Genomic DNA, 55855 nt, shown 5'->3' on the forward strand with positions numbered 1-55855 from the left:
TTACGGCGGTCATAGCGTGGGGGAAACGCCCGGTCCCATACCGAACCCGGAAGCTAAGACCCACTGCGCCGATGGTACTGCACTCGGGAGGGTGTGGGAGAGTAGGTCACCGCCGGACAACACGTCCCGAAACCCCCAAGCCCCACCGGCTTGGGGGTTTCGATGCTTAACCACCACACCCCCAAAAACCACGGCCCCCGGACACACACCCCCGGGGGCCGCACCCCGTTAAGGCACCCCCGGCCATCCACAGACACTGTGGATAGCCGGCCCTTATCCACAGCATCTGTGGAAAACATCGCGATCCTGGCTCGCCCCCAAGCACCAACGACCGCACACCGCCCTGATGCGGTCGTAGCGTCCACATGCCACCAGACCCAAGGCTGATGCGTTTCACCGCTGGAGTAACCGTGAAAAATGGTCTCAAATTCTCACTTCAGACGCGTACAGTGAATCGTTGAGACGTGGAACACGATGCGTATGCCCTGGTTGCTTCCCCGCGGTGCGGACGCGATTCTGCCCTACCGCTGAAACGGCCACGGTGTACGCGCGGATGAATGGATGGGACAGATATGAGCACAGATGCGTCAGTTGCTACCAACGCAGCAAAGCCGATGGCAAACGCGAACCACCGTGACAACAACGTGCGACCACAGGATGATCTGTATCGTCATGCCAATGGGGCTTGGCTATCTACTGCACAGATACCCGCGGATCAAGGTAGCTACGGCTCCTTCATGGCCCTGCGAGACGATTCCGAGGCAGCCGTGCGGGCAATCATTGAAAGCGCCCAAGATAACCGGATCGCTGCTGACGGGACCCCTGACGCACGCAAAGAGCGCATCGCGAACCTTTATGAAAGCTTCATGGACGAGGAGCGGATCGAAGCCAGTGGAGTCGAACCCATCCGGACCGATCTGTCATCCATTTATGCCACCACGTCGATTGCCGAACTTGTCACCCTCAGCGGATCGTTTTTCCGGCGAGGTGTGTCTGGTTTCATCCAGGCAGGTGCCAGTTCGGATGCCGGATCGCCGGAGCGAAATCTCCTCACCCTGATTCAGGGTGGACTTGGGCTGCCGGATGAGTCTTACTACCGCGAAGAGCAGTTCGCCGAACTCCTTGGCGAATACCGGGAGCACCTGGGGCGTTTGCTGGCACTTGGGGAAATCAAGGACACCGAGGCCGCAGCGCAGGACGTCGTCGCGTTGGAAATTGCGTTGGCTTCCCATCACTGGGACAGGGTCAAGTGCCGCGACGCCCAGGCGCGTTACAACCTGATGGATGCCTCGACTCTCCTTGAACACATTCCTTCTCTTTCCGAATGGCTTCGTGGCGCCGGCATCGAGGAAAAGTATTTCGCCGAGGTCGATGTCTGGCAGCCGAGCTATCTCACGGGGCTCGAGCAGGTGCTGAACAGCGAATCGCTGGCTTCATGGCAACACTGGCTGGCAGTGCAACTGATCCGATCCAACGCACCTTACTTGTCCAGCGCATTCGTCAACGAGAACTTCTCCTTCTATTCCGCGAAGCTTTCCGGAGTTCAGGAGCTTCGTGAGCGTTGGAAGCGAGGTGTGGCGTTCACCGAAGGAGCCGTCGGCGAGGACATCGGTCAGCTGTATGTAGCCGAGCATTTTCCAGAGCGCAGCAAGGACAAAATGGAAGCTCTGGTTGCCAACCTCATTGATGCCTACCGTCAGTCTATCGGGGAGCTGGAATGGATGAGCCCTGACACCAAGGACAAGGCGCTGGAGAAACTGTCCATGTTCCGGCCCAAGATCGGCTACCCGAACGAGTGGATCGACTACTCCGCCATTTCCACCCTGGCCGACAATGTGATTTCCAATATCGCAGCGGCAAACGAATTCGAGTTCCTGCGTGAACTTAAGAAGATTGACGACGGTGTGGACCGTGAGTTGTGGTTCATGTTCCCGCAAACCGTCAACGCCTACTACCACCCATTGTTGAATGAAATTGCCTTCCCTGCTGCAATCCTCCGCTCACCCTTCTTCGACGCCGACCGGGACGCCGCTTCCAACTATGGCGCCATAGGCGCGGTGATCGGGCACGAGATAGGACACGGCTTCGATGACCAAGGGTCCCAGTTTGACGGGACGGGCCAGTTGAAAAACTGGTGGACCGACGAGGACCGGGCAGCCTTTGAAAAGCTCACCGGCAAACTCGTCGACCAATACGAAGCGCTGGTACCGCTGGAAGCGCCGGAACACCACGTCAACGGAAAGCTCACCCTCGGTGAGAACATTGGGGACTTGGGCGGACTTGGCATTGCCTACACGGCCTACAAGCTGGATTTGGCTGCCCGCGGCGTGGCTGCTGACGAAGTTATAGATGGTTTGAACGGTGACCAGCGGTTCTTCTATTCCTGGGCCGAGTGCTGGCGTACGCTGACCCGCCCGGAGACCATGGTCACCCGCATCACCACTGACCCGCACTCACCCGGTGAGTTCCGTTGCAATCAGGTGCCCAAGAATATGGATGCGTTCCATGAAGCCTTCGATACCAAGCCCGGCGACGGCATGTGGATGGACCCCATGGATCGCGTCAGGATCTGGTAGTCAGGAATGCTTCCGTTGCCCCTTTCCAAGCGTGTGCAGGGGCAACGGAAGCGGTTTCGCCGCGATGCTGTAACGCGGCGACGTGGTCGCCGGTGTCATCTAGCAATGCCGCGAAGGCTGCCGGAACGGAGCCGTGAATGCCCCTGGTCGTTTCGAGGAATGTGGATCCTGGAACGACCTGATGGAGCTTGCGCGCCGTAGAACGAAAATATGCTGCGCTCTTGGCACCTGCCATGAAATGCGTATTACGCGGAAGAACCGCAAAGCTGTCTGCGGACTGCGGCTCTGCCAGAGTTGCCCGCAGTTCTCCCACCCCGATGGGAAACATGCTCCGGGCAAGCTCTCCGTCCTTGGTTGACTGGCCACGCCCACGACGGTCGTAGAAATCCACTGCCTAGGCGTCGCCCAGCTGAGCGCTGAGGGCAGCGGCGAATGGCCGAGGGATGAGCGCAGTATGGAGAGTACCTCCCATGGCTAGGATTCGGCGGTGGCCGGGAGCATGAGGGTTGCCCTAGGAATACAGGGCGAGTGAACCACCGTGGGGTGTTTGAAGAATGGCTTCTTCCCCGATCCCTTCATTCTATTCGGGGTTCGAAGAAGGCCTTGAGGTGTTGCTCCCCACCTCTCAGCCCGCACGCAGAATATTCGGACTAGAATTGGATATTGTGACTGCCGAAAAAACTGCCCCAGTAGCTAACCCCACCGAGACCAACGACCAGCGCCAGGTGCGCATGGACAAGCGTGCCGCTTTGTTGGCCCGTGGAGAAGAAGCCTATCCAGTGGGCGTTGCACGGACTCACTCGCTTCATGAGATCCGGGAGCAATTCCCGGACCTTGCCCCCGACACCGCCACGGGCTTCCAAGCCGGCATCGTCGGGCGCATTGTCTTCATGCGCAATACGGGCAAGCTTTGCTTCGCCACCTTGCAGGAGGGCGGCCCCGAAGGTACGGGTACCCGGCTCCAGGCCATGCTTTCTCTCGCCAACGTGGGCGAGGAAAGGCTCGCCGACTGGAAGGCCCTTGTGGACCTGGGTGACCACGTGCTGATCACCGGTGAGGTCATTGCTTCGCGCCGAGGCGAACTTTCGGTCATGGCAAGTGATTGGCAAATGGCTTCCAAGGCGCTGCGTCCACTGCCGGTGTTGCACGCGGACCTCAACGAGGAAACGCGCGTGCGCCAGCGCTATGCCGACCTGATCGTGCGCGATGAGGCACGGGAGATGGTTTACAAGCGCGCGGCAATCACGCGCGCGGTCCGCGACACTCTGCATGCCCGCGATTACGTCGAGGTTGAAACCCCGATGCTGCAGCTGATCCACGGTGGTGCCTCTGCTCGTCCGTTCGAGACGCATTTGAATGCCTTTGACCAGCCAATGACGTTGCGTATTGCCACCGAATTGTTCCTCAAGCGTGCAGTCGTCGGCGGCATTGACCGCGTCTTTGAATTGGGGCGGATCTTCCGCAACGAAGGCGTGGATTCCACGCACTCCCCGGAGTTCACGACCCTTGAATCCTACGAAGCCTATGCGGATCAATTCGTGATGGCCGACCGCATCAAGGAAATCATCCTCAATGCCGCCGATGCCGTTGGCGCCGGCCGCCAAATCGAAACTTCCAAGGGCACCATCAACCTTGATGGCGAATGGGCATGGTTGGGCGTCTATCCCGGACTTTCCGAAGCCGTGGGCCAAGAAATTACCCCCGACACCGACGTCGAAACCCTGCGAGCAGTTGCCGAAAAGCATGGCGTGAAAGTCGACCCAAAGTGGGAATCTCAAAAGCTGGTCATTGAATTGTTTGGCGAAATCGTTGAACCGACCCTTATCGACCCGACCTTCGTCTACGACTATCCGCCGGCTGCGCAGCCGCTGGCCCGCCCGCACCGCAGCACGCCGGGAATTATCGAAGCTTGGGATCTGGTCATTGGAGGGATGGAACGGGGAACCGCGTTCTCCGAGCTGATCGACCCCGTGATCCAGCGAGAACGACTGACCGCGCAGTCCCGTATGGCTGCCGACGGCGACGACGAAGCCATGCAGCTGGACGAGGACTTCCTGCGTGCGCTCGAATACGGAGCCCCGCCGATGGGTGGCATTGGGTTGGGTATTGACCGACTGGTCATGCTCTTCGCAGACACTGGAATTCGAGAAACGATCCTCTTCCCACTGCTAAAGCCGGAGGCCTAATATGCCATATATTGAGGAACTTCTTCCAACTATTGTTGTTGCGCTCGTGTTTTGGTTTGTCATTCGTGCCGTATCCAATGTGGATCGCAGTGAGCGTGCTGCAGAAGCCAAAGCGGACGAACAAATCAATATAACGGCGCATCAAGAGGACAACAAAAGCCCGAAAGCTGATAATTAGCCCAATATCTGAATTCCCACTTGCTGGATGATCCGTTGTTATGATTATGTTATGGGTACACACAAGGGCACAAACCGTTAATGTGTTCATGTGAATTCCCACCACAGCAAGGAGAAGCTAATGGCGCGTCAAGTCCAAATTGCATTGATTGATGATATTGATGGTTCCGAGGCGGTCGAATCTATCGTATTCGGTATCGGCGGTCAGCATTATGAAATCGACCTCAACGAGGAACATGCCGCGGCATTCCGCGAGGCTTTCAAGCCGTACATCAAGGTCGCACGCACCTCGAAGCAGTTCACTCCGAAGGAAGCCCCGGCCATCCGTGCTTGGGCCAAGGAGAACAACGTCAAGGTCAACGCCCGCGGACGCCTGCAGGCCGATGTCATCTCCGCCTACCATGCAGCCCAGGCGAAGAAATCGCGTTCCAAGTCCAAGTAGAACTTTCGACTTCTGATATTTCTGGGGAGCCTGCGGGCTCCCGCCGCTGTGGGGGTAGGCAATAAACGTCGGGGGATCGGATCCATTCAAATGGGTCAGGTCCCCCGAGTTTGTTTAATGCGAAGAAGAACGCCGAGGGTGAACAATGTTATCCCTTGGGCGAACATCCAACACGAGCCCTAATTTGATGCGTAGCATCGAAATACGTGTTAGCTAGGAGTGTGCCGCATGTTTGAGAGATTTACCGACCGTGCCCGTCGCGTTGTCGTGCTTGCCCAAGAAGAGGCGCGCATGCTCAACCACAACTACATCGGAACCGAGCACGTATTGCTCGGCCTCATCCATGAAGGCGAGGGAGTAGCGGCCAAGGCCCTTGAGTCGCTGAACATATCCCTTGGTGCCGTGCGTGAGCAGGTCCAAGAGATTATCGGACAGGGCCAGCAGGCTCCTTCCGGCCATATCCCCTTTACGCCCCGCGCCAAGAAGGTTCTCGAGCTCTCGCTGCGCGAAGCGCTGCAGCTGGGGCACAACTACATTGGCACGGAGCATATCCTGCTCGGCCTGATTCGCGAGGGCGAGGGCGTTGCCGCCCAGGTCCTGGTGAAGCTCGGTGCCGACCTGTCTCGCGTGCGCCAGCAAGTCATCCAGCTGCTCTCCGGCTACCAGGGCGGCAAGGAAACCGCCGGTGCCGGTGTTAGCTCCGGTGGACAGAGCGAGGGCACTCCTGCCGGTTCGGCCGTGCTCGACCAGTTTGGCCGCAACCTCACGACCGCTGCCCGCGAGGGCAAGCTTGACCCGGTTATTGGCCGGGAGTTCGAGATGGAACGCGTCATGCAGGTTCTCTCGCGCCGCACCAAGAACAACCCGGTGCTCATCGGTGAACCCGGTGTCGGCAAGACTGCAGTCGTCGAGGGCTTGGCCCAGGCGATCGTGCGCGGAGATGTGCCGGAAACCATCAAGGACAAGCAGCTTTACACCCTTGACCTCGGGTCCCTGGTTGCCGGTTCGCGTTACCGCGGTGACTTCGAGGAACGCCTGAAGAAGGTCCTCAAGGAAATCCGCACCCGCGGCGATATCATCCTCTTTATCGACGAGATCCATACCCTTGTCGGTGCCGGTGCGGCCGAAGGCGCAATCGACGCTGCCTCGATCCTCAAGCCGATGCTTGCCCGTGGAGAACTCCAGACCATCGGTGCAACCACGCTTGACGAATACCGCAAGCACATCGAAAAGGACGCGGCCCTCGAACGCCGGTTCCAGCCGATCCAGGTCAAGGAACCCTCGGTGGAGCACACTACGCAGATCCTGCGTGGATTGCGCGACCGTTACGAGGCCCATCACCGCGTCTCGATTACCGACGGTGCCCTGTCCGCGGCCGCCGAGCTGGCACACCGCTACATCTCGGACCGCTTCCTTCCCGACAAGGCCATCGACCTGATCGATGAGGCCGGCGCGCGACTTCGCATCCGCCGCATGACCGCCCCTCCGGCGCTCAAGCTCATGGACGAGGAAATCGCCACGGTTCGCTTGGAGAAGGAAGCCGCCATCGACGCGCAGGACTTCGAGGGTGCCGCCTCGCTGCGCGACAAGGAAGGCAAGCTCCAGGAAGCCCGTGCGGAGAAGGAGAAGGCCTGGAAGAACGGCGAACTCGACGAGATCGCCGAGGTCGATGCCGACCTGATCGCCGAGGTCCTGGCCAACTCCACCGGCATCCCGGTGGTCAAGCTGACCGAGGAAGAGTCCACGCGACTGCTGAACATGGAAGACGAGCTGCACAAGCGGGTCATCGGCCAGGATGAGGCAATCAAGGCGATCTCCCAGGCCATACGGCGCACCCGTGCCGGGTTGAAGGACCCGAACCGCCCAGGCGGCTCGTTCATCTTCGCCGGCCCCACCGGCGTCGGCAAGACCGAGCTGGCCAAGGCGCTCGCGGAATTCCTCTTCGGCGAGGAAGACGCGCTGATCACCCTGGACATGTCCGAGTACTCGGAGAAGCACACGGTCTCCCGTCTCTTCGGTGCCCCTCCGGGCTATGTCGGCTACGAGGAGGGCGGCCAGCTCACCGAGAAGGTCCGCCGCCGCCCGTTCTCCGTCGTGCTCTTCGACGAGGTCGAGAAGGCCCACGCGGACCTGTTCAACTCGTTGCTGCAGATCCTGGAAGACGGCCGCCTGACCGATTCCCAGGGCCGCGTGGTGGACTTCAAGAACACCGTGATCATCATGACCACGAACCTTGGCACCCGCGACATCTCCAAGGGCGTGATGACCGGTTTCCAGTCGTCCGCGGACACCAAGACCGGCTACAACCGGATGCAGGCGAAGGTCCAGGAAGAGCTGCGCCAGCACTTCCGCCCCGAGTTCCTGAACCGTGTTGACGACGTTGTGGTCTTCCCGCAGCTGACACAGGACGAGATCGTGGAGATCGTGGACCTGTTCCTCGGCCGCCTGAAGAAGCGCCTGGTCGACAGGAACATGACCATCGAGCTGTCGCAGGCCGCCCGCGTCCTGCTGGCGACCCGCGGTTACGACCCGGCCATGGGCGCCCGTCCGTTGCGCCGCACCATGCAGCGCGACATCGAGGACCAGCTTTCGGAGAAGATCCTCTTCGGCGAATTGGTTCCCGGCCAGCACATCAAGGTCGACGTCGAGGGCGAAGGCGACGACGCGACATTCACCTTCCACGGCGAAGGCGAGACCCCGCAAATCGAGGGCGAGTCCGCCCCGATCGCCATCGAAGGCTAGAAGGACCAAGCAAAAAACGCCTGGGGCAGGCATCCGCAAGGATGCCGACCCCAGGCGTTTTTGCGTCAACGGACCTCGGGGCCTGCTACACAATTCACGATGGGCGCCAACGCCGGGCATAGGATACAAGAATGGAATCCTTTACCGTCAGGCGTGCGAAGACCAGCGATGTAAAGAGCATCCGCAACCTCGTCAGGCCGCTGGCTGAGGACCGGGTGCTGCTCGAAAAGGAAGCTGTCGCCTACTACGAAAACCTGCAGGAATTCTTCGTTGCCGAGGACGCCGAGGGCAATGTCATCGGCTGCGGGGGACTGCACGTCATGTGGGAGGACATCGCCGAGGTCCGCACCCTGGCCAGCGATGCTGCCTGGCGTGGCCACGGCGTGGGACACCGACTGCTGGCGAAATTGCTCAACGAGGCGCGCGAGCTGGGCGTCTCACGGGTGTTCTGCCTGACTTTCGAGGTCGATTTCTTCCTGCGCAACGGGTTCACGGTGATGGCCGAGCAGAGCGCCGTCGACCCGGAGGTCTACTCCGAGCTCCTGCGTTCCACCGACGAGGGCGTGGCCGAGTTCCTGGATCTCGCGCGGGTCAAGCCCAATACGCTGGGCAACACCCGGATGATCACCCACCTCTAGCCGGATCGGCACCGGGATCCCGGGCTCCCCTAGCGCGGCAGGGCTATGCCCGCGGGGGATTGCTGGGCCAACCCGTCGGCCAAGAGGGAGGCCAGGGCGCGTTCACGCTGTTCGGCCGGTGCGTCCAGCGCATGCAACCCGACCCAGGCCCGGTGCTCGTCGTCGGCCTCACGGGCCGGATTCAGTGGCCGTGCTTCCGCGGCAGCTGCTGCCAGGTCGACGGTGCCTAGCAGGTCTCTGCGCTGGACCGGGGCCGTGGAATGGCGGAGCACCGCCATCATGGCCCCACGCACCTGCCTGTCGGTTCCGTGCCACGGTTGGCCCTTGGACTTGTAATGCGGCTCGGGGCGCCCGGCGGCGATCCAGGCGCACTGGTTGACGACAGGGCAGTCCTCGCAACGCGGGGAGCGCGCCGTGCACACCAACGCACCGAGCTCCATCACCGCGATGTTCCAGTCGTTGGCCAATGCAGTGCCGTCGTCGTTGCCCTCCCCGGCCTGAGGCAGCAGTCGTGCGGCCAGCGCGAGTTCCGCGGCGTTCTGGCTTTGCTCGGGCAACGCCTTGCCACTGACCAGCCGGGCATGGACGCGGCGGATGTTGGTGTCCACCACCACCGTGGGGACCTTGAAGGCGAAACAGGCGATGGCTGCTGCCGTGTAGGTGCCGACGCCGGGCAGTGCCAGCAATTCGGCCTCGGTCCCCGGGACCTTCCCGCCGTGTTCGTTGGTGATGACGACTGCGGCGGCATGCAGTCGCAGTGCACGGCGCGGATATCCCAGGCGCCCCCAGGCCCGCACGGCTTCGGCGACCGGCTCTGCCGCCAGCGCCGCGGGTGTGGGCCAGCGCTGCATCCAGGCTTCCCAGACCGGGCGCACGCGCACCACGGGGGTCTGTTGCAGCATGAACTCGGAAACCATCACGGCCCACGGGCTGGCCGCGGAGCCGCGCCAAGGCAGCTCGCGGGCGTTGGCTGAATACCACGCGGTGATGTCGTGATGGATTTTCTCCAGGGCGGGGTGGGGCACGGCGGGGGCGATCCTTTGGACTTCGGGGCAAATGCTGGCGATATCACTCTATCTGGCGGCGTGGGAGTCGACGGCTGGACGCTTGGCTTCGTAGCCTTGAAGTATGGCACAAAAGCAGGTCCGTTCCACCCGCCCCTCCGCACGGGTATATCGGCGTCGTCGACTCGCGGTGCTGATCAGCACGCTCGTACTCGTCGGGCTTTTGGCGTGGGCGGGCGTCGGCATCGCCTCCCTGCTGCGACCTGCGGCCCCGGCAGAGAGCACGGCGGATCCCGCGGCGACCGCGCCAGGAGCGGCTTCCTCGCAGCCATCGGGTGTTCCCTCCCCGGAACCTTCCGAGCCTAACGGCTGCCTCGATGAGGAGGTGGTCGTTTCCGCGTCAACCGCCCAGACCACGCACGGGCCCGCGGATGATCCGGTGCTGGTGATGACCATCAAGAACGCGGGGACGGCCGACTGCATGGTCAATGTGGGAACCAGCCAGCAGGAGTTTTCCGTCACGAGCGGGGCGGACCGGATTTTTTCCACCTCTGATTGTGTGGAGGATCCCACCGACACCGAGATCACTATCAAGCCGGGTGCCAGTGAAACCGCGCGCTTCACCTGGACCCGGGTGCGCAGCGCCCCGGGGTGCAAGTTCGTGGCGGCCAAGCCGCGACCGGGAACCTACGGCTTCACCGCGAAACTGGGGGACGTGAGCAGCGAGACCGCGAGGTTCGAGCTGCGATAGCCGCCCTCGCCCTGCCCCGCTCAGGTGGTTTTCTAGATGAAGCGGTCCAGCAGGGATGATTCAGCGACGCGGGACAGGCCCTCGCGGACCGTGCGGGCACGCTGGTCCCCGATCCCGTCCACCGCCATCAGGTCCTCGATATTGGCGGCCATCAGGCGCTGCAAACCGCCGAAGTTATTGACGAGCCGGTCGGCCACTGCCCGGGGAACCGACGTGATGCCTGCCAGCAGCCGGTGGCCCTTGGGCGTGACAACCGCGTCGAGCGAGTCGATGCCGGGGCTGATTCCCAGGATCGCAGCGAACTTCCCCAGGTCGATCAGGTCCGTGGAGTCGAGGTTCTGCAGCTTCTTCAGCGCCGCCTCGATGTCGAGCTCCTTGCCGCCCAGGGTCGAATAGTCCTTCAGCAGCAGGTCGGCACCGGGGCCGAGCCCGGCCGAGAGTTCGTCGAGCTGCAACGCCAACAGTCGTCCGTCAGCACCCAGCTCGAGCACGTACTGGGCGATCTCCTCGGAGATGCGCCTGACCATTTCCTGGCGCTGCAGCACCGCCGCGACATCGCGGACGGTGACGACTGCCTCGATCTCCGCAGCGGACAGCGCGCTGGTGACCTGGTCCAGCCGCGAGCGGTAGCGCTCCAGCGTGGCAAGGGCCTGGTTTCCGCGGGCGAGCACCGGCTCGGAGCCCTCGAGCAGGTAGCGGATGCCTTGGACGTACAGGGCGATGATGTGCATCGACTGCGAGACCGAGACGACCGGGAAGCCGGTCTGGATGGCGACGCGCTCGGCGGTGCGGTGGCGGGTCCCCGACTCCTGGGTGGGGATCGAGTGGTCCGGGACCAGCTGCACGCCGGCGCGCAGGATGTTTGAACCGTCCTTGTCGCAGACGATGGCCCCGTCCATCTTGGCAAGTTCGCGCAGGCGGGTGGGGGAGAAGGCGATGTTGATGTCGAAGCCACCGGAGCAGATCGAGTCCACGACCCTGTCGTGCCCCAGCACGATCAGTGCGCCGGTGCGGCCGCGCAGGATCCGTTCGAGGCCGTCGCGCAGCTCCGTTCCGGGTGCAACACGGGCCAGGGTGGCGCGCAGCGCATCTTCGGGGCTTTTCGACATGGGCCGGTTCCTTCCAAGGGGGTGACTACTACCTATGGTATGGCCAAGGCGGACCCACCAAGCCCGGAAATGCACCCCAGTGAGCGACTTCGGCACCCTTTTGTTACCGAAAGAACATGGATTACCCGGTTTTGACGCGTTGCTCGAAGGCGATGTCCAGTGCCTCGTGCACCGAGGAAACGGTGAAGACGCGGATCGAATCGGGGATGTTCTTGGGAGGCTGCGGGGAGGCCGGCACCATGGCGTAGCGGAAGCCGAGCCGCTCGGCCTCGATGATCCGGCGGCCGATCTCCGGAACGGGGCGCACCTCGCCGGCCAGACCGACCTCTCCGAACGCCACGAACTGCGGTGGCAGCGGATGGTTGTGCATGGAAGAGGCAAGCGCCAGGGCCGTGGCGAGGTCGGTGGCCGGTTCGCTGAGCTTGACCCCGCCCACGGTGGCCACGTAGGAATCAAGCCCGCCCAATTCCATCCGGGCGCGCGACTGGAGCACGGCCAGGATCATCTGGGTGCGCGCCGCATCCAGGCCACTGGTGGCCCGGCGCGGGATGGCGCTGGTGGCCCTCGAGAGCAGGGTCTGTACCTCGGCGACCAGCGGGCGGCGTCCCTCGAGGGTGACGGTGATGCAGGTTCCGGGCACCGGATCCTTGGTGCGGGTGACAAAGAGCCCGGAGGGATCGGCCAGCCCCTCGATGCCGCCCTCGGTCAGGTCGAAGCAGCCGACCTCGTCGGTGGGGCCGTAGCGGTTCTTCAGCGCGCGCAGCAGGCGCAGGCGGGAATGGCGCTCGCCGTCGAACTGGCACACTACGTCCACGAGGTGCTCGAGCAGCCGGGGCCCGGCGATCGAGCCGTCCTTGGTGACGTGTCCAACCAGGATGGTGGTCATGTTCCGGCGCTTGGCGGCGTTGATGAGGGAGGCCGCCACCTCGCGTACCTGCGAGATGCCGCCGGCGGTGCCGTCGACCTCGGAGGAGGCCAGGGTCTGCACGGAGTCGATGATCAGCAACTCCGGGTCGATCTTTTCCACCTGGCCCAGCGCGATGCCCAAATCGGTCTCGGCGGTGAGGTAGAGCGTGGTGGCCATGGCGTCGATGCGTTCGGCCCTGACCTTGACCTGGGCGGCGGATTCCTCGCCGGTGATGTACAGGACCTTGCGGTCCGAGCGGGCGGCGCGCGCCGCAACGTCGAGCAGCAGCGTGGACTTGCCCACTCCGGGTTCCCCGGCCAGCAGGATGACGGCTCCCGGGACCAGCCCGCCGCCGAGCACCCTGTCAAGTTCCTCCACGCCGCTGGAGCGGTAGGAAGCTGCGGAGGCATCGACGTCGCCGATGGGCTGGGCCGGGACAGCGATGCTGGTGGCGGCGGTGGTCTTTGCCGAGACGGCGCCCATTTCCTCCACCGTGCCCCAGGCCTGGCATTCGCCGCAGCGCCCCACCCATTTCACGGTGCTCCACCCGCATTCCGCGCAGCGGTAACCGGGGGTGGATTTGGTGCGGGTGCTCTTGGCCATGCCTTTGATGCTAGCTTGCGGTGCCCACGCTTTGGGTGCGTGGCAGCCGGGTTACGCTACAGGCGCGGCAACAACGCCACTGCTTCCTCGTGGCTGGTGCCGGTGGCCTCGAGGAGGTCAATCACCAGCGGGCGCAGCAGCAGCACCATGCCTTCACCTTGCAGGCCGCTGACCTGGAGGGCCGCGGGATCCAGCCGGGCTGCGCATTCAGCAAGCTCGCGTCGGGCCCGACCCACAGCCCTTCGGTATCCGGACTCCTTGGTCTCCAACACTGCGTAGCCAAGGGCGTTGACCGCCTCGGACAGTTCGGTCAACAAGCCCGCCACGGACTCGACCCCCTGGTCGGTCAGGGAGCCCTGGGTGATCACGGTGGTCAGCCTCCTAGCCAGGACCCGGGAGTTGCGCACGGCCAGATCGGTCTTTTCCGCCGCAACCTTCAACCGGTCAAGGTCGGAGCGGTGTCGGCGGTGTGCCGGGGCCAGGGTGGCCACCTCGCGGGCCATGTTCAGGGCCGCGGGCAGGGAATCCAGGAGCTGCTGGGTTCCGCGGGCGCGGACCAGTGCGTGGAATGCCAGGGTGGTGTCGGAGGCGCTGACGGCGCGCCCGCATTCGTGCAGGATGCCGGCGAGCTCGCCCAAAAGCTTGCCCAGCTCGGCAGTGGGGGTGCGGCGCGGGTCGCGGGGAAAAACCATCATGATCAACAGGCCGCACAGCGAACCGATGACCGCGTCGATTGAACGGCTGAACGGTCCCGCGGCACCGATGGGCAGAAGGACCACCAGCACCGATTGCAGTCCCAGCTGGGTGGAGAAAATGGGGCCGGAATCCAGGAACCTGGCGATCACCAGCGACAGGAAAAGGACCAGGGCCGCCTGCCACAGGCCGCTTCCCAGAAGCGTCAGCAACAAGTCTCCGACAGCCACGCCCAGGGTGCAGCCAATGGCGACCTCCATCGAGCGGCGCACCGTGGTGGCGGTGCCGAATCCCAGCACCAGCAGCCCGCTGGTCGCGGCAAAGATCGGGTCCACGTGGCCCAGGAGTTGCTCGGCGATCCAGTAGGCCAGCACCGCGGAGACGGTCATCTGGATGATCTTGGGGAACGATGTCCCCACGCGGCGCACACCCACGCGGTTGCGGCGCATGACGAACGTCCACGCGCCGCCGGCCGATGATCCGATACCCATGGACAACAGTCTGTCATGGCGCGCAAATACCACTGGCAAGTATGAATCGTGACGCGAAACACTGGGGCATGCCGGCCTTGTTCACCTTGCGTTCACCTTCGTCGGAAGTGCTGGTTACTTCCGGGGCCTAGTTTCGTATTGAAGCGATGTGCCGGTGTGCGCATCCTTGGGAAAGACCAGGACGACACGGTTCGTCATTGACAGGCATGTGAAAGAGGATAACTCGTGAAGCTTCATCGCATTGGCAGCGCGGCTGCAGTTCTTACCGTGGCAGCACTTGCCCTGACCGCTTGCGGTTCGGACAGCCCGACGGCCACGGCCGGAACCGGCGACGCCGGCAACTCGTCCGCAGGGGCAGTCTCCGGCACGTTGACCGGTAGCGGTGCTTCCTCGCAGAAGTCCGCCATGGAAGCCTGGAAGGCTGGCTTCGAGCAGGCCAACGCCGGCACCATGGTCCAGTACTCCCCGGATGGCTCCGGCGCCGGCCGCAAGGCCTTCCTGGCCGGAGGCGCGCAGTTCGCAGGCTCGGATGCCTACCTGAAGGACGAGGAAGTCGAATCCTCGAAGGAAATCTGCGGCCCCGAGGGCGCATTCAACGTCCCGGCCTACGTTTCCCCGATCGCCGTTGCCTTCAACCTTCCGGGCGTTGAGACCCTGAACCTCGATGCAGCCACCATCGCAAAGATCTTCAAGCTGGAAATCACCAAGTGGAATGATCCGGCCATCGCCGCGACCAATGAAGGCGTGGAGCTTCCGGACACCGCGATCACCGTGGTGCACCGCAATGACGAGTCGGGCACCACCGAGAACTTTGTCGACTACCTCGCGGCCGCCGCGAAGGACGTCTGGGACTACGAAGTCTCCGGCGACTGGCCCAAGGACCTCGCCAGCGAGAACGCCAAGGGCACCTCCGGCGTCGTGGCAACCACCACCGCCACCGAGGGTGCAATCACCTACGCGGACTTCTCCGCCGTTGGCAAGCTCGGCACCGTCAACGTGAAGGTCGGCGACGAGTTCACCGAGATTTCCCCCGAGGCAGCAGCCAAGGGCGTCGAGGCAGCCACCCCGGTCGAAGGCCGCGGCGCACTGGACATGTCCCTGGACCTGAAGCGCGACACCACCGAATCGGGTTCCTACCCGATCATCCTGGTCTCGTACCACGTGTTCTGCTCCACCTACAAGGACCAGGCCACGGTTGACCTCGTCAAGAGCTTCGGCGAATACGTACTCTCCGAGGAAGGCCAGAAGCAGGCTGCAGGCTCCGCCGGCAACGCCCCGCTGTCCGCCAAGATGAGCGAAGCCGCCATCAAGGCTGTCGACTCGATCAAGGTCGCGTCCTAACTTTGCACCCAGGCCTTCGGGGGAATATCGATGACTTTTCTTCGATATTCCCCCGAAGGCGCAGTAGCATCTGATTTGACCCCTCCATATCCCAGCGCGAACGGCCGTATGATCCCCCTTGCCGCTCGCTCAACTCCCTAAGGCTCACCCATATGACTACCAACGCGCTACGGCGCAGCGGATCCAAGGGACAGGCCGGAGACAAGATCTTCTCCGGAGCCGCGCTAGGCGCGGGCATCCTGATCCTCGTAACCCTCCTTGCGGTAGCGGTCTTCCTGCTTATCCAGGCGCTGCCCACCTTCACCGCCGACCCGACACTCGTCAGTGGCGGCGAAGGTTTCTTCAGCTACATCTATCCGATTGTCATCGGCACCGTGATCGCAGCGGCCATCGCCCTGCTCATCGCCACTCCGGTCGGCATCGCCGTTGCATTGTTCATCTCCCACTACGCCCCGCGCAAGCTGGCGGCGGGCCTTGGTTACGTCATCGACCTGCTGGCAGCCATCCCGTCGGTGATCTACGGCGCCTGGGGCTACCTGGTGCTGGCCCCGGCGCTGGTCCCCAGCTTCCAATGGCTGACCGCGAACCTCGGCTTCATCCCGATCTTTGAAGGCCCCGCCTCGCAGACCGGCAAGACCATCCTCACGGCCGGCATCGTGCTGGCAGTGATGGTGCTTCCCATCATCACCTCGCTGAGCCGCGAGATCTTCCTGCAGACCCCCAAGCTGCACGAGGAAGCCGCCCTGGCATTGGGCGCCACGCGCTGGGAAATGATCACCATGTCGGTGCTTCCCTTCGCCCGCCCCGGAATCATCTCGGCCGTCATGCTCGGCCTGGGCCGTGCACTGGGCGAGACCATGGCCGTGGCCCTGGTGCTCTCCACCGGCAGCCTGATCCCATCGCTGATCAAGTCCGGCAACCAGACGATTGCCGCCGAGATCGCCCTGAACTTCCCCGAGGCCTTCGGCCTGCGCCTCTCCGAGCTGATTGCGGCCGGCCTGGTGCTGTTCGTGATCACCCTGGTGGTCAACTTGATCGCCCGGGCAATCATCGCCCGCCACAAGGAATTCTCGGGAGCCAACTGATGAACACCGTTACCGCCAACAAGCTCCCCAACGATTCGCGCCAGCAGCCGGGCAAGCCTCCGGTTGCCCGCAAGCGAAACTCCCTGTCCAAGGGCCACCTGCCGCGCTGGGCCATCCCGGGCATTGCCGTGGGCGCACTGATCCTCGGCGCCGCGGCTTCCACCCTCGGTGGATTCTCCGTGGCAAGCTTCGCCATTTACACCGCAGTCATCTTCGTGGTGGCCTCCAGCGTCATCACCACCCTGGTGGAGGGGGCGCGCCGCGGCCGGAACGCCCTGGCCACCTACCTGGTCTATGCAGCCTTCCTGGTCGCGCTCATCCCGCTGGCTTCCGTGCTGTTCACGGTGCTGCAGAAGGGGCTGCCGGGCATCAACACCCACTTCCTGTTCCACTCCATGAACGGAATCACCGGCGCGGCCGACAACGCCAGCGTCGAAAACGGCACCCCGGTTCTCGGCGGCGCCTACCACGCGGTGATCGGCACGCTGCTGATCACGCTCTGGTCCACCCTGATCTCCGTTCCGGTGGGCATGCTGACCGCAATCTACCTTGTCGAGTACGGCAAGAACGGCCCGCTCGCCCGGGGCATCACCTTCTTCGTCGACGTGATGACCGGCATTCCCTCGATCGTCGCCGGTCTCTTCGCCACCGCGCTCTTCGCGGTGATCATGGGCCCCACCGCTCGCATGGGCATCGTTGCCGCCGTCGCCTTGAGCGTGCTGATGATCCCCACGGTGGTCCGCTCCACCGAGGAAATGCTCAAGATCGTCCCGAACGAGTTGCGCGAGGCGGCCTACGCGCTGGGTGTGCGCAAATGGCGCACCATTGCCAAGGTCGTCATCCCGACGGCAATCTCCGGCATCGCCTCCGGCGTGACCCTGGCCATCGCCCGCGTCATCGGCGAGACCGCACCGATCCTGGTCACCGCCGGTCTGGCGAACAACATCAACGTGAACGTCTTTGGCAACTGGATGGCCACGCTGCCGACGTTCATCTACTACCAGATCCTCACCCCGACCTCGCCGACCAACGTGGATCCCTCGATCCAGCGTGCCTGGGCTGCCGCACTGTTGCTGATCGCCATGGTCATGGTGCTCAACCTCGGCGCACGCCTGATCGCCGGCCTGTTCGCCCCCAAGAAGGGCCGTTGAGCCTCAAAGGCTCCGGACCCTCAGACACACAAACTTCCTAAGGAAAAAACACATGTCTAAGCGCATCGACGTCAAGGACCTCAACGTCTACTACTCCAGCTTCCTGGCCGTGGAAGACGTCAGCATCGAAATTGAAGCCAAGTCGGTGACCGCCTTCATCGGTCCCTCCGGCTGCGGCAAGTCCACCTTCCTGCGTACGCTAAACCGCATGCACGAGGTCATCCCCGGTGGCCGCGTCGAGGGCGAGGTACTCCTGGACGGGGACAACCTCTACGAAACCGGTGTCGACCCGGTCACCGTCCGCAGCCAGATCGGCATGGTCTTCCAGCGTCCCAACCCGTTCCCGACCATGTCCATCAGGGACAACGTGCTCGCCGGGGTGAAGCTGAACAACAAGAAGATCTCCCGCTCGGATGCCGATGGCCTGGTCGAGAAGTCGCTGCGCGGCGCCAACCTCTGGAACGAGGTCAAGGACCGCCTGGACAAGCCAGGCTCCGGGCTTTCCGGCGGCCAGCAGCAGCGCCTGTGCATCGCCCGCACCATCGCGGTGAAGCCGGAGGTGATCCTCATGGACGAGCCGTGCTCCGCCCTGGACCCGATCTCGACCCTCGCGATCGAGGACCTGATCAACGAGCTGAAGAACGACTACACCGTGGTGATCGTGACCCACAACATGCAGCAGGCCGCGCGCGTGAGCGACAAGACCGCGTTCTTCAACATCGCCGGCACCGGCAAGCCCGGCAAGCTGATTGAGTACGCCGAGACCACCACGATCTTCTCCAACCCCGGGGTCAAGGCCACCGAAGACTACGTCTCGGGCCGCTTCGGATAATTCCTGACTGCACTCGCCGCAGAAAAATTCGCCCGGGACCGAACAGGTCCTGCGGCGGTACCGGAAGGGGGATCTTCCGGGGATCCCTGGAGGGGGATCGCAACGGCGGAACCACGCGCATGAGTCTTGCGCGGGGTTCCGCCGTTGCCTTGTTTAACGCCCGGGGGAGCCATCGCTGATCGGGGGCCCGCGAGGATGCACGTGGAGCCCGACAGCGCGACCCGGGGAATGGGACCACCCGGCCGCACCGGAGGCATCGGGGGTGCCGCCGAAGCCTTGTGGCGGGGGCAGTGGCGCTTGTGCCGGCGCCAATGGCCGGAGGCGCTCGGAGGCGCCCCCCGGGCCCGGTGCAGGGGGCCAGGCGTCGAGGGTGGATCCGGTCAGGACGAAGCGGGCAAGAGCCGCCTAATAATCAGCTGACCAACGGATGAATGGCCAGGCTTAGGATGCCGCCGAGCAGCGAGCAGACTACGGGGGTGGCCACCCAGTGCCGCAGTACGCGCTTTACCTGCCGCCAGGTAACGGACTCGAACCGCTGGTTGGTGCCCGCCCCGACGATCGAGCTGGTCACCGCTTGGGTGGTGGAAATGGGCAGGTGGATCAGCATGGCACCCAGGAAGAGCATTGCGGCGGAGACCGATTGGGCCACCATGCCGCGCAGCGGGTCCAGGTTGACCAGGCGGTAGGCAAGGGTATGGGCGATGCGCCAGCCGCCAAAGAGGACCCCTGCCGCCAGGGCGGAAGCGCCCAGCAGCTGGGGGCCGAGCATGATGGTTCCGGGCTGCGCGGCGCCCGCCGTCACCAGGGCCAAGGTCAACATGGCGCCGGTGCGCTGGCCGTCCTGCAATCCGTTGCCCAGGGCCACCGCACACGCCGAGATGGACTGCCCCGCGCGGGATGCCCCGCTGACGTCGGACGCGGTGGAATGGCGCACCAGCCAGGTGGCGGGGATGACCAGGACGTATGACACGACGAAGGCAAAGACGGGAGTGAAGAGCAGTGGCAGCAGAACTCCGCCGGCAAGCATTCGCCAGGCGTCGTGCACCCCGTCGTCGCCCAGCAGGGCAGACGCGCCGCCCGCGCCGGCAAGGGCGGAAACCAGGGAATGCGTCGAAGACACCGGAAGTCCGCGCCACCAGCAATACAACGCCCAGGCGCCGCCCGCGAGCAATGCGGACAGCAGCAGTGCCAGCCCGGGAACCCCGCTCGGGACGTTCAGCTCGACGGCCGAAATCAGGTAGACCCCGAAAGAGGTGGAGAGCATGGTGCCAAGAAAGGTGAAGAACGCAGCCACCAGCACCGCATAGTTGGGGGTCAAAGCGCGGTTGCGCACGGCGACTGCGATTGAGTTCGAGGCATCGCGGAACCCGTTGAGGAACGCGAAGGCGCAGGTGAACAACAGCACCACGAACATCATGAAGGATTGGCCGGTAACCACGCCCGACTCAGGATTCCTTGACCAGGACGCGTCCCAAGTGGTCGGCCACGGCTCGCAGGGATTGGGAACAGGAGTGGAGCTGGTCAGCGACCGAACGGTGGCGAATGATGGTGCCTGCCTTGTTCAGTTCCCCGATCTCACCCAGCCACGTTTGGTGCGTTCGGTGCGCGCGCTTGGAAATGCGCACCAAATCAAGCCAAACGTCTTCCAGGTCGTCCAGTCGCTGGAGCTTGCCCAATGCCTCGGTGGTGAGCTCGGTCTGGCGGCCAATCAGTTCAAGCTGCTCGGCCGCACGATGTGAGAGGTGTCGCTTGCCCAGGTGCGCAATGAGGATGCCGCCTCCGCTGAGTTGCTCGACGGCCTCATGGAGCAGCCGCGAAAAAGTGTAAACGTCTTCGCGCGGCAACGGGTTGACGTAGCTGGTGCGCAAATGCGTCAGCACCGCGTAGTGCAGGTCGGTGGCCCTGGCTTCGGACGCGTCCAGCGCATCAAGCTGCACGGCGCGGTCTTCGCTGGAGCCCAGCATTTCGGAAAGAACCCCAACGCATAGGTTGACTTCGGAGGCCAGGTCGCGAAGAAGCCCAAGGCCGCGCATGTCCGAAGGGAACAATCTAAATTTCACGAGGAAACCACCGGATGGAAAGGAAAAAGCGGGACTCTGCCCAGTTTACGCATCCAAGGTGAACAAGCCCGCCCGGGGCGGTGTGAAGTGCGTCCCCGTGCCAGGGCGGGGAGTGAAGTTGGCGGTGCCGAACCGGGAGCGCCTCTCGGCGGAAGGCCGCTCGTAGCGGCTGAAAGTTGGAGCCCGGGGCTGCCGCGGTCCGGCACCGTGATTCCAGTTTTCTAGGAAACCGGCCCTCCTGTCAACACGCCGGCGCAGTATTCGCGCTCGGCGTGAAGGAACTCTCAGTCCAGTTCCCCGCGCCTCCAGGATGCGGCGGCGGCTTCCAAGTCCTCGGCGGTCTTCAACAGGGCATGGGCGCGACCGGTCATCAAGGCGGCGCGCTCCGGGTGCGAAAAATCGGCCGCATCCGCCTGTTCGGCTTGCCCCAGGGCTATGACCCGGCAGTACGCCGCGGTGCGTTCCAGGGCCACATCGAACTCGCCGTCAAAGGCGCCGGTGAGGATGGAGCTGGTCATGTTGCACAGTTCCTCGGCCCCTGGCGGTTCCGCGGCTCCTGCAACCACACGCGAGACCTGGGCCTGGCGGGCGCCGGCGGCGAAGAACGAGGCCATGGCCTCGGGATTGTTGACGGTTGCGGCGCGGATTGCGTACAGCCGCCACAGGGCGCCGGGAAGCGAGCGGGCGGGGGCCTTGGACCAAAGCTCGGCAATGACCTCCAGGCCTTCGTCCTCGGCGAGCCGCACCAGGCGCTCCCGGATCTCCGGATCGTCATTGAGTTTTCCTGCCTGCACCAATGCGTGGGCGGAGAGGTGCGCTGCCTCGGACACGCGCGCCGGATCGGCACCGCCCTCGAAGGGATCGAAATCCATGGGAGCGAACGGTTTGGGTTTGTGGTGCCGGAATGTGGTTGCCGGGGGAGTCAATGCTGGGTGGCCCTTCATGGGCTCGAGGATACTCTGCCCAGCTGGATACTTGCTCATCTCCGGGATGGGTGAGCCGTCGGGAGGGAGTCTGCGTGCCGGCAGGCTGGCAGCAGGAAAGCCCGCGGCGGGGCAAGCCCTGCGAACCCCACGTGTTCGGACACCAGTTGATTCCAGCAAGCTTGTCCAAGCGGGGCCGGATTATCCGCTAATATGGTGTTGGCTAAGTGCCAAGCGCGCCTTTAGCTCAGTTGGTAGAGCACTGGACTTTTAATCCATTGGTCGCGGGTTCGACCCCCGCAGGGCGCACAGAGAAGCGGTTCTGACTAGGAGAAATCTAAGTCAGAACCGCTTTCTGTTTAAGTCGTTGCCCCCAAATTCAAGGGAAACCCAACGAATTCGATTATCTGACTGGATCCGGGAGTGCCAGTTGATCTCGGACAATCTTCCTGCTGCCTGCACTTTCTCAACGACGTCGAGGGCCGAAGTCTCTGAACCGAAGATCCACAAGGCCCGATTCGCTTCGCATTCTTCTAGCTCGCTCAGATAGAAGTATGTGGGGTCCCAGCCGACCTTGAACTCGCTCGGCATACCGTTCAAGAACGTGGAGGACAGCTCGACCGGTCCGCTTTCAACAGGTTGCGTCAGTGGTCGTCCTCAACGGGCGTGCGCTGTTTGTGATGGCAACCGCCTTATTGCCGACATGCCCCCGGGGACCTGGAAGTCCGTCTGTGCTTCCGGCGCTTTGTGGTCCGCGGATGTGTAGGCTTGGAGCAGTATATTGCTGTTGTGTCCAGGACAGAGAGGCACGTTCATGGCCAGGATTGGGAAGTCGCTCCCGATTGCGGACGAGTTGGCCGCTGCGGCGGCGGGTGCCGCCGGGTTGCTCATGTCCGAGGCCACCGTGGCCGAAACGCTGAAACTTATCACCGCCGCGGCGAAGTCCAGCGTCCCCTTCGCCATTGGTGCCGGGGTAACGTTGATGGATGCCAATGCCCGTCCGACCAGTGCTGCCGCCTCGGACGAGGTCGTCGAGCAGGCCGATAGTCTGCAATACGATCTCGAGCAGGGTCCTTGTCTCTCCGCCTGGGCCACGGGCGAAACGGTGGTGGTCCAGGACATTGCCGCCGACGATCGCTGGCCCGAATGGTCAAGGTTGGTGGCGCCGCTGGCCGTCGCCGCCTCCATCAGCGTTCCGCTGAAATCCTCCTCCGAGTCCTTTGGCGCGGTGAAAGTCTATGCCGCCGAGCCCCAGGCCTTCACTGAGCGCTCTCGAGGTGTCCTGGAGCTGCTGGCCCGGCAGGCTTCGGTGTTGCTGGAGCATGCCATCACCGCGGAACAGGCCAAGAAGGTCAGTGACGAGTTGCGCAGTACCCTGTATTTGCGAGACGTCATTGGCATGGCCAAGGGCATCATCATGGAACGTCATGGCGTTGCCGCCGATGACGCGGTGCGGCTGTTGTTGAAGCAGGCCATCGCGGAGGGCCGGACCCTGGGCGAGTTTGCCGCCCGGTTAGTCGAGGCCGCCACCCCGCAAGGTGCCTAGCGACGGGGAACAGGCCATGGAGATGGATGACGATGATTTGCAGCTGAAGCAGCTGCGCCAGGCGCTGCCGCTTGCGGGCCTGACGGTGGGCGAGTTATGGCTAAAGTACTTCGGCCTTGGCGGGTCAGCCGGCCAATTCGAAATCGAGGCTTATCTTTTTGCCGCCCATGCGTTGCCCACGTTGGAGCGCGATCTGGTGGCCCACGCGATCAATGAACGCTTCATGGACCTGGACATGGATCTCAGGGTCCCGTACTCCACTGACCAGGACCCGGGAAAGACGGAAACCTAAATGGGCGCCCGAGGCCACGACGCACGCAGCCAAGACGAGCTGCAAGACCTGCTACTTGAGAGCGAGGGCTTCAGCGACTTCATGCTGGAGCTGGTGCTGATTGCCGCGGCGGGGCTGGGCAGCGGCAAGCCGGTGCTGTGTTCCATCACGGTGGAGCGCGAGGGCTTCCCGCTCACGGTGGCAAGCAGCGAGCTCGATGCCATGGTCCTGGATGAACGCCAGTACGCCTTTGACAATGGTCCCTGCCTGACCGCGCTGCGGCAGCAGCGCAAGGTCTTCATCCCGGAAATGGACGAGTCGAGGACTTGGCGGGATTATGCGCGGGAGATCGGCTCCAGCGGAGTGCATGCCATCCTCGCGGTCCCCGTGGAAGCCGGCAGCGGCACCCAGGCCGCGCTGAACTGCTATGCCCGCGAACCCGGAATAATGGATTCGGACTTTGTTTCCGCAGTGGAGGCCTTCGCCGGATCGATTTCGCGCATCCTGCGCTTGGCCCTGCGATTCCACCTGCCTGCCCTGGCCGGCGCCGACCTCGGTTCGGAGCTGCGGGCCCGCGGGCTGGTTGACGGGGCGGTGGCGGTGATCATGGTCCGGGACAAGTGCAGCCGTGCCGAGGCTTTCGCTCAATTGAGTCGCTCGGCATTCTCGGCGAACGTGCGCCTCGGCGACAGGGCGATCGAGGTCCTGCGTGAGGCGCGACGCGCCCGGGGGATGGAATAGTCCTTCGTCCCTTGCCCGGGACCAGGGCAAGATGGCAGCGGCACGAAACCGGGAATTTTCCGGCTCCGTGGCCGGACAACCCCAAAACCTCGTTTTTGAGGGTTCCGGCCTCGCGGACTTCCTGGAGCAGCTGTGCGGATTCTCCGCCGTGCGGGCGTCGGCCGTGCTGCCGGCCCACCGAATATGCCAATGCCCTTGGCAACGGGCTGACCCGCTGGCCGGAGTAGGCCGGGGCTCACCGCGGTCCCGCCGTCCGCAGGGGCATGCGGCTCAGGCACAAGGTCCACCCGCCCGCCGGCGCTATGGCTCGCCGCGCGTCAGCATGAGTATGCGGATCCGCAGCAGACCCTGAGGTCGCGCACCCATCGATTTGGCGTCAACATGGGACGGCGGGTCGCTCCCGGGAAGAGGCGTTCAAGTTCTCTTCGCGGGCGGCTTCCATCCGCAACCAGAAAGGCGTGGTCCTGGCCACCGGACTCGCGGACACCCTGACCGCGAAACACGTCAAGACCTACTTCGGGCGAGGCCTGGGAGCCGGCTAGATGTCGGTGCCGTAGCCCCGCAGCAGGAAGGAGTGTGGCAGCGCGGGCAGGCGGTGGGTGCGGATTCCCTGGAATTCCTCGCACCGGCCACACCAGCATTCAACGTCCCAGGCCGAGGGCGCGGGCCCATGCGGTGGTACTGGCCTGACCTGTTCAAAGACCAAGTACTTGTCGCTGTGGCAGGTTCCGCAACTGATCGGCGGCACGCTCTCCTGCGTCGATGGTGAGACCAAGGTGATTTTGGCGGTGTCCGCGGGTAGCTCGCTGCGACGTTGCGGGGTGGCGAACAATTGCTGGATGGTCATGAGCCCTGTCCTCGAATTTCCGATACGCGGATGACGTGCTTCCCGGGGTCTGGAGAACCACGTGCGGCCGACAAAAACCCCGCCGGCCGATCGATAAATCGATTATGCCCAACACGTGTTGCCGAATTCAAGGGGATTTCACCTCGTGCCCCGCGGTGTCCGGACCCGCCATCCGCCCCGCGGGGTCCCGGGCGTGGCGCGGGCCAGGGGCCGGTGTGGCCCGGGGCTGAAAGCGACGAGGCTGGCGGCGGTCGGATCCGTGGAGGCTACGGGAGGGCCACGATGCAAACAATCCTTCCCGAGGCGGATAACAAGTGGCACAGTAAAAGGGAAAGGTAGCCATGGTGCGGGCGGGCACTTTCGTCGAATGGCTGCGCAGACCCGGAAGTAAGGGGACCAGCGATGGATAGCGACCAACTGACCAGCGTCGGCGAGTACCTCTATGGGAAGGTGCTGGATACCGAGCAGATTGAGGGGTTTCTCAATGCGCTGACGCACGTGGCGGTGCAGGAACTTTCCGGCGGGGACCCGGGGCGGGTGCTGTGCGGGATCACGCTGGTGCGCCGCCACCGCGCGGGCACGGTGGCCAGCAGCAGCCTCGAGGCCCAGGAAGTGGACGAGGTCCAGTACGGCTTGGGCGAGGGGCCGTGCCTCACCGCTGCCCGGGACCGGGGCTTGGTCCTGGTCCCGGACTTGCGCGTGGAACATCGCTGGCCGAGGTATGTCGGGCACATGGTATCCCGGGGGATTGGCTCGGTGCTGGCGGTGCCATTCGATCTACAGGACGGGGACGGCGCCGCATTGAACTTGTATTCGCGCCAGGTCCACGGGTTCGACCCCCGGCAGGTCGAGGCCGCGCGGGGATATGCGGACCAGGCGTCCACCGCGCTGGCCTTGGCGCTCCAGGTGGCCAGGCACCGGGAGGAAGCTGAACAGTTGCTGGAGGCGATGAAGGCACGCACCACCATCGACCTGGCTGTGGGAATCGTCATGGGGCAGAACCGGTGCTCGCAGCAGGAGGCCTTCGGCATCCTGCTGGCAGCGTCCAACAGCCGCAACATCAAGCTGCGCGACGTGGCGGCCGCCGTGGTCGGCTCCGCGACCCCCGAGGCCCCCGCGACCCATTTCGACAGGTAGCCGCCGCCGCAAGGACCCTCTGCGGCGTTCTCCGTGGGGGCAGTGCCCGCCCGGGGAGGATCTGGCCAGTGATCCTCGCGACGGCGGAGCAGGTGCCGCACTGCCGCGGACGGCAGCGATGGCGGGCCTCATTCGGATGCTATCCGCTCTGGCCTAGGTCGGCGCGTGCAAGGCGCAGGTGCCGCGGGATGCCGGGCGGCCGCGAGGAACTCCCGCACGGCGCGGGCAGGAATGCGGAAGGACTTACCGAAGCTCACCGCCGGCAGCTTGCCCTCCTGCACCAGGTCGTACACGGTCATCCTTGGCACGCGCATCGCGGCGGCGGCCTCGGCCATCCGCAGGTATTCGGTGTCCCCGGGGGGCTAGTGGTTGGAGCATGTCATCCCCCAATCCATGTAGCCTTCATCATCCCCCCGGCTGAACGACTGGTCCGGAGGCACCGTTCAGGGGACCTGCTGGGTTCCCATCGTAGGCGCGGTTTCGGCGGCGCTTCAATGTTTTGCACACCCACCCGGCGGGGCATTCTGCACGCCTTGAGCCCTTGAAAATCTGCCGCACATTCCTAGCCCGCCGGATACGGTCGGTCACTGGGCAGGGCGGCCAAGTGCACCGTCTTCGTTGCCGACCACGGCTACCATCGCGACCTTGCCGAACAGGATCGGACGGCCTTGGCAGTCGGTCTCTGAGATTTCGGCATCCAGCCTCTCCAGCACCCGCTGGGCCAGGCTGGAGGGGTGTCCCACCCAAATCGGGACGGCCGGCACCAGGATTTGTGCAGCCATGAGCTTGTCCCGGATGACGGGCGCGGGTTTACAGTGGTGGTCGCGGACTGCTACAAATGTCGACAACTAATCCATTGGCCGGGGGGTCGACCCCCGCGGGGCGCACAGAACTACCTATCCCCGCTCTCCTCGTGAGGGCGGGGATCATCTGTTTCCTGGATCCCCGATCCATGGTGAGCCGCAGCAACAATCTTCACCTGGCCTGCCGTCGAACGGTTTGCCGGAGCGCAGCCACTGGGATGGCATTCGCAGAAGCGGTCGATGTTGCGCAGGACACATTGGTGCGGTTATGGTTGCATCGTCAGGCGGAACGTTTCTGAAGTTCCTGCCGTCGCTCTAAAAATGGGCGAAATCCGGGTTCGCTGCCCGAAGACGAATATGGCCTTAGTTCTTTTTGCTGCATTCGAAAGTCACAAAAAATGTCTACAGTTTCCGCTGCCGTTTCCCGCGCCCTCCTAACCTGCACTTCCGAGATCTTCGGAGTCATGGGGAACGGAAATGCCCACTTCCTTGACGCCGCGCTCCGCACCGGGTTCCGCTTCACCGCGGTACGCCACGAGTCGGCCGCCGTTACTGCCGCCGACGCCTACTTCCGCATCACCGGAAAGCCTGCCATCGCCACCACCACCTACGGTGCAGGGTTCAGCAACGCCATCACCCCGCTGGCAGAGGCCGCCAAGGCCAGGATCCCGATGGTGCTTGTCACCGGGGACCAGCCCTCCACCGGCGCCCGCCCCTGGGACATTGACCAGGGCGCCATCAACGACGCAGTGGGCGCCACGACCTTCGTGGTTGATGCGCAGCGCCCGATGGCCATAGCGTTCGAGGCGGTCGGCCACGCCCTGCGCGAGCGCACCGCGGTGGTGCTGTCGATTCCCTATGACATCGTTGCCGACGAAGCTGCCGAAGAGGGCCCGCTGTCGTTGGGCGACTTCGCGTTGGATCCCGGTTACCCGGCCGCCGCACCGGAACTGCTCACCCAGGCGGCCGCCGCCCTGAACGAGGCCAGGCGTCCGTTGGTGCTCTATGGCCGCGGGGCACGGCTGTCCGGTGCGGCGCAAGCAATCACCGCGCTCGCCGATTCCCTGGGGGCACTGAGCTCAAGCACGGTGCTCGCGCCAAACCTCCTGGCCGACCGCCACGGGGACTTGGGGATCGCCGGCGGGTTCTCTTCCGGGGAAACCGCCGCCCTCATCCACGAAGCCGACGTGGTGCTGGTGCTCGGGGCCGGGCTGAACCAGTTCACCACCCGCTTCGGGGAGCTTTTCAACGTCGGCGCCCAGGTGATCCAGGTCGATGTGGCCACCGCCGCAACGAGCCCGCGGGTTGACGTGTTCCTCCGGGCCGACGTGGCAGCGGTTGCCGATTCCCTGCTGCCGCTGGTGCGCGGGCGCCACGGCGGCCTGCGCTGGGTGGATGAGGTGGGCGACCGGTTGGCGAGGGTCAACGACCATGCGCCCGGCGACGAGGCGGCACCGGACGGATTGCTCGATCCGCGGTCGGTGGCGCGTGCCCTGAACGCGATCATGCCCGCGGACCGCGTGGTGGTGCAGGACGGCGGGCACTTCATCGGCTGGGGCCCCATGTACTGGGATGTCCCCGGGCCGCATGCCCTGAACCTGGTGGGCACCGCCTACCAGAGCATTGGGCTGGGCCTGGCCTCCGCAGTGGGTGCCGGGGCCGCGGCACCGGAGTCGACGATCGTGCTGGCCAGTGGCGACGGCGGCTTCCTCATGGGCCTGGCGGACCTCGAATCCGTCATTCGCACCGTGCGCAGCGGCATCGTCGTCATCTACAACGACGCCGCCTACGGGGCGGAGATCCACCAATACGGATCCATCGGGCTGCATGAGGGGCCCATGCTGATTCCCGAGGTCGACTTTGCCGCCGTGGCGCGCGGGCTCGGTGCCTCGGCCACGAAAGTGCGCAGCCTGGAAGACCTAGCCGGGTTGCGCGACTGGGTCGCAGCGGGGGCCGACGGGATCCATCTGGTGGACTGCCGCATTTCCCCGGATGTTCGGGCACCGTACATGGAGGAAGTCCTCGAGGCCAACCGCAAGGCCGCCGGCGTTCGCGGCTGAGCCTTCCGGCCGTACGGGGCGGGCCGGTGGGTTTCGCCGACAGAAAAACCCCTGACTGGATAAAATACCGACCTACCGGAAAGTAGGTTCCACCCCTAATGTGGAATGGTGCGACATTCGATCCGGACGGCCCTGGCCGCCGCAACACTCATCGCCTTGGGGGCGGCAGGTACCCTCCCTGCGCAGGCGCACCCAACGGCCGAAGCACGGTCGATCTCCGTGCAGCCGCGCTCGGCAGCCCCCATTCCCTATGCCGAAGGGCGTGACGTCATGGCACCCTCCCTGCGTGTGGCGACGTTCAACGCCGCGCTGAACCGGCCGCAGCCCGGCCAACTTGCGCTGGACCTCTCCACCCCGCTGGACGCCCAGGCGCAGGCGGTGGCGGAGATTGTGCAGCGCAACTCACCCGACGTGCTGCTGCTCAACGAATTCGACTACGACCCGGAGGGTGCCGCCGCGGAAGGCTTCAAGCGCAACTACCTGGAGCGCAGCCAGGGCGGACAGGATCCCATCTACTACCCCTACAAGTATCTGGCCCCCTCCAATACGGGGATCCCCAGCGGTGCGGACCTCGACGGGGACGGCATTGTCGGCGGCCCCGCCGACGCCCTGGGCTACGGGGAGTTCGAGGGCCAATATGGCATGGTGCTCTTCTCCAAGCACCCCATAGAGGCCGCGAAGATCCGTACCTTCCAGAAGTTCCTGTGGAAGGACATGCCGGACTCGCAAATGCCGACCCGGCACTACGGCGAGCTGGTCCGCGGCGTGCTGCCCCTGCCCAGCAAGTCCATGTGGGATGTGCCGATCACCGTGGGGGACAAGACCATCCACGTGATTGCCGCCCACCCCGCCCCGCCGGTCTTCGATGGCCCGGAAAAACGCAACAGGGCGCGCAACCACGACGAGATCCGGCTCATCAACGACTACCTGGGCGGGGAAGGCCGCGGCGAGTACATCTATGACGATTCGGGCAAGCGCGGAGCGCTGGAGCCCGGCAGCGACTTCGTGGTGCTGGGGGACTTGAACTCCGACGCCGGCTCGGGGGACTCCGATCCGGCGGCCATCACGAAGCTGCTCGGCAACCCGCTGCTGGTTGATCCGCTGCCGGCCGCTGCCGAGCGCACAGGGGACCGCGAAGCCAGGGGCATTGCGGGCATTACCGGCAGCGCCCTGGGCACCGCCGACTTCGGCCGGGGAAGTGCAGGGGTGCTGCGCGTGGACTACGTGTTGCCCTCGGCAACGCTGCCGGCGCGGGGTTCGGGTGTCTACTGGCCGGGAGCCGGCCAAGACGGTGCCGGGCTTGTCTCCGGCTGGCCGCCGGCCAGCAGCGACCACAGACTGGTCTGGGTCGACGTCACCGTATCCGGCTGATCCCCGGCAACCTATCGGCAACGGCCGGGACCCCGGTAAAAATCGGGGACCCGGCCGTTGAATTGGTTTTCCTGCCTGTCAGGAAACCCTGTGGTCGCCACGCGACTCGACTGCGGAGGCCGGCGTTTCCTCTGGGGTGCCAAGGCCCCCGGCCAGGCGGCGCCTGGAACGGCGCTGGGCCACGGCGTTGAGCACCCCGATCGCCACGGTGAGCCCGAGGGTGGCGAGCAACTGGGTGCGGGACGCCGGATCGAAGAGCGCCAGCACCACGATCCCGGCCAGCATCGCCAGCGCCAGGATCGAGAGGTGCGGGAAGAGCGGCATCCGCACCGGCAGGTGGATGCTCGGGTCCCTGTCCGCACGGATGCGCAGGATGAGCTGCGAGAGCGCAATGAATCCCCAGGTGACCAGCAGCGTGGAACCCACGGCGTTGAGCAGCATCGGCATCACCAGATCCGGCGCGAGGTAGTTCATGACCACCGCGATCGTGCACAGGATGACCGAGGCGCTCACCGCCACGTACGGCGTCTTGTTCCGGTTGCGGACCTGGATGACCCGCGGGGCGATCCCGCGCTCGGAGAGCGAAAGCAACATGCGCGAGGCGGCATAGATGTTCGCGTTCATGGCCGAGAGCAGGGCGATGACCACCACCAGCGCCATGACGGAGTCGATCCACGGGATGTGCGCGAAGGTGAGCACCGCAACGAACGGGGAAGCGGCAAGCTCCGGCGAATACCAGGGCAGCACCGAGACCATCACCAAGGCGGAGCCCACGTAGAAGACCAGCACGCGGAACAGGACCCCGCGCACGGCCTTGCGGATGGAGGTTCGCGGGTCATCGCTTTCGGCCGCGGCAATGGCCACGATCTCGATGCCGCCGAAGGCGAAGATGACCATCAGCAGCCCGGCGCACAGCCCGACCACGCCGTTGGGCAGGAAGCCGTCGTGGGCCACCAGGTTGGAAAGGCCGGTGGCTTCGACGCCCGGAACCAACCCGAGGATGATGGCCACGCCGATGCCAAGGAACGCCACAATAGCGGCGACCTTGAGGAAGGAGAACCAGTACTCGAATTGGCCGAAGCGTGCCACGTTGGCCAGGTTGACGGCGGTCAGCAGGGCCAGGAAAACCAGAGACCAGGTGCCCTGCGATACCCCGGGGAGCCATCCGCCGACAATGGCCGCGGCACCGGTGGCCTCGGCGGCGATGACGATGACGCCCTGGATCCAGTAAAGCCATCCGATGATGGCCCCGGCGTTGGGGCCCATGGCCTTGGTGGCATATACGGAGAAGGATCCGGACGAGGGGTTCGCCGCGGCCATTTCGCCGAGCATGTTCATGATCAGGATGACCAGGAAGCCGGCCAGGGCGAAGGCCAGGACGATGCCCGGCCCGGCCACGGCAACGGCCTGCCCGGAACCGATGAACAGGCCGGCGCCAATGGCGCCGCCCAGGCCCATCATGGTGATCTGCCGGGTGCTCAGGCTCGCGGGCCTCGGGGCGGTCTGGGTGTTAGACATGGGCGGGGGCTTCCTGCAGTGCGGAGATGACGGCGGTGGCGATGGCCGCGTTGGCTTCTGGGGACCCGATGGAGATCCGGATGCCCTCCCCGGCAAAGGCGCGTGCCCAGATGCCGGCGGCCCGTAGTCCCGCATCGACGGCCTCGGTGTCATCGCCGGTGGACAGCCAGATGAAGTTGGCCTGGGATTCGGTGACGGTGACTCCGGCTTCGCGCAGCGTGGCCAGCAGGGATTCGCGGGCGGTCACCAGATCGTCAATGCGTACCTGGAGTTCGTCTTCATGTTCCAGGGACAGCACCGCGGCGCGCTGGGCCAGCGCGGTGACCCCGAACGGTACGGCGGTCTTGCGCAGGTTTGCAGCGACCGCGGGAGGCGCCACGGCGTAGCCGATGCGCAGCCCGGCCAGCCCGTAGGCCTTGGAGAAGGTGTGCAGCACCGCGATGTTGGGGTAGCGGTGGAAGAAGTCCAGGCCGATGGCCGAATCGCGCGCGGTGTTGAAGTGGACGTAGGCCTCGTCGATGACCACCAGCACGTGTGCCGGGACCTTGGCCATGAAGGCGTCCACGGCCGCGGCGTCAACCACGGTGCCGGTCGGGTTGTTGGGGTTGCAGATGAAGACCAGCGCGGTGCGCTCGTTGATGGCCTCCGCCATGGCGGCCAGGTCGTGGGCCCCGTCGGCATCCAGCGGCACCATCACCGGAGTGGCCCCGGCGACATGGGCGAGGATGGGGTAGGCCTCGAAGGAGCGCCAGGCGAAGACGACCTCGTCGCCGGGATTGGCGGTCGCGTGGATCAACTGGCCGGCGACCTCAACCGACCCGGCTCCCAGGGCAATGGTCTCCGGTTCCACGCCGAGGCGGGCGGCCAGCGCACCGACAAGTTCGGGGGCAGCGGCATTGGGGTATTGGTTGATGGTGCCCAGCTCGGAGGAAAGGCCCGCGATGACGGAGTCCAGCGGCGGATACGGGTTTTCGTTGGAGGAGAGCTTGAAGGCCTTCTGGGCCGCACCCGGTGTGGCACCCTGCCTGTAGGCCGGGATCGAGTCAAGGGAAGTGCGCTGGGCGAGGGTCATGGGTGGGTGCCTTTCGAAAAACAAGCTGCTCGCACGTCGCCGGTGACGCGCCTCACAAAAGCTACGAAAATGAGCTTCGGCCGGTCAAACGCCCGGCAAAAGACCGCACAGGTTGTACAGAAAGATCAGTGCGCGTGGTGGATCACTGGACATTGTGCCCAATGTTTTTTCTAGCCGCATTCAGGGTACCGCCATTGCGCAGCGAGTTGCTTCGCAAGCGGTTGCCCGGCTCTGCGGGGGACTCTGGATTGTGCAGCGCTGCATCCCGCGCCAACGGGATGACCCGGTTCTCGAAGTGCGTTGCCAGCACGATGGAGGAGGCGGAGCGGCCCATGCCCTCGGTGGCGGAGATTGCATCGATGACCCGCTGCAGGTCGGCGGTGGAGCGGGCCACGATCTTCACCAAAAAATCGCTGGATCCCGAGACGGTGTGCAGCTCGAGGATCTCCGGGATCTGCTCGAGCTTCTCGGCCATTCCGTCGTGGCCCAGGTTCTGCTGGATCTGCAGCGAACAGAAGGCGGCGACCGGATAGCCCATTGCGGCTGCATCGATTTGCGGGGCGATGCGCGTGATCACCCCGGATTCATGCAGCCGGTTCAGCCGGTTTTGCACCGTGCCGCGGGCAACTCCCAGGCGCTTGGAACACTCCATGACCCCGATGCCGGGAAAGTCGGTGAACAGCTCGATCAGTGACACGTCCAACGAATCGATTCTCATGCGCCCCAGTATGCGGCTGAAGCCGCCTTGCGCGCGAATCGGCCGGCGGGCACGGGTTACGGTGGATGAATGGATGAGGGAATCTATTCCCGGCCGGCGGGCCGGCGGGCGGGCACCGACCTGGTCATGATGCTGCATGGCTACGGCTCAAACCCGGAACGGATGACGGGTTGGTTCGACGAGCTTCCGCCGGATGCCACCGGGGTGGCGTTGCGCGGGCCGATGGAGGTCGGAGGGGACCGGGGTTGGTTCCTGCTCGATTACTTCCTCGCCAATGACTTTGCCAAGGTGGTCTCCGCTGCACAGCAGGTGTTCGATTGGCAGGACAGGTATGCCCGCGGCTATCGCTCGATCAGCCTGCTGGGGCATTCGCAGGGAATGGCCATGGCCACGACGCTGCACCGGCTGCGGCCGGGAAATTATGCCACGATCACGGGACTTAGTGGCTTTGTACTCTCCAACGAGCTGCTTTCCCTTACCGACATCGTTCCGGAGCCCGGGGAAGCGGTTCCGTTTTTCTGGGGCAGGGACCCCTTCGACCTGGTGATCAACCCCGATGCCGTCGCGTACACGGGGCAATGGCTCGACGAACACACGGCCCTGACGTCCCGCACTTACCCGGAGATGGGGCACGGCTTCGGTGCCGACGAGCGCCGCGACGTGCGCAACTTCTACCGGCACTACCTCGCGGCCAAGCCAACGGCGTGATTCCCGCCCGCTGCACGCACAATCAACCGGATGGTTGATCCGGCCGGGGGCGCATCCGGGCACAGTGGATGGTGAGATGCGGCAAGGCCTCGTGCCCGAGGGCCCTGTCGGCACAACCATTGTTTGCCCGGGCACCAGCGAAAGGAACCACAACGCCATGATGCGCCTGATGTACACCGCCTTTGTCTTTGGAATCACCGGAGTCCTCTCGGGCCTCTATTACCGCGAGCTGACGAAGGCTAGCGACGTCGCTGACCGTTCGGCATCCCAGCTGCCGCTGGTGCACACCCACCTGCTGGTGCTCGGCTTCGTGTTCCTGCTCATCATGTTGGCGTTGGAGCGGCTCTTTGCCATTTCCGCCGCCGCTCCGCGGGCCTTCACCTGGTTCTACTGGATGTGGACGACCGGCGTTGCGGTGACCGGTGGCATGATGCTTGTCAAGGGGACGCTGGTGGTGTTGGGCAAGGATGCGAGCTCGGCCGCCTTCGCCGGCATTGCCGGTTTGGGACACATCTCCTTGAGCGTTGCGGTCATCCTCCTGTTTGTTGCCTTGCGGGCGGCCCTCAAGGCCGCTGAAACCTCCGGGTCGGCCGCGCCGGCGCTCGCCGGGCGCTAGCCGAAACAAGACTGGCTTCGGCACCCTGGGCGCGGAACCCTCCTGGCCAAGAGTGTTCCGTGCCGCAAGCGCATCAGCTTGGGGCTTGGCGCAGGCGACTGGATAGGGGGTGCGTTCGCTGGCTGCAACAGCTTGGTGTCCAGGGGAACTGAAGGACCCTGGCGAAAAGGGCGGGGACGCCTCTGAAGGGCCGCGGCGACGGGGTTGGTGCCGGCCATCATGGAGCGCCTCCCCGCGACTTCGGCGGCTTTCTGGGTGACCCCGAAGCAAAACCCCGGGCGGACTACAATCCATATGCGATTCGTCCCAATGGGGCCGCAATGGGTATTTCTGTTTACTGGATCACGGCACCTAGTGTGGAGGGTCACCGTTTGCAACACCCAGGAGCCCCCATATGTCAGCAGAAGCCCCAGTCCGTTCCGACCCGGGAGAGCCCGCGGGATCGATACGCGAAACGGCCGAAACGGCCGACTCGTTCGACACCGGTCCCCGCCGCAACCTGTGGGCATTGCTCGGCGGCCCGCTCGCCGGATTGGTCTTGGCCCTTGTCCTGCCTTCTAGCCTGGCCTTCGAGGGGCGGACCGTTGCCGGATGTGCCCTGTGGATGGCCATCTGGTGGATGACCGAGGCAGCGCCGATCCCGGTGACCTCGATGCTTCCATTGGTTCTTTTCCCGCTGTTTGGGATGGACACCATGGAGAATGTCGCTGCCCCGTATGCCTCGTCCGTGGTGTTCTTGGTGCTGGGTGGGGTGATTCTCGGCCTGGCGACGGAGAAGAGCCAGTTGCATCTGCGCATTGCGCTTCTGACCATCAGGGCGATGGGAACGAAGCCAAGCCAAATCGTCTTCGGCATGATGCTTGCCTCCGCCTTCATCTCGGCATGGGTTTCCAATACCGCGACGGCCGTCATCATGGTGCCGATTGGCGTGTCCATCCTTCAGCTGGTGCGCAGCATTGACAAGGATGCCGTAGACACGAAGTTCGCCGCCTCGATGATGCTCGGCATTGCCTATGGTGTCACTGTCGGCTCGATGGCGACCCTGATTGGGCAGCCGCCGATGGCCCTGATGAAGGCCTATATGGCATCGGAGCTTGGATACGACATGGGATTCGGCCAATGGATGCTGGTGGGCGTCCCGTTTGCCGCCGTCATGCTGGTGTTGGCGTGGCTGGTCCTGACAAAATTGGTGTTCCGCAGCTCCATGACCGAAATTCCCGGCGGCGCCGATCTGATCCGCGACGAACTGGCCAAGCTGGGCAGGATGACGACCCCGGAACGCCGCGTTTCGGCCATTTTCGCGGCCGCGATCTTCTGCTGGGTGGCTGTTCCGTTCATTGCAGCCATTCCCGCGGTCGAGGCCGCGCTGCCGTTCTTGGGCAAGATCTCGGACACCCAGGTGGCGATGGCCGCAGCCATCGCCTGCTTCCTGGTCCCGGCGCAGAAGCGTTCGGAGGCCAAGGGGTCTGCCCCGTTGCTGGGCTGGGGCTCGGCGCGCGATATCCCGTGGGGCCTGCTCCTGCTCTTCGGCGGAGGGCTCAGCCTGTCGGCCATGTTCACGCAGACCGGCCTCTCCCAGTGGATCGGCACTCAAGTTGGTGCCCTGCAGGGTATGCCGCCTGTAGTCATCCTGCTTATTGCGGCCATTGTTGGTCTGGGCTTGACGGAGCTGACTAGCAATACCGCCACAGCCGCTGCATTCTTCCCGATCATGGGCGCCGTGGCCGTGGGCATCGGCATGGACCCGGTGCTGATGACGATCGTGATGACGCTCGCGGTCTGCTCGGCATTCATGCTTCCGGTGGCAACGCCATCCAACGCCGTGGCCTTTGGAACGGGAGAAGTCTCCATCAAGCAGATGGTCCGTGCCGGCGTCTGGCTGAACCTTGTGGCGATCGTGCTGATCGTCGTTACCCTGTACACGTTGTTGCCGCTCGCGTTCGGTATCTCGATCTGACACCCTGCTGATTTTTTGCGGGCCCAACAGGATTTGCTTCCTGTCGGGCCCTCGGCATTCCAGCATGGTGCTCCGCGGCCGACGGTGGCCGTTCCGGCCCTCGCGTTGGCGCCGGATCGATCGGCCACGGGGCACGGTCGGTTCGCGCCGCTTATGCCGAGCGAAAATTCCTTACGTCGATCCGCAATGTACCCATAGAGTGGGAGGCAGGATGAAAAAGAACCCCATTACCTCCAGTGTCATCGGCCCGGACGGCAAGCCCAAGCCCGGGGTGCAGAGCGCCGTCATGAAGGCCGTCAGTGTGCAGCGCCCGTTGGTCCTGGCCTATTTGCGCCGCCTGCGCCGCAAATACCCTGCCCACACCGCGGCGGAGCTGGCCAAGCTCGTCGAACGCGACTACCTGCTGGCCATCACCGGATCCGGTGCGGCAGTTGGTGCGACGGCAGCCATCCCCGGTGTCGGAACAGTCGCTGCCCTGGGCTTCTCCGCGGCTGCGACCATCGGCTTCCTTGAGGCGAGCGCGCTCTATGCGCAGTCGCTCGCCGAACTGCACGGCATCACCACCGAAGACCCGGACAAGGCCCGGCTGCTGGTCATGGCGATACTCATGGGGGACGAGGGAAGTTCGATGATTTCCGCACTGACGCACCAGGTTGCGGGACGCGGCGCCGGACCCGTCCAGGGATGGGCAGCAATGTTTGGGGCCAACAAGCCCTCCAGCTTGTGGGTGACCATGCAGAAAACCATGCAACGAACGTTCCTGAAGAAGATGCTTGCCACCCAGGGGGCTTCGATGCTGGGGCGGGCGGTTCCCTTTGGCATCGGTGCGGCGGTGGGCGGATTCGGCAACCGGTTCCTGGGCAAGAAGGTCATCGAAGCGGCCTCCCTTGCCTTTGGCACCCTGCCCACGACCATCCCCGGCCAGTTGGTCAGCGAGGGGGAGCGTCTCGAGGCGCACGCCGAGGTCGAAGCCGGCATCGAAGCCGAACGTCGGCGACGCGGAACCATTCTCGAGGCCGGCGAGGAAAGCTAGCGCAGCAGTGCGTTGGCCAAGGTGAAGATGGCCAGACCGGCCAGGGAGCCAACCACGGTGCCGTTGATGCGGATGAATTGCAGATCCCGTCCGACCTGAAGCTCGATTTTTTCGCTGGTCTCCCTGCCATCCCAGCGGGCGACGGTGTCGGTGATCAAAGACGTGATCTGTCCGCTGTAGTTTTCCACGACATAGACCACGGCGTTCGCCACCCACCCGTTGACCTTGGCTGCCAGCCGGGCATCGTCACGCAGCCTCGCGCCGAAGTCGCGGATTGCCGCAATCATGGACCTGCGCAGCTCGGAACCGGGGTTTTCCATCGCATCGACGAGTGCGGCCTTGATGGATGACCAGCTGGTGGCGGCCAATTCGCGCAATTGCGCATCGCCAAGGAGCGAGTGCTTCATGGCCTCGACCTTGGCAATCATTTCCGCATCGGACTGCATGTCCGCGGCAAACCTCTCCAACCACCGATCGATGCTCGAGCGCATGGAATGGTGCGGGTCGCTCCGCACCGACTGTACGTACTTCTGCAATTCGCGGTGAAGCTTTTCACCCAGCAGCGTGTCAACCATCGCCGGGACCCATGAGGGCGAGCGCTCGGCGACCAGGGAAACGACCATCTCGCGGTTGTCCACCACCCACTGCCCTGCCCGTTCGGCCAAAAGATCCACTGCCGGCTTGTGGTGGCCGTCGGCAACCACCCGCTCCATGATCCGGCCCAAGGTCGATGACCATTCGGGGGCAAGCATGTGCTTCTTGGCCAGGGATTCCAGCAGCGCCAGGACATCACGGTCATCCAGGACCTCGAGCATCGCCCCGATCACCGTGGAGGCCTCTTGGGCCACCCGGGTGGCCGAGTCCTCCTTGGCCAGCCAGCCGCCGACAGTGCGCGAAACATCGAATTGCTCCAACTTTGTGCCGACGACATCCCGGGAAAGGAAGTTCTCCTGCACGAACTGCCCCAGGCTCTCGCCGATCTGGTCTTTCTTGCGCGGGATGATCGCCGTGTGCGGGATCTTCAGCCCCATGGGGTGCTTGAACAGTGCCGTGACGGCAAACCAGTCGGCCAGCGCGCCGACCATTCCCCCCTCGGCGGCTGCCCGCACATACTCGAGCCACGGATAGCGGTGCTGCAGGGCGAAGGCCACGGCAAAAATCACCGCCATGATGACCAGCAACCCCGTGGCGAGTCGTTTCATCTTGCGCAGCGCGACCGCCTTGGCGGCGTCGTTCACGGGGGCGAGGCTGAATCCGGTTGACGACATTGACTGCGGCTCCCTTGGCCTGGACATGTGGATGGAACAGGTTTCCACGATAGTTCACCCGACAACGGGCGCGGCAAGCGGCGCGGGCTTCGGGGACGGCGGTAGCGTAAAAGGCATGCGAACCCTTGTCTACGCCCACCGAGGTTCATCGAAGGCCTATGCCGAAAACACGCGTGCCGCATACGTGCAGGCTCTGGCGGACGGGGCGGACGGCATCGAATGCGACATCCACCTGAGTTCCGATGGTTTTGTGGTCTGCCATCACGACCCGACGGTGGACAGGACCTCGGACTCCAACGGAAGGGTCGGGGACAAGACCCTGGCCGAGTTGAAGTCACTTGATTTCTCCTCATGGAAGAACCCGCGGATTCCCGCATCCCATGGGAAGATCCATGAGCAGTTGGTGACCCTGCGCGAATTGGTGGAGCTGCTGCAGGCTGCCGACCGCCCCGTGGGCCTCGCCGTGGAGATCAAGCATCCGAGTCCCTACGGGCGGCAATTGGAAGAAGCGATGATCGCCGAGCTGTCGGACATGGGGTGGCAACCTGAACAATCCATGGTGGACGACATCTACATTTCGTTCATGAGCTTCGACCCCGGATCGGTGCGCTACCTGATGGAGCGGATCCCGCCGGCCCATGTCTGCCAACTGGTCACCGAGGTCGACGAGGACTGGATCGACGAGCTGGTCAAGGCAGGGGAAAGTGACCGTGCAGGGGTGGCGGCCGTGTTGGCCAAGGCCATGACCGAGGGGGTGGAGTTGCTGAATACCGGGGTTCCGCAATTGGCGGGACCCGGCGTCGCCTACATGCGCAAGCATCCCACGGTAACCAGTCAATGGCTGGCCCGCGGCGCAACATTCCGGGTGTGGACGGTGGATGATCCCGAGGACGCCAGATATCTCGTTGGCCGGGGCGTCGCCCAGCTGACCAGCAACGTTCCGGCCCTCATCAAGGCGCACCTAGGCCTGGCCTAGGACAAGGGCGCGGTGGAGCCGGGCACGGGGACGCACAGGCGTAGACTCGCGGCGTGGAACAACAAGTGAACGCGTATTTTTCCGATACCTACCTGTTTGAGGCATCAGCCGCCGTCATTGCCGCCGGGCGTGATGATGAGGGCGAGCCCTGGATTGCTGTCAGTCCGAATATCTTTCACCCGCGTGGAGGCGGGCAGATGGAAGACTCGGGAACGGTGGAGGGCCGCGCGGTCGCGGTGACGCGCAGCGCGGACGGGATGGTGGTCCTCACCGGTGCCGGGCAATACAACGTGGGAGCGGTCGTGCGCACAGCGGTTGATCCGGAAACGCGGCTTCTGCACGCCGCATTGCATACTGCCGGGCACCTGGTGGGATTTCTGGGCGAGGAGCGGGGCTGGCGGCACAGCGGCCACAGCCATTTCCCGGGTCAGGCTCGGTTGGATTTCCATCCCGATTCCGTCCCCGAGGATCTCTCCACCGCGTCCTCTCGCGAGCCGGTCATCGCCGAGATCCAGGAACGTATGGACGCGCTGGTCGCCACCGGGGCTCCCGTCACAAGTACCATCGACGAGACCGGTATTCGCACTGTGGTGATATCCGGGGTCAACGCGGAACCGTGCGGCGGCACGCACGTCCGCAATCTGGCCGCGTTGCGGGGCACCCGGATACTGGAGGCCAAGATCAAGCGAGGAACGCTCAAGGTTCGCTACGAGGCGACCCACGGCTGAGCCGGGCCCGGAGGGCGCAACTGCGGGGCAGGGATCGTGCGGAGCTGCGCTCGCGACTAGGCTTGATACCGTGACACTGCAACTGACTCCTGCCACCAAGACGGCTCTCTCGATCTCCGTGGCGACGGGTCTCTACGGGATTTCCTTTGGTGCCTTGGCCATTGCCGCCGGCTTGAATCTCTGGCAGACCGTGGCCCTGAGCCTGCTCATGTTTACCGGTGGCTCGCAATTTGCCTTCATCGGCGTGATTGCCGGTGGCGGCGGCCCCGGGCCGGCCTTCGGTGCAGCCACGCTATTGGGCGTGAGAAATGCCGTCTACGGCATGCAGGTCAAGGCCATGCTCAGGCCGCGTGGACTGAAAAAGCTCGCTGCGGCGCAAGTGACCATTGACGAATCCACCGCCACCGCCGCCGGCCAGACGGAACCCGGCGAGCAGCGGCGCGGGTTCTGGGTGGCAGGAATTGGCGTATACGTCTTGTGGAATATTTTCACGGTGGTGGGCGCACTGCTGGGCGATGCCTTGGGCGACCCTAAGGCCTGGGGTCTTGACGGTGCCGCTGTTGCCGCATTCCTGGGCCTGCTGTGGCCTCGCCTGAAATCAGCGGAGCCCGTGGCCATCGCAGCGGTCTGTTCGCTGGCCACTGTCCTGGCGATCCCGCTGGTGCCGCCGGGCGTGCCGATCCTGGTGGCCGCCGTCGTCGCCGGGGTCTGGGGCTACTTTGGCCGCGGACCGGCCACCGAAGGACTCGAACCGGATGTCGAGCCGCACAACAGCGCGAAGGGCAAGCGATGAATGAATTGTGGTGGTGGGTCCTTGCCGGTTGCGCCGCGGCCTACGCGATCAAGCTCCTGGGGTACCTGGTCCCGGAGAAAATCCTCGAAAACGAGAAGGTGACCCGCGCCGCGGGCACCCTGACCATTGGGCTGCTGGCCTCGTTGACCATCGTCAACACCGTCGCCAGCGGGACCAGCGTGGAATTCGATGCAAGGCTTGCCGCCTTGGCCGCCGCCGGCGTTGCGCTGCTGTTGCGGGCGCCGTTCCTCGTCGTGGTCATTGCCGGGGCGGGCGCGGCGGCCTTGACCCGCTACCTGGGTTGGGGCTGAGCGAATCCCCGGGTCCACGCCCTACTGTGGCGGGTCCGCGGCATAGACGAGCGTCGAGTAGGTGTTGCCCGGATCGAGCACGATTGACACCTTGCTGGGACGTGCTCCGGAGGTGACGGGGATGTCGACAGTGGCAATTTTTTTGTCACAGGGGAGCGCCACTGCGCCGCCATGGTCCAGGGAGAGCTGCAATTCGCCCTCGCCCTGGCAAACTGCCACCACGGTCAGCCGGGTTGCACGGTAGTCACCAAGCTCCGCGGTGGCCATGACCTCCGCATGGTCGGTCGAACCCATGCCCATGAGCACCCGGGCCTCGCCCGGAACCACCGCCAACAGGTCATCCAGTTCGGGAGCACCCGCGGCCACCGACCGTGGTGCGGGTAGCGCCGAACATCCGCACACGACGCCCAGCATGCACAATGCCGCACCGATCCGTACGAGTTTTCCCAAGATCCGGTCCCCCAAGCTTTGTCACGTGGATCGAGCCTTGCAGAGCCGTTGGCCCTTGGCAAGGAAAATGCCTACCGATTGCCCTGAAAGTCTTTTTGCGGTGCAGGCAAGTGACATGTCGGGGCCTCGGTGGCAAAGTGGAACCATGATTGTTGCCTTTTCCGTAGCCCCCAGTACCGACAACACCGACGGGTCGGTCCACGATGCGGTGGCAGCCGCCGTCAAGGTGGTCCGGGAATCGGGCCTGCCCAACTCCACTTCATCGATGTTCACCGAGCTGGAAGGCGAATGGGACGAGGTCATGGACGTGGTCAAGCGCGCCACGGAAGCCGTGGCAGCCTATGGCTCGCGCGTATCCCTGGTGCTCAAGGCCGATATCCGCCCCGGTTACAGCGGGGAGATCACCGGAAAGATCGAGCGTCTGGAAAAGGCCATAAACGAGCAGGAGTAGCAAGCATGGACACCTCCGCGACCTCCGCCAACCCGGTCGACGTCGACAAGTTCCTGGTGGAAAAGTTGCTGGCACCGGAGCCGGAAATGGCGGCGGCACGTCGGCGTGCCCACGAGGCCGGGCTGCCCCACATTGAAGTCAGCGAGGTGCAGGGGAAGTTCCTGATGTTGCTGACCCAGATCGCCGGTGCCAAGCGCGTGCTGGAAATCGGCACGCTAGGCGGCTACTCCACCACCTGGCTGGCGCGCGGCGTGGGCCCCGAGGGGCACGTGACCACCTGCGAATACGAGCCGCTGCATGCCCGGGTGGCCGCTGACAACCTGGCAGCCAGCGGGGTAGAGGACAGGGTGGAGATCCGCATCGGCGCAGCCCTCGACACCCTCGACTCCCTGCTGGCCGAGGACGGGGAGCCGTTTGACCTGTTCTTCATCGATGCCGACAAGGAAAACAACGCGCACTACATCGACCTGGCGATCATGTTGGGCCGTCCCGGCAGCGTCATCGTGGTGGACAACGTGGTGCGCGAAGGCGCCGTGCTGGAAGAAGGGGACCCCCTCACCGATGCCGGGCGCCTGGTCAACGGCGTGCGGAGGGGGATCGACGTGCTGGGTTCCAATCCGCGCGTGGATGCCACGGCCCTGCAGACCGTGGGCGTCAAGGGCTGGGACGGCTTTGCCGTGGGGATCATCCGCTAACAGGTCCCGGTGCGCCGTCATCCCCGGTGGCGCCCGTTGATGTGCATCACGGCTTTCGTCCCCCGGCCCCCGAAGCACATAGGCTTGCCCCTGTGACTACAGAGCCCTACGCCATTCGACTTGCCGTACCCGAAGACATCCCCGCTGCCCTTGAGATGAAGCTGCAGGCGTGGGAAGAGACCTACGGCAGCCAACGTCCGGAATCCTTCTTTGCCAACGCCCGCGCTTCCCTCGAGCAGCAGGGCGACTGGTGGATCCGTGGACTGGCCCAGGGCGCCGAGCTGTGGATCGCCACGAACCCCGCCGGGGACATCGTCGGAATTGCCGGAGGCGGGCCGGCTGCCGAGGACGATGCCGACACCGGGATCGACATCGAGCTGCAGCTCCTCTACGTCCTGGCCGCCGAACACGGCACCGGGCTGGGCCGGCGGCTGCTTGACACCGTGCTGGGGGAACGCGCAGCCGTGCTCTGGGTCCTCGAGCACAACTCGCGCGCCCAGGCCTTCTATGCCAAGCACGGATTCGATGCCGACGGCCGGATGGAACCGCTGGCCGACGACTGGAGCGGACTGAACGAAATCCGCATGGTCCGCCGTGGCGCACACCGTGGCTAAGGGCAGGAACAAGCGCGGCGGCAACCTCGCCACCGCAACGGCCAACACGCCTGCTGCACCGCAGGACGGCCCCGTCGAGGGGATCTACCCCATCGACACCGGCACCGCGGAACTTGAACGCGACCATTATTCGCCCACCGGCTGGCTGCTGCGGATCAACGACGTGCCGTCTTCGCACGTGGATCTTGCCGTGCCCGGACATCTCGACTTCGAGTACATGCGCTGGATCGCCGCACTCATCCGCTCCCGCTTCAACCCCGGGCAGATCGAGGCCAACGGGCACAAGCTCCGCGCCCTGCACCTGGGCGGCGGCGCCTGCTCCATGGCGCGCTGGGCGTCGGTGACCTACCCCAACGCGCGCCAAGTCGTGGTGGAGCTGGACGGCAAGCTCGCCGCCTTGGTGCGCGCCTGGTTCGACCTGCCGCGCGCGCCGCTGTTGCGCATCCGCGTCGGGGAGGCCGGAGCCGTGCTGGCAACGCTCACCGACGCCACGCGCGACCTGGTGATCCGCGACGTTTTCGCCGGGGACCAGACCCCCCGGGACCTGACCACCCTGGCCTTCACCGCCCACGCCGCCAGGGTCCTGGATGAGGCTGGCCTGTACATCGTCAATTGCGGGGACACCCCGGCACTGGAGAATGCCCGGCGCGAGGCCGCCACCATCGGCGCGGTCTTCAAGCACGTGGCCATCGTGGCCGACCCGACCATGCTCAAGGGCAGGCGACACGGCAATGTCATCATCGCCGGTTCCAACGCGCCGATCCCCGCGGGTCCGGAGTTCATCCGGGAACTGCTTGGCGGCGGAGTCCCTGCCCAGCACTGGGACGATGCCACGGTGCGCGCCTTCGCGCGCCACGCCACCGCGGTGTAGCGCGGCCGCAGCCCGCTTGGTGCGGCAACGGGTGCCCGCCGGCCGCTATAGGCTTGGGGTTCACAGGGCCTTTTGCCTACCGCGGTATCCACCCCCCACCCACGTTGAGCAGGAGCGCCAGCACCGCCATGAACACCCCCGCAACAGTCTCCTGGACACACGACGGCCTGGAAAAGGCGGCGCTGTGGTCCTCGGCCAATGACGTTCCGCCGCCCAAGGCCATCGTTGAGGTCGACGACTCACGGGGAGCCGACGACGCCTACCGGATGGCGACCAACGGCACCGGCATGCTCTTCACCGGGGACTACCACAACGCCCGCCAGTTGCTCAGCGCCATCGCCCGCCGCATTCCCGCCGGAGGCAAGGCCAAGCGCACTGCCGCGGCACCCACGACCGCCGAGCGCTTCTACAAGTACCGCCAGGCACGCACGCACCGGGCGCGGATCCTGTCGATGCTGCTGGTTCCGGTGGGCCCCGGCCCGGCCGTTGCACTGCGCCGCGCCCCGGATGTCACCGAGGCCTGGACCAATGCCTTTGGGCAGGTGGCCGAACCCGTGGTGGTTTCCCTGCAGGAACTGCTCGGCGCGATCGGCGCCCAGCAATGGCGCACCACCGGGCTGCACGTCGCCGCGCTGGATGCGAAGATCCACCCGCACTACGGTACCTTCGCCCCGGTGCGCGGAGAATACCTGGACCTGGTGGCACGGGCAGAGCTCCCCGGCCTCGGCCGGGCGTTCGACATCGGCACGGGCACCGGCGTGCTTGCGGCCATCCTGGCCAAGCGCGGCGTCACCGAGGTCATCGGCACCGACTCGCAGGAGCGCGCCGTCGCCTGCGCGCAGGCGACCTTCGCCTCGCTCGGGCTGGGGGAGCGGGCACGCGCAGTGAAGCAGGACATGTTCCCCGATGGAAGGGCCGATGTGGTGGTGTGCAATCCGCCATGGCTGCCGGGAACCCCGCAGACACTGCTTGACTACGCGGTCTACGACCCCAAGTCGGCGATGCTGCGGGCCTTCCTTGCGGGGTTGCCCGACCATTTGGCGAAGGATGGGCAGGGGTGGCTGGTCATCTCGGATTTGGCCGAGCGGCTGGGGCTGCGCACGCGCGCGGAGCTGCTGCACTGGATCGAGGGTGCCGGCCTGGCGGTGCTGGGACGCGAGGACACCGTCCCGTCCCATGGGCGCGCGGCCGATACCTCAGACCCGTTTCACGTGGAACGCTCGGGCGAGGTCACCTCGCTGTGGAAACTCGGCGTCAAGTAGCCATTTCCCGCCAACGGGGGGCAGCAAAGCGGGCAGGGGACTTTCGTCCCCTGCCCGCTTCATTGGTTTTCGCGCGTGCCTAGATGCCGATGGCCTGCTCGATGACGCCGATACCGAAGAACAGCACGAAGGCCCCCGCGACGACCCACATCAGCGGGTGCACCTCGCGGGCCCTGCCCTGGATCGAGCGGATGAAGACGAAGGCCACGAAGCCCGCACCGATGCCGTTGGCGATCGAGTAGGTGAAGGGCATCAACACGAACGTCAGGAACGCCGGGATGGCAACGCCCCAGTCGTTCCAGTCGATCTTGGAAACGTGCGAGATCATCATGAATCCGACGACCACCAGGGCCGGGGCGACTGCCTCGAAAGGCACCAGGTGGATCAACGGGGTCAGGAACATGGCGGCCAGGAACAGCACGCCGGTGACGATGGAGGCCAGGCCCGTGCGGGCACCCTCGCCGATGCCCGCGCCGGATTCGACGTAGATCTGGCTGGAGGAGCCCGAGGCCCCGCCGCCGACCACTGCGCCCATGGCGTCAACCAGCAGCACCTTGTCCACGTCCGGGATGTTCCCGTCCTTGTCCACCGTCCCGGCCTCGTTGGCCAGGCCCACCATCGTGCCCATGGCGTCGAAGAAGATCGACAGCAGGATCACGAAGGCCAGCAGCAGCGCGGAGGTGGCACCCAGGGTGCTGAACGCACCGAAGACGTTGGCCTCGCCCACCAGGGACAGGTCAGGAAGTGCCCAGGTGGGCATCGAGGGGGCCACCAGCGACCAGCCCTGCGGGTTGGCCGTCCCGGTGGCGGCATCGAAGGAGGGGCCGATGTCGAACACGGCCTCGAGGATGTTCGCCAGGATCGCGGAGACCACGATGCCAATGAGGATGGCACCCTTGGTCTGGCGCACCACCAGGGCGATGGTGAGCAGCAGGCCGACGATGAAGACCAGGATCGGCCAGCCGGTCAGCGAGCCGTCAAACCCAAGGCCCACCGGGACCGTGGTGCCGGCGGCATCCGGGACGCGGCGCACAAAACCGGCATTGACCAAGCCGATGAGGGCGATGAACATGCCGATGCCGACCACGATGGCCGACTTGAGGCTGGTTGGCACGGCGTTGAACACTGCGGTCCGGAATCCGGTGAGCACCAGCACCAGCATGGTCACACCGGAAATGATCACAAGTCCCATGACGTCGGGCCAGGTGAGTCCCGGGTTGGCGGCAACCGTCACGGCGATGAAGGCGTTGACGCCCAGGCCCGCGGCCATGGCGAAGGGGTGCTTGGCCCACGCGCCCATGAGGATGGTCATGATGCCGGCGACCAGGGCGGTGACCGCGGCGACGCGGGCCGAGCCCAGCGAGTCTCCGTTGGAGTCGGCGCCGGAAAGAATGAGGGGGTTCAGCACCACGATGTAGCTCATCGCGAAGAAGGTGGCGAAGCCGCCACGGATCTCCCGCGAGTAGTTCGAGCCGCGTTCGGTGATCTTGAAATACCGGTCCAGACGTGACACGTCGGTCCTTGGGGGGAGAGTCTTTTCCTGAGGGGACATGTGGGAATTATAGTTCGGCTTTACGCCCCTAGGCGAAAAATCAGGGGAGAAATGCGCCACGCTCAACGGCAGATAGACCCACGTCACACTGTGGTAGACAATGGGAGTACGGGACCTCGTACGGGGAAGCCCGCGAGGACTCAGACCGTGACACGTAGGAGTGAAGACGATGAGCGAAAACAACAAGGCCCAGGGTGACGCCGAGGTCATCGAAGGAATCGTTGTTGGTGTCGACGGTTCAGACCAGGGCCTCTGTGCCCTGAAATGGGCGGCGCAGGAAGCCAAGAGGCGCGGAAGCGTCCTGAATATCGTGACCGCCTATACGATCCCGGTCTTCGCCGCCTCCTCCATGGATGCCGGTTACGCCACGCTGGATGACCAGTTGATCCGCAACGGCGCGGAGGAAGTCGTCCGCCAGGCGCGGGCCACCATCACCGACGAAAACATCACTGTGCGCACCTACATCGAGTCAGGCGACCCGGCGGGGGTGCTGCTGGACCTAAGCCGCCAGGCCGAGCTCGTCGTGGTCGGCACCCGTGGCCGCGGCGGCTTCGTGGGAAGGCTGCTCGGCTCGGTATCCAGTGCGCTGCCGGCGCACTCCAAGTGCCCCACTGTCGTGGTGCCACTGTGCGTATCCAAGCGCGACGAGCACGACACCCAGGTCCAGGACCGGGTTGTCGTCGGTGTCGACGGATCCGACCGGGCGCGCCTGGCCGTACTGGTGGCCGCCGAGCTGGCAGCCACCCGCGGCCTGACGCTGCGCGTGGTGTGTGCCCTAGCACCGATCAGCGGAGCGCTGGCCTGGATGCCGGCAACAGTTGACCAGGAAGCGGTCACCGCCGACGTGCGCCACCAGATGGGCATCGGAAAGGCTTGGCTACAGAGCCTGTTCCCGGGCCTTGAGATTGAAACCGATGTCATCGACGGCGCTCCGGTGGAGATCCTGATCCGCGAATCCGAGACCGCACTGCTGCTGGTGACCGGCTCCCGCGGTCGCGGCGGTTTTGCCGGGATGCTGCTGGGCTCCACCAGCCAGGGCGTGCTGCACCACTCCAAGGGTCCGGTCATGGTGGTCCCCGACGGGGATGACCCGCGCTTGGCCTCCCGCCAGGAGTTCGAGGACAGGGCCAACGGGGGGCTCTAGGCTTCCTTGACCACCAAATGAGTGAGGGCCGGGCAACCAATGGTTGCCCGGCCCTCACCCATTTGATCTAGGTGCGGTGAATCCTTAGTAACGTCCCGCGTAGGGGTGCAGGTTGTTGATGTAACCCAGAGAGGTGACTGAGATGCCGCTAGCGGGGTTGCGTGCATGCAGGACCTGTCCGCCGCCCAGGTAAATGGCGACGTGGTAGAACGAGCTGCCTCCATTGGAGGAGGAGAAGACCAAGTCGCCCGCGCGCAGCTGGCTCAGCGGGACCTTGGTCGGCGCGGCCGCATATTGCTGCGACGAGGTTCGCGGCAGGTTGATGCCGGACTTGGCATATGCCGCTTGGGTGAAGGACGAGCAGTCGTAGAAGTCCGGGCCGTTGGCGCCGTACCTGTATCGCTTGGATTCGTCGTTGGCGATCATGTGGCCCCAGGAGAAGGCCGCGTTGTAGCTGCGTGACGACTGGGGCGCCTCGGGCTCCTTGGTGGGCTCGGGCTTGGGTTCCGGCTTTGGCTTGATTGACTGCTTCGGGGCCTGCGGAGCGATCGTCGGCTTCGGTGTTGGCGTCGGCTTGGGCTTGACCGTTTCCTTCGGCTTCTCGGTCTCGGGAGCCGGCTTGGGCTTGGGCTTAACCGTTTCCTTCGGCTTCTCGGCCTCGGGAGCCGGCTTGGGCCTGGGCTTGGCGGTTTCCTTCGGCTTCTCGGCCTCGGGAGCCGGCTTGGCGGTTTCCGTTGGCTTTTGGGGTTCGGGAGCAGGCTTCGGAGCGGACTTGGATGGCTCCGGATCATCCTTCTGGGGAATCGCTACGGAGAGCTGTGGAGGCTTGGGCGCGGAGGGCTTGGGAACCAGCGAGTTGCCCTGCGGGCGTTCAGTGGGGACCTTCGGCGGGGCCGCCAGCGGCTTGATCTCGGGTGCCTTGCTCAGCTCGACCTCTGGGGGTGCGGACTGGGGCTCATTCTCGATCAGTTCCTGGAGCTTTTTGGCTTCCGCAGCAGCTTCCTTGGCGGCAATGCGCTCGGTTTCCTCGCTGGCGTCGACCTCGTGCAGGTACGCCAACTGGCCGATGAGCTCTTCGCGGATTGTTTCCTGGGGAGCAACGGAGTCTTGGAAGCTCGAAAGCGTCGATGAGGCCGCTGCCGCGGCGGTTTGCTGGGCGCTGGTTGCTTCGTCGGCGGCCTTGGCCGCTGCGGCGGCATAGTCCTGCCAGGCAGTCCAAAGAGCTGCGGCGTCCTCGGCGTTGCTGACGGTCAGGGTGCGGTTGGCACTCAGTGCGTCCATGGTGGAAGCCTTGTAGAGGACATCGTTGTCCTGTGAGTCTTCCAGCAAGGTCATAACGCCGGGATTGATGCCGCCATTGCGGTAAAGGTTGGATGCCAGTTCCCCGACATCCTTCTTGCTCGAGAGCAGGTATTCGGTGGCCTTGTCCGCTTCCGCGGCGGCTTCCGCAGCGGCCTCGGTGCGTTCGGCGAGCAATTCATCAGCGGCCAGCAGGTTGTCCTGGGCATGCAATGCGGCTGCCTCGGCAGAAATGATTCCTTGGCGGCCGGATTCGATCTGGGCTTCGAGTCGCTCGACCAGGGAGTTGAGCGCCGCCGGGTCAGATTTAGCCGCGTCCAACTGCGCTCGGGTAGGGAGCTCGATGCTGGAGGTGCCGGGCTCCGCCACGATGGTGAGGGCGCTCGGAGCGATTGGTGCCGCTGTTGCCGGCAGTGCGCCCGTGAAGCATGTGGCAGCCAATGCAAATGAGCAGGCGGCGACGCCGAGTGTTTCCCTGATTGCCATGCCTTGATGTTCCTTACCTCGGCGATCGGTTAGCAAGTCTCGCAACAGGCGCGGGAAATACGGCCGAAACGGTGCGGCCAGATCGCTGCTTCCTATAGCACCCTATGGGAAAACTATTCACACTGGCAACACCAGTCACTTCAATAACGGCAATTACAACAGTGTAATTATTCGTCAATTTGCGCGGCATTTTGGAAAACTTGGAATCGAACTCGTTAACTCGCAGGAATAGAGGCAGGTCAGGCCGGAGTGTTGCATCATCGTCACGAAGCGATGGAGGCGTTGGAAGCGCGTCGGGGGATGGATTAAGTCCGGATGAACATCCGCCCATACAGGATCAAGGGGCCTGTTGCCCCAGGCGAAGGAACCCGGCTTTCCACTACGGAGCGATGTCCGCCTTGATCGGTGCGCCTAGCGTGCGCGGTACTAACCGGCCCCCGCGAGGTGTAGAGCCCTAACCCCAGCCAAGTTCATGCAGTCGTTCGTCATCGATGCCAAAGTGGTGGGCAATCTCGTGAACGATCGTGATGCCGACTTCTTCAACAACCTGCTTCTCGGTGGAGCAGATTTCGAGAATTGCATTCTTGAAAATGGTGATGCGGTCGGGCATGGCCCCGGCGCCCCATCCCGAATCGCGCTCCGTCAGTGATGTCCCCTCGTAAAGACCCAGCAATTTAGTCGCCGGGTCTTCGCTGGGTAGGGGCTTGTAGGCATCCTCGATGAAGATGGCGACGTTTTCCATCATGGCAAGGAGGGCCTCGGGGATTTCATCCAGGGCACGCTCGGCCACCAGTTCAAACTCGTCGTCAGTCATTTCGTACGCCATGCGTTGCACTCTACCTAGCTGCCGTCCTGATTTCCGGCGGCCGTTCGACGACTCGAAGGGGCGGGATGAGGCGCAAGCGGGGTTGTGTCGACTGTCACGCGTGTCCGGTTTTGCACGGAGGGAAGTTTGCCTCTATAGTTATTTGAGTCCACTGCGGCGGAGTAATCCACGGCAGAGGTTCCTGGCCCCCATCGTCTAGCGGCCTAGGACACTGCCCTTTCACGGCAGCGGCACGGGTTCGAATCCCGTTGGGGGTACGCACGAAATCTGGATTTTGCTCGAGCGAAATGCTCTGGTAGAGTTCTTGTCTTGTGAGCGAGGGAGACTTCGCGAATAAGGCCCTGTAGCGCAGTTGGTTAGCGCGCCGCCCTGTCACGGCGGAGGTCGCGGGTTCAAGTCCCGTCAGGGTCGCTTAGGTTTTTCGGTTCGCCGGAAGATCGGGTGATCATCTAGCCTGATGATGCCAGGCTCTGTAGCTCAGTTGGTAGAGCGTTCGACTGAAAATCGAAAGGTCACCGGATCGACGCCGGTCGGAGCCACCATCAAAAACCCCCCTTGGAAACAAGGGGGGTTTTTGCTTTGTCCACGCGAATGTTGAAGCCCGACTTGTGTGGGCCAAATAGGGGCAAGAAATTGGGTCGGCCCTGGGCCTGCCAAGGTCTTCCGATTCTTGGCGAAAGGCATCGGAATAGTTCCCGGAACCCTTGCCCACCTGCCGATTCTTGCGATGTCCATCACATTCGGTTGTAGGCTGGTGGCGTACGCCGAGCATGATGAGGCGAGCGCAGAGAGGACCGGACCCATGGATCATGAACTTTCGGTGCATAGCTTGCCCGAAACCGAAGCCAGCGGAACCACGAGGATCACCGATCTTGCCGTGGCGAAGGTTGCCGCCGCCGCCGCCCGAGGCATTCCGGGAGTGCATTCGCTGGGATTGGGAACCTCGCGGGCGTTCGGCGCCCTGCGCGGCGCCGTGGGTTCCGCCACGGAACCAGCACATGGCGTCAGCGTGGAAGTCGGATCGCGGCAGGTTGCCATAGACCTGGTCCTCACCGCCACATTCGGCTATCGCCTTCACGATCTCGCGACGGCGGTGCGCGAGGCGGTATTCAGAGCCGTCCAGGACCTCACGGACTTCGAGGTTATCGAGGTCAATATTGAAATCGGAGACGTGCATATTTTCGCCTCCGAACCCGTCTCCGAAAAGCGACGCAACTCTGCAGGGGAAGGACCGGCATGAAGGCAACACTCATTGGCGCACTTCTGGGGGCCATCCTGGCCTGGGCTGCACTGGAACACGGCTTGGGGGGTTTCCTTCTGATGGCGCTGTTCATGGCGGTCGGTGCGCTGGCGTCCAGGACCGTGCGCGGGCGCGTCGACATGCGCGCGATCCTTGATGCCCTGACCGGACGACGATCTTCGTCATGAGCCAGAGTGCCGTTTCGCCGGTTCAGGATGCGGGGTCAGTTCCCCGCGCGGGTCACACCCGGGTCAATGCGCAGGCACTCACCGCCACTGCACGCGCTGTGGCTGCCAACGTCTTTGGCGTCGAGGCCGGCCTGGTGCGGGCGTTTCTCCGTGATGACGCGGGCTACCTCGCGCTGACGGTCCACCTGCCCTTGCCGCTGTCGGGCACCTCAGGCACTGCCGGATCCACCGTCCTGGACAGGGTTCGCGACCGACGCGCGGAGATTGGCGAACAATTCAGCGGGCTGACCGGCTCCCTGGTCAGCCGGGTGGACGTACGGGTCACCGGGATCGTGGGTTCCGCCGCGGAACGGAGGCACTGATGGGACAGGAGCACACGGACATCAGGGAGCGCGAGCTCACCAGCGGCCGTTCGCCGGCGGCCGTCACCGTCGCGTTGCTGATCTTGCTGACATGCATATACGTCCTGCTGGAAACGGCGCTCAAGGCCCTGGGGCAGGAACCCTTGCTTGCCGCCCCGGATACCTGGTGGAGCCGGGCGTCGGCGCTACCCGGTGGAAGTGAAATCGCAGGGCAGGTGGCCGTTGGCCTGTGCGTCATGGTCTTTGGCCTCGTGCTGCTGGCGCACGGGCTGCGCCGCGGGCGACGTGCCCGCCACGCACTGGCCTGCGAGGTCGGGGTCCTCATTGTCGATGACCAGGTGCTGGCCGCGGGGCTGGCCCGACGCGCCCGCGCGGAAGCCGGCGTTGGCCGTGGACAGGCGCTGGTCACGGTGCACCGGGACCGAGTCGAGGTGCAGCTCAGCCCAACCTCGGGAATACCCGTCGACTCCGCACGTGTCGTTGCCGGACTGGAGGACGAGCTGCGAACCAACCTGGTGACTCCATTGCCGAAGGTCTTTGTCAGGGTTGCCGAGCGCGGGGTGATCGGCCAATGAACCGCACGCCACGTCTGCTCAACCGGATCCTGCTGGCCGTCCTGGGTCTGGCGTTGCTGGTGTGCGGCGCGCACATGGTGCTGGCTGCCCTTTCACCCGGCTATGCCGATGGGTGGCGACAGGTCGCCGGCCAGCTGGGTGCGCGAACCAACGAGGTGCTGGCGGCCACCACCCTGCCGGGACAGCGGGAATCCTGGATGTGGATCCTCATCTCGGCGTTGCTGATCTGCTTCATCCTCTTAACGCTGTGGTGGATCGCGGTGCAGGGCAGCGGCAGGGGAGGCGACTATGTTTCGGCCTATTTTGACGACGAACCGCTGCCCGGCAGGGTGGAGATATCCCAAAACGCTGTCGAGCAGGCGCTTCGGCACGTCCTGGGGCGGCGCCACGACATCATTTCGATCGGCGTCAGTGTCTGGGTTCTGGAGCCGGAGGCCGGGCTGCGGATCAAGATCCAGCCCCGCAAGGGCACGGCTCCGGGCCCGCTGGGCCGGGAAGTTGCCCGCGCCGCGAAGCTGGTCCAGCAGTCCATGGGTGTAAGCGGGCCCGTGGTGGTTTACCTGGCTGTGGGCACCCGCTCCCGGTTCGCCCGGGTTGAACGCGTCCTGTAGCCGCTCTCGGTTAGCCCTGGCTTTTCATGACGGCCATGACCAGCAGCGCAGTGAATGCCATGAAGGGGAGGCACAACAGCGCGTGCAACCATCTGTGTTCCACCAGTACCGCCACATACTCGCGCAGGAAGGCACCGGGCAGATAGTGCTTGGCGGTCGGCGAGCCAACCACCTCGGCATCGACCCCCAGCCGACGTGCCAGCAGTGCGGCCCTCAGTGCGTGGTAATTGTTGGTGACCACTAGCAGCGGTCCGCAGCCCCCCGATTCCCGGAAGAGATGCGCGGAAAACGTGAGGTTTTCCTCCGTGTTCACGGCATTGTCCTCCACCACCACATGCTCGCGAGCCACCCCGGCGCCAACCAGGTAGTCCGTCATCGCCGTGCCCTCGGCCAGGACCCCGTCAGGGCTCTGTCCGCCGGAGGGGATCAGCAGCGGGCGAGGTGTGGTGCACCGGTAGATTTGCAGTGCCTTGTCCAGCCGGTTGCGCAGCAGTGGCGGGACACCACCGTCCTCCAGCCGCGAGCCCAGCACCACGATTCCCTGCGGGATCCCGGTAAAGGTCCTGCGCCCGTAGGCGACTGCGTAGGCACGAAAGACCACGAAGACCACGCCGAAGTAGCTGCAAAGGAAGAAGAGCAGGGCAGCCAGCCCGATCGCCATCGGCTTTAGCGTGAGCACCAGCAACAGGGCCAGGGGAGGCAAGGCGATGAGCAGCAGCCCTGCCACAAGGAACAGCAGGTTGCCCAGCCGCCGGCCCTCGGACTTGGGCATCACCACCCCGTTCCGAATCAGGGTCGCTGCCAGTGCCAGGACCGACAGCGGAGCCAGGGCCAAGATCCCCAGGAACACGTAGGACATGCCAGGGACCCAGCGGGAAAGCAGATTGCCAATTTCGATCAATGCCAGGTAGCAGGCAGCCACCAACACCACACCGTTGCGCAGCATCCGGCGGTCGCGGTGGCGCAGGTGGAAGTACAGGAAAATAAGCAGCAACGCTGGGACAAGGAACACTGTCCGAGACTATCAAGGCCGCACGGTGCCCC

The 55855-nt window shown here is 64.6% G+C and carries 54 protein-coding genes, 4 tRNA genes, 1 rRNA gene and 1 pseudogene; 41 read left to right on the forward strand and 19 right to left on the reverse strand.

Annotated features, from left to right (window positions below):
- Nucleotide 1: 1 nt before the first annotated feature.
- The 7 genes from rrf to OIU93_RS12915 all read left to right on the forward strand — a co-directional run bounded on the left by rrf (nucleotide 2) and on the right by OIU93_RS12915 (nucleotide 8761).
- Nucleotides 2-118, forward strand: a 5S ribosomal RNA gene (gene rrf / locus OIU93_RS12885).
- A 454-nt stretch (nucleotides 119-572) separates the two neighbouring features.
- Nucleotides 573-2576 (forward strand): M13 family metallopeptidase, encoded by a 2004-nt coding sequence (locus OIU93_RS12890; RefSeq protein WP_264270481.1) that lies wholly within the window; start codon nucleotides 573-575, stop codon nucleotides 2574-2576.
- 662 nt (nucleotides 2577-3238) lie between these two features.
- Complete coding sequence (lysS, locus tag OIU93_RS12895; protein WP_372342931.1) at nucleotides 3239-4762, forward strand: lysine--tRNA ligase; 1524 nt, start codon at nucleotides 3239-3241, stop codon at nucleotides 4760-4762.
- Nucleotide 4763: 1 nt separating this feature from the next.
- A complete protein-coding gene (locus tag OIU93_RS12900) occupies nucleotides 4764-4940 on the forward strand; it encodes a hypothetical protein (RefSeq protein WP_264270482.1) in 177 nt (58 codons plus the stop codon).
- Between the two features lie 90 nt (nucleotides 4941-5030).
- A complete protein-coding gene (locus OIU93_RS12905) occupies nucleotides 5031-5381 on the forward strand; it encodes an Lsr2 family protein (protein ID WP_372342926.1) in 351 nt (116 codons plus the stop codon).
- Between the two features lie 228 nt (nucleotides 5382-5609).
- On the forward strand, nucleotides 5610-8123 hold the full coding sequence (locus tag OIU93_RS12910; protein ID WP_264270483.1) for an ATP-dependent Clp protease ATP-binding subunit: 2514 nt from the start codon (nucleotides 5610-5612) through the stop codon (nucleotides 8121-8123).
- A gap of 131 nt (nucleotides 8124-8254) precedes the next feature.
- A complete protein-coding gene (locus OIU93_RS12915; protein WP_264270484.1) occupies nucleotides 8255-8761 on the forward strand; it encodes an amino-acid N-acetyltransferase in 507 nt (168 codons plus the stop codon).
- Nucleotides 8762-8790: 29 nt separating this feature from the next.
- On the opposite strand, the gene OIU93_RS12920 is transcribed toward OIU93_RS12915, so the two are convergent.
- Nucleotides 8791-9786, reverse strand: a complete 996-nt coding sequence (locus tag OIU93_RS12920; RefSeq protein ID WP_264270485.1) for an A/G-specific adenine glycosylase — start codon at nucleotides 9784-9786, stop codon at nucleotides 8791-8793.
- Between the two features lie 103 nt (nucleotides 9787-9889).
- Here OIU93_RS12920 and OIU93_RS12925 point away from each other — a divergent pair, with 103 nt between their 5' ends.
- Nucleotides 9890-10516 (forward strand): hypothetical protein, encoded by a 627-nt coding sequence (locus OIU93_RS12925; RefSeq protein ID WP_264270486.1) that lies wholly within the window; start codon nucleotides 9890-9892, stop codon nucleotides 10514-10516.
- Nucleotides 10517-10548: 32 nt separating this feature from the next.
- Here the strand turns inward: OIU93_RS12925 and disA are convergent, their stop codons facing one another.
- The 3 genes from disA to OIU93_RS12940 all read right to left on the reverse strand — a co-directional run bounded on the left by disA (nucleotide 10549) and on the right by OIU93_RS12940 (nucleotide 14319).
- A complete protein-coding gene (gene disA / locus OIU93_RS12930) occupies nucleotides 10549-11625 on the reverse strand; it encodes a DNA integrity scanning diadenylate cyclase DisA (protein WP_264270487.1) in 1077 nt (358 codons plus the stop codon).
- A gap of 121 nt (nucleotides 11626-11746) precedes the next feature.
- Nucleotides 11747-13135, reverse strand: a complete 1389-nt coding sequence (radA, locus tag OIU93_RS12935; RefSeq protein WP_264270488.1) for a DNA repair protein RadA — start codon at nucleotides 13133-13135, stop codon at nucleotides 11747-11749.
- A gap of 56 nt (nucleotides 13136-13191) precedes the next feature.
- Nucleotides 13192-14319, reverse strand: coding sequence for an aromatic acid exporter family protein (locus tag OIU93_RS12940; RefSeq protein WP_264270489.1), 1128 nt, complete (start codon nucleotides 14317-14319; stop codon nucleotides 13192-13194).
- 225 nt (nucleotides 14320-14544) lie between these two features.
- Here OIU93_RS12940 and pstS point away from each other — a divergent pair, with 225 nt between their 5' ends.
- The 4 genes from pstS to pstB all read left to right on the forward strand — a co-directional run bounded on the left by pstS (nucleotide 14545) and on the right by pstB (nucleotide 18728).
- Entirely contained in the window at nucleotides 14545-15660 is a 1116-nt protein-coding gene (gene pstS / locus OIU93_RS12945; protein ID WP_264270490.1) for a phosphate ABC transporter substrate-binding protein PstS, read from the forward strand.
- Nucleotides 15661-15812: 152 nt separating this feature from the next.
- A complete protein-coding gene (gene pstC / locus OIU93_RS12950) occupies nucleotides 15813-16745 on the forward strand; it encodes a phosphate ABC transporter permease subunit PstC (protein ID WP_264270491.1) in 933 nt (310 codons plus the stop codon).
- A complete protein-coding gene (gene pstA / locus OIU93_RS12955) occupies nucleotides 16745-17896 on the forward strand; it encodes a phosphate ABC transporter permease PstA (protein ID WP_264270492.1) in 1152 nt (383 codons plus the stop codon). Before pstC ends, pstA begins: the two co-directional genes overlap by 1 nt.
- Nucleotides 17897-17948: 52 nt before the next feature.
- Nucleotides 17949-18728 (forward strand): phosphate ABC transporter ATP-binding protein PstB, encoded by a 780-nt coding sequence (gene pstB, locus OIU93_RS12960; protein ID WP_264270493.1) that lies wholly within the window; start codon nucleotides 17949-17951, stop codon nucleotides 18726-18728.
- Between the two features lie 412 nt (nucleotides 18729-19140).
- Here the strand turns inward: pstB and OIU93_RS12965 are convergent, their stop codons facing one another.
- From OIU93_RS12965 to OIU93_RS12975, 3 genes are all read right to left on the reverse strand, one after another.
- On the reverse strand, nucleotides 19141-20166 hold the full coding sequence (locus OIU93_RS12965; RefSeq protein WP_264270494.1) for an inorganic phosphate transporter: 1026 nt from the start codon (nucleotides 20164-20166) through the stop codon (nucleotides 19141-19143).
- A gap of 7 nt (nucleotides 20167-20173) precedes the next feature.
- On the reverse strand, nucleotides 20174-20788 hold the full coding sequence (locus OIU93_RS12970; RefSeq protein WP_264270495.1) for a hypothetical protein: 615 nt from the start codon (nucleotides 20786-20788) through the stop codon (nucleotides 20174-20176).
- 284 nt (nucleotides 20789-21072) lie between these two features.
- Nucleotides 21073-21732, reverse strand: a complete 660-nt coding sequence (locus OIU93_RS12975) for a hypothetical protein (RefSeq protein ID WP_264270496.1) — start codon at nucleotides 21730-21732, stop codon at nucleotides 21073-21075.
- Between the two features lie 215 nt (nucleotides 21733-21947).
- Between OIU93_RS12975 and OIU93_RS12980 the strand changes: the two genes are divergently transcribed.
- The 4 genes from OIU93_RS12980 to OIU93_RS12995 all read left to right on the forward strand — a co-directional run bounded on the left by OIU93_RS12980 (nucleotide 21948) and on the right by OIU93_RS12995 (nucleotide 24269).
- Nucleotides 21948-22020 (forward strand) — tRNA-Lys (locus OIU93_RS12980).
- 505 nt (nucleotides 22021-22525) lie between these two features.
- Nucleotides 22526-23257 (forward strand): GAF and ANTAR domain-containing protein, encoded by a 732-nt coding sequence (locus tag OIU93_RS12985; protein ID WP_264270497.1) that lies wholly within the window; start codon nucleotides 22526-22528, stop codon nucleotides 23255-23257.
- Nucleotides 23258-23273: 16 nt separating this feature from the next.
- Complete coding sequence (locus OIU93_RS12990; RefSeq protein WP_264270498.1) at nucleotides 23274-23549, forward strand: hypothetical protein; 276 nt, start codon at nucleotides 23274-23276, stop codon at nucleotides 23547-23549.
- Nucleotides 23550-24269, forward strand: coding sequence for a GAF and ANTAR domain-containing protein (locus OIU93_RS12995; protein WP_264270499.1), 720 nt, complete (start codon nucleotides 23550-23552; stop codon nucleotides 24267-24269).
- Nucleotides 24270-24807: 538 nt separating this feature from the next.
- Here OIU93_RS12995 and OIU93_RS13000 read toward each other — a convergent pair.
- Nucleotides 24808-25116, reverse strand: a complete 309-nt coding sequence (locus OIU93_RS13000; RefSeq protein ID WP_264270500.1) for a hypothetical protein — start codon at nucleotides 25114-25116, stop codon at nucleotides 24808-24810.
- Nucleotides 25117-25518: 402 nt separating this feature from the next.
- Between OIU93_RS13000 and OIU93_RS13005 the strand changes: the two genes are divergently transcribed.
- Nucleotides 25519-26253, forward strand: coding sequence for a GAF and ANTAR domain-containing protein (locus tag OIU93_RS13005; protein WP_264270501.1), 735 nt, complete (start codon nucleotides 25519-25521; stop codon nucleotides 26251-26253).
- Nucleotides 26254-26381: 128 nt separating this feature from the next.
- On the opposite strand, the gene OIU93_RS13010 is transcribed toward OIU93_RS13005, so the two are convergent.
- Complete coding sequence (locus OIU93_RS13010; RefSeq protein ID WP_264270502.1) at nucleotides 26382-26588, reverse strand: excisionase family DNA-binding protein; 207 nt, start codon at nucleotides 26586-26588, stop codon at nucleotides 26382-26384.
- Nucleotides 26589-26858: 270 nt separating this feature from the next.
- Nucleotides 26859-27101: pseudogene (locus OIU93_RS13015) on the reverse strand (NAD(P)H-dependent oxidoreductase); the annotation flags it as partial.
- A gap of 353 nt (nucleotides 27102-27454) precedes the next feature.
- Here OIU93_RS13015 and OIU93_RS13020 point away from each other — a divergent pair.
- The gene (locus OIU93_RS13020) at nucleotides 27455-29116 is read left to right on the forward strand and encodes a thiamine pyrophosphate-binding protein (RefSeq protein WP_264270503.1); all 1662 of its coding nucleotides are present in this window, start codon (nucleotides 27455-27457) and stop codon (nucleotides 29114-29116) included.
- A gap of 105 nt (nucleotides 29117-29221) precedes the next feature.
- Nucleotides 29222-30487, forward strand: coding sequence for an endonuclease/exonuclease/phosphatase family protein (locus OIU93_RS13025; protein ID WP_264270504.1), 1266 nt, complete (start codon nucleotides 29222-29224; stop codon nucleotides 30485-30487).
- 78 nt (nucleotides 30488-30565) lie between these two features.
- On the opposite strand, the gene OIU93_RS13030 is transcribed toward OIU93_RS13025, so the two are convergent.
- The 3 genes from OIU93_RS13030 to OIU93_RS13040 form a co-directional block, all read right to left on the reverse strand.
- Nucleotides 30566-32005 (reverse strand): amino acid permease, encoded by a 1440-nt coding sequence (locus OIU93_RS13030; RefSeq protein WP_264270505.1) that lies wholly within the window; start codon nucleotides 32003-32005, stop codon nucleotides 30566-30568.
- Nucleotides 31998-33077 carry a histidinol-phosphate transaminase gene (hisC, locus tag OIU93_RS13035; RefSeq protein WP_264270506.1) on the reverse strand — a complete coding sequence of 360 codons (1080 nt, stop codon included), beginning with the start codon at nucleotides 33075-33077 and terminating at the stop codon, nucleotides 31998-32000. Before hisC ends, OIU93_RS13030 begins: the two co-directional genes overlap by 8 nt.
- A 142-nt stretch (nucleotides 33078-33219) precedes the next feature.
- A complete protein-coding gene (locus OIU93_RS13040) occupies nucleotides 33220-33795 on the reverse strand; it encodes an Lrp/AsnC family transcriptional regulator (protein WP_264270507.1) in 576 nt (191 codons plus the stop codon).
- Nucleotides 33796-33864: 69 nt separating this feature from the next.
- Between OIU93_RS13040 and OIU93_RS13045 the strand changes: the two genes are divergently transcribed.
- The 4 genes from OIU93_RS13045 (at nucleotide 33865) to OIU93_RS13060 (ending at nucleotide 38109) form a co-directional block, all read left to right on the forward strand.
- On the forward strand, nucleotides 33865-34503 hold the full coding sequence (locus tag OIU93_RS13045) for an alpha/beta hydrolase (protein ID WP_264270508.1): 639 nt from the start codon (nucleotides 33865-33867) through the stop codon (nucleotides 34501-34503).
- Between the two features lie 157 nt (nucleotides 34504-34660).
- Nucleotides 34661-35119 (forward strand): DUF2871 domain-containing protein, encoded by a 459-nt coding sequence (locus OIU93_RS13050; protein ID WP_264270509.1) that lies wholly within the window; start codon nucleotides 34661-34663, stop codon nucleotides 35117-35119.
- A gap of 394 nt (nucleotides 35120-35513) precedes the next feature.
- Entirely contained in the window at nucleotides 35514-37076 is a 1563-nt protein-coding gene (locus tag OIU93_RS13055) for an SLC13 family permease (protein ID WP_264270510.1), read from the forward strand.
- Between the two features lie 211 nt (nucleotides 37077-37287).
- Complete coding sequence (locus OIU93_RS13060) at nucleotides 37288-38109, forward strand: hypothetical protein (protein ID WP_264270511.1); 822 nt, start codon at nucleotides 37288-37290, stop codon at nucleotides 38107-38109.
- On the opposite strand, the gene OIU93_RS13065 is transcribed toward OIU93_RS13060, so the two are convergent.
- Nucleotides 38106-39377 carry a DUF445 domain-containing protein gene (locus tag OIU93_RS13065; protein WP_264270512.1) on the reverse strand — a complete coding sequence of 424 codons (1272 nt, stop codon included), beginning with the start codon at nucleotides 39375-39377 and terminating at the stop codon, nucleotides 38106-38108. The genes OIU93_RS13060 and OIU93_RS13065 overlap by 4 nt on opposite strands.
- 115 nt (nucleotides 39378-39492) lie before the next feature.
- On the opposite strand from OIU93_RS13065, the gene OIU93_RS13070 reads away from it, so the two are divergent.
- The 4 genes from OIU93_RS13070 to OIU93_RS13085 all read left to right on the forward strand — a co-directional run bounded on the left by OIU93_RS13070 (nucleotide 39493) and on the right by OIU93_RS13085 (nucleotide 42185).
- Complete coding sequence (locus OIU93_RS13070) at nucleotides 39493-40353, forward strand: glycerophosphodiester phosphodiesterase family protein (RefSeq protein WP_264270513.1); 861 nt, start codon at nucleotides 39493-39495, stop codon at nucleotides 40351-40353.
- A 53-nt stretch (nucleotides 40354-40406) separates the two neighbouring features.
- Nucleotides 40407-41081 (forward strand): hypothetical protein, encoded by a 675-nt coding sequence (locus OIU93_RS13075; RefSeq protein ID WP_264270514.1) that lies wholly within the window; start codon nucleotides 40407-40409, stop codon nucleotides 41079-41081.
- 70 nt (nucleotides 41082-41151) lie between these two features.
- On the forward strand, nucleotides 41152-41874 hold the full coding sequence (locus OIU93_RS13080) for an AzlC family ABC transporter permease (RefSeq protein ID WP_264270515.1): 723 nt from the start codon (nucleotides 41152-41154) through the stop codon (nucleotides 41872-41874).
- Nucleotides 41871-42185 carry an AzlD domain-containing protein gene (locus OIU93_RS13085; RefSeq protein ID WP_264270516.1) on the forward strand — a complete coding sequence of 105 codons (315 nt, stop codon included), beginning with the start codon at nucleotides 41871-41873 and terminating at the stop codon, nucleotides 42183-42185. The genes OIU93_RS13080 and OIU93_RS13085 overlap by 4 nt, the downstream gene beginning before the upstream one ends.
- A gap of 21 nt (nucleotides 42186-42206) precedes the next feature.
- Here the strand turns inward: OIU93_RS13085 and OIU93_RS13090 are convergent, their stop codons facing one another.
- Complete coding sequence (locus OIU93_RS13090) at nucleotides 42207-42635, reverse strand: hypothetical protein (RefSeq protein WP_264270517.1); 429 nt, start codon at nucleotides 42633-42635, stop codon at nucleotides 42207-42209.
- A gap of 145 nt (nucleotides 42636-42780) precedes the next feature.
- Between OIU93_RS13090 and OIU93_RS13095 the strand changes: the two genes are divergently transcribed.
- The 5 genes from OIU93_RS13095 (at nucleotide 42781) to OIU93_RS13115 (ending at nucleotide 46528) form a co-directional block, all read left to right on the forward strand.
- Nucleotides 42781-43086, forward strand: coding sequence for a thiamine-binding protein (locus OIU93_RS13095; RefSeq protein WP_264270518.1), 306 nt, complete (start codon nucleotides 42781-42783; stop codon nucleotides 43084-43086).
- Between the two features lie 5 nt (nucleotides 43087-43091).
- The gene (locus OIU93_RS13100; RefSeq protein WP_264270519.1) at nucleotides 43092-43781 is read left to right on the forward strand and encodes an O-methyltransferase; all 690 of its coding nucleotides are present in this window, start codon (nucleotides 43092-43094) and stop codon (nucleotides 43779-43781) included.
- 92 nt (nucleotides 43782-43873) lie between these two features.
- Complete coding sequence (locus OIU93_RS13105; protein WP_264270520.1) at nucleotides 43874-44395, forward strand: GNAT family N-acetyltransferase; 522 nt, start codon at nucleotides 43874-43876, stop codon at nucleotides 44393-44395.
- Nucleotides 44388-45266 carry a spermidine synthase gene (locus tag OIU93_RS13110; RefSeq protein ID WP_372342927.1) on the forward strand — a complete coding sequence of 293 codons (879 nt, stop codon included), beginning with the start codon at nucleotides 44388-44390 and terminating at the stop codon, nucleotides 45264-45266. Before OIU93_RS13105 ends, OIU93_RS13110 begins: the two co-directional genes overlap by 8 nt.
- 128 nt (nucleotides 45267-45394) lie before the next feature.
- The gene (locus OIU93_RS13115) at nucleotides 45395-46528 is read left to right on the forward strand and encodes a class I SAM-dependent methyltransferase (protein ID WP_264270521.1); all 1134 of its coding nucleotides are present in this window, start codon (nucleotides 45395-45397) and stop codon (nucleotides 46526-46528) included.
- A gap of 79 nt (nucleotides 46529-46607) precedes the next feature.
- Here OIU93_RS13115 and OIU93_RS13120 read toward each other — a convergent pair whose 3' ends face one another.
- Nucleotides 46608-48080: an NCS2 family permease gene (locus OIU93_RS13120; RefSeq protein WP_264270522.1), complete on the reverse strand. Its 1473-nt coding sequence runs from the start codon at nucleotides 48078-48080 to the stop codon at nucleotides 46608-46610.
- A 169-nt stretch (nucleotides 48081-48249) separates the two neighbouring features.
- Between OIU93_RS13120 and OIU93_RS13125 the strand changes: the two genes are divergently transcribed.
- Nucleotides 48250-49224, forward strand: coding sequence for a universal stress protein (locus OIU93_RS13125; RefSeq protein ID WP_264270523.1), 975 nt, complete (start codon nucleotides 48250-48252; stop codon nucleotides 49222-49224).
- 84 nt (nucleotides 49225-49308) lie between these two features.
- Here the strand turns inward: OIU93_RS13125 and OIU93_RS13130 are convergent, their stop codons facing one another.
- Entirely contained in the window at nucleotides 49309-51009 is a 1701-nt protein-coding gene (locus OIU93_RS13130) for an NlpC/P60 family protein (protein ID WP_264270524.1), read from the reverse strand.
- Nucleotides 51010-51463: 454 nt separating this feature from the next.
- Nucleotides 51464-51835 (reverse strand): metallopeptidase family protein, encoded by a 372-nt coding sequence (locus tag OIU93_RS13135; RefSeq protein WP_264270525.1) that lies wholly within the window; start codon nucleotides 51833-51835, stop codon nucleotides 51464-51466.
- Between the two features lie 184 nt (nucleotides 51836-52019).
- Here OIU93_RS13135 and OIU93_RS13140 point away from each other — a divergent pair.
- The 8 genes from OIU93_RS13140 to OIU93_RS13175 all read left to right on the forward strand — a co-directional run bounded on the left by OIU93_RS13140 (nucleotide 52020) and on the right by OIU93_RS13175 (nucleotide 54811).
- Nucleotides 52020-52092 (forward strand) — tRNA-Glu (locus tag OIU93_RS13140).
- Between the two features lie 80 nt (nucleotides 52093-52172).
- Nucleotides 52173-52246, forward strand: a tRNA-Asp gene (locus OIU93_RS13145).
- Nucleotides 52247-52301: 55 nt separating this feature from the next.
- A tRNA-Phe gene (locus OIU93_RS13150) sits at nucleotides 52302-52377 on the forward strand.
- Nucleotides 52378-52562: 185 nt separating this feature from the next.
- The gene (locus OIU93_RS13155; protein ID WP_264270526.1) at nucleotides 52563-53075 is read left to right on the forward strand and encodes an Asp23/Gls24 family envelope stress response protein; all 513 of its coding nucleotides are present in this window, start codon (nucleotides 52563-52565) and stop codon (nucleotides 53073-53075) included.
- Nucleotides 53072-53263 carry a hypothetical protein gene (locus OIU93_RS13160; RefSeq protein ID WP_264270527.1) on the forward strand — a complete coding sequence of 64 codons (192 nt, stop codon included), beginning with the start codon at nucleotides 53072-53074 and terminating at the stop codon, nucleotides 53261-53263. The genes OIU93_RS13155 and OIU93_RS13160 overlap by 4 nt, the downstream gene beginning before the upstream one ends.
- Entirely contained in the window at nucleotides 53260-53625 is a 366-nt protein-coding gene (locus tag OIU93_RS13165) for a hypothetical protein (protein ID WP_264270528.1), read from the forward strand. The genes OIU93_RS13160 and OIU93_RS13165 overlap by 4 nt, the downstream gene beginning before the upstream one ends.
- Complete coding sequence (locus tag OIU93_RS13170; RefSeq protein ID WP_264270529.1) at nucleotides 53625-54200, forward strand: hypothetical protein; 576 nt, start codon at nucleotides 53625-53627, stop codon at nucleotides 54198-54200. Before OIU93_RS13165 ends, OIU93_RS13170 begins: the two co-directional genes overlap by 1 nt.
- Nucleotides 54197-54811 carry an alkaline shock response membrane anchor protein AmaP gene (locus OIU93_RS13175; RefSeq protein ID WP_264270530.1) on the forward strand — a complete coding sequence of 205 codons (615 nt, stop codon included), beginning with the start codon at nucleotides 54197-54199 and terminating at the stop codon, nucleotides 54809-54811. The genes OIU93_RS13170 and OIU93_RS13175 overlap by 4 nt, the downstream gene beginning before the upstream one ends.
- A gap of 10 nt (nucleotides 54812-54821) precedes the next feature.
- Here the strand turns inward: OIU93_RS13175 and OIU93_RS13180 are convergent, their stop codons facing one another.
- Nucleotides 54822-55823 carry a YdcF family protein gene (locus OIU93_RS13180; RefSeq protein WP_264270531.1) on the reverse strand — a complete coding sequence of 334 codons (1002 nt, stop codon included), beginning with the start codon at nucleotides 55821-55823 and terminating at the stop codon, nucleotides 54822-54824.
- Nucleotides 55824-55855: the final 32 nt, after the last annotated feature.

The sequence above is a fragment of the Paeniglutamicibacter sp. ZC-3 genome, assembly GCF_025847175.2.
Taxonomy (GTDB): Bacteria; Actinomycetota; Actinomycetes; order Actinomycetales; family Micrococcaceae; genus Paeniglutamicibacter; species Paeniglutamicibacter sulfureus.

Excerpts from the sequence above, each read along its gene's own strand:
- OIU93_RS12890 (WP_264270481.1), top strand. The coding sequence starts at position 573 with ATGAGCACAGATGCGTCAGTTGCTACCAACGCAGCAAAGCCGATGGCA.
- OIU93_RS12900 (WP_264270482.1), top strand. The coding sequence starts at position 4,764 with ATGCCATATATTGAGGAACTTCTTCCAACTATTGTTGTTGCGCTCGTG.
- OIU93_RS12910 (WP_264270483.1), top strand. The coding sequence starts at position 5,610 with ATGTTTGAGAGATTTACCGACCGTGCCCGTCGCGTTGTCGTGCTTGCC.
- OIU93_RS12915 (WP_264270484.1), top strand. The coding sequence starts at position 8,255 with ATGGAATCCTTTACCGTCAGGCGTGCGAAGACCAGCGATGTAAAGAGC.
- OIU93_RS12925 (WP_264270486.1), top strand. The coding sequence starts at position 9,890 with ATGGCACAAAAGCAGGTCCGTTCCACCCGCCCCTCCGCACGGGTATAT.
- disA (WP_264270487.1), bottom strand. The coding sequence starts at position 11,625 with ATGTCGAAAAGCCCCGAAGATGCGCTGCGCGCCACCCTGGCCCGTGTT.
- radA (WP_264270488.1), bottom strand. The coding sequence starts at position 13,135 with ATGGCCAAGAGCACCCGCACCAAATCCACCCCCGGTTACCGCTGCGCG.
- OIU93_RS12940 (WP_264270489.1), bottom strand. The coding sequence starts at position 14,319 with ATGGGTATCGGATCATCGGCCGGCGGCGCGTGGACGTTCGTCATGCGC.
- pstC (WP_264270491.1), top strand. The coding sequence starts at position 15,813 with ATGACTACCAACGCGCTACGGCGCAGCGGATCCAAGGGACAGGCCGGA.
- pstA (WP_264270492.1), top strand. The coding sequence starts at position 16,745 with ATGAACACCGTTACCGCCAACAAGCTCCCCAACGATTCGCGCCAGCAG.
- pstB (WP_264270493.1), top strand. The coding sequence starts at position 17,949 with ATGTCTAAGCGCATCGACGTCAAGGACCTCAACGTCTACTACTCCAGC.
- OIU93_RS12975 (WP_264270496.1), bottom strand. The coding sequence starts at position 21,732 with ATGAAGGGCCACCCAGCATTGACTCCCCCGGCAACCACATTCCGGCAC.
- OIU93_RS12985 (WP_264270497.1), top strand. The coding sequence starts at position 22,526 with ATGGCCAGGATTGGGAAGTCGCTCCCGATTGCGGACGAGTTGGCCGCT.
- OIU93_RS12990 (WP_264270498.1), top strand. The coding sequence starts at position 23,274 with ATGGAGATGGATGACGATGATTTGCAGCTGAAGCAGCTGCGCCAGGCG.
- OIU93_RS12995 (WP_264270499.1), top strand. The coding sequence starts at position 23,550 with ATGGGCGCCCGAGGCCACGACGCACGCAGCCAAGACGAGCTGCAAGAC.
- OIU93_RS13000 (WP_264270500.1), bottom strand. The coding sequence starts at position 25,116 with ATGACCATCCAGCAATTGTTCGCCACCCCGCAACGTCGCAGCGAGCTA.
- OIU93_RS13005 (WP_264270501.1), top strand. The coding sequence starts at position 25,519 with ATGGATAGCGACCAACTGACCAGCGTCGGCGAGTACCTCTATGGGAAG.
- OIU93_RS13010 (WP_264270502.1), bottom strand. The coding sequence starts at position 26,588 with ATGGCCGAGGCCGCCGCCGCGATGCGCGTGCCAAGGATGACCGTGTAC.
- OIU93_RS13020 (WP_264270503.1), top strand. The coding sequence starts at position 27,455 with ATGTCTACAGTTTCCGCTGCCGTTTCCCGCGCCCTCCTAACCTGCACT.
- OIU93_RS13025 (WP_264270504.1), top strand. The coding sequence starts at position 29,222 with ATGGTGCGACATTCGATCCGGACGGCCCTGGCCGCCGCAACACTCATC.
- OIU93_RS13030 (WP_264270505.1), bottom strand. The coding sequence starts at position 32,005 with ATGTCTAACACCCAGACCGCCCCGAGGCCCGCGAGCCTGAGCACCCGG.
- hisC (WP_264270506.1), bottom strand. The coding sequence starts at position 33,077 with ATGACCCTCGCCCAGCGCACTTCCCTTGACTCGATCCCGGCCTACAGG.
- OIU93_RS13040 (WP_264270507.1), bottom strand. The coding sequence starts at position 33,795 with ATGAGAATCGATTCGTTGGACGTGTCACTGATCGAGCTGTTCACCGAC.
- OIU93_RS13045 (WP_264270508.1), top strand. The coding sequence starts at position 33,865 with ATGGATGAGGGAATCTATTCCCGGCCGGCGGGCCGGCGGGCGGGCACC.
- OIU93_RS13050 (WP_264270509.1), top strand. The coding sequence starts at position 34,661 with ATGATGCGCCTGATGTACACCGCCTTTGTCTTTGGAATCACCGGAGTC.
- OIU93_RS13055 (WP_264270510.1), top strand. The coding sequence starts at position 35,514 with ATGTCAGCAGAAGCCCCAGTCCGTTCCGACCCGGGAGAGCCCGCGGGA.
- OIU93_RS13060 (WP_264270511.1), top strand. The coding sequence starts at position 37,288 with ATGAAAAAGAACCCCATTACCTCCAGTGTCATCGGCCCGGACGGCAAG.
- OIU93_RS13065 (WP_264270512.1), bottom strand. The coding sequence starts at position 39,377 with ATGTCGTCAACCGGATTCAGCCTCGCCCCCGTGAACGACGCCGCCAAG.
- OIU93_RS13070 (WP_264270513.1), top strand. The coding sequence starts at position 39,493 with ATGCGAACCCTTGTCTACGCCCACCGAGGTTCATCGAAGGCCTATGCC.
- OIU93_RS13085 (WP_264270516.1), top strand. The coding sequence starts at position 41,871 with ATGAATGAATTGTGGTGGTGGGTCCTTGCCGGTTGCGCCGCGGCCTAC.
- OIU93_RS13095 (WP_264270518.1), top strand. The coding sequence starts at position 42,781 with ATGATTGTTGCCTTTTCCGTAGCCCCCAGTACCGACAACACCGACGGG.
- OIU93_RS13100 (WP_264270519.1), top strand. The coding sequence starts at position 43,092 with ATGGACACCTCCGCGACCTCCGCCAACCCGGTCGACGTCGACAAGTTC.
- OIU93_RS13115 (WP_264270521.1), top strand. The coding sequence starts at position 45,395 with ATGAACACCCCCGCAACAGTCTCCTGGACACACGACGGCCTGGAAAAG.
- OIU93_RS13120 (WP_264270522.1), bottom strand. The coding sequence starts at position 48,080 with ATGTCCCCTCAGGAAAAGACTCTCCCCCCAAGGACCGACGTGTCACGT.
- OIU93_RS13125 (WP_264270523.1), top strand. The coding sequence starts at position 48,250 with ATGAGCGAAAACAACAAGGCCCAGGGTGACGCCGAGGTCATCGAAGGA.
- OIU93_RS13130 (WP_264270524.1), bottom strand. The coding sequence starts at position 51,009 with ATGGCAATCAGGGAAACACTCGGCGTCGCCGCCTGCTCATTTGCATTG.
- OIU93_RS13135 (WP_264270525.1), bottom strand. The coding sequence starts at position 51,835 with ATGGCGTACGAAATGACTGACGACGAGTTTGAACTGGTGGCCGAGCGT.
- OIU93_RS13155 (WP_264270526.1), top strand. The coding sequence starts at position 52,563 with ATGTCCATCACATTCGGTTGTAGGCTGGTGGCGTACGCCGAGCATGAT.
- OIU93_RS13160 (WP_264270527.1), top strand. The coding sequence starts at position 53,072 with ATGAAGGCAACACTCATTGGCGCACTTCTGGGGGCCATCCTGGCCTGG.
- OIU93_RS13165 (WP_264270528.1), top strand. The coding sequence starts at position 53,260 with ATGAGCCAGAGTGCCGTTTCGCCGGTTCAGGATGCGGGGTCAGTTCCC.
- OIU93_RS13170 (WP_264270529.1), top strand. The coding sequence starts at position 53,625 with ATGGGACAGGAGCACACGGACATCAGGGAGCGCGAGCTCACCAGCGGC.
- OIU93_RS13175 (WP_264270530.1), top strand. The coding sequence starts at position 54,197 with ATGAACCGCACGCCACGTCTGCTCAACCGGATCCTGCTGGCCGTCCTG.